Consider the following 54912-nt stretch of genomic DNA (forward strand, 5'->3'; position numbering starts at 1 on the left):
ATCGTGCCGCGCCAGCGCAACGAAGCGCACAAGCTCATCGAAGAGTGCATGCTCGCGGCCAACGTCTGCGCGGCGGACTTCATGAAGCGCAACAAGCATCCGGGCCTCTACCGGGTGCACGCGGGGCCGAGCGCGGAGAAGCTCGAGAATCTGCGCACCTTCCTGCGCGGCATGGGCCTTTCGCTCGGCGGCGGCGACTCGCCGCACGCGAGCGACTACGCGGCGCTGATGGCGCACATCCGCGACCGCCCCGACGCGCAGATGCTGCAGACGATGCTGCTGCGCTCGATGCAGCAGGCTGTCTACAGCCCGGACAACATCGGTCACTTCGGTCTTGCGTATGAAGCCTATGCGCACTTCACGAGCCCGATCCGCCGCTATCCGGACCTGCTCACGCACCGCGCGATTTACGCGATCCTGCAAGGCAAAAAGTATCAGCCGCAGGCGCCTTCGGGCGTCGAGCTGAACACGGCCTTGTCGCCGCGCGCCCGCGCGCTGCAGGCCGAGGACGAGGAGAAGCGCGGCGGCCGCGGCCGCAGGAACAACGCGGCCATCTGGGAAGAACTCGGCCTGCACTGTTCCGCCAACGAGCGCCGCGCCGACGAAGCGTCGCGCGACGTCGAAGCCTGGCTCAAGTGCTACTTCATGCGCGACAAGCTCGGCGAAGAGTACGGCGGGATGGTCAGCGGCGTGACGTCGTTCGGCATTTTCGTGCAGCTCGACGCGCTCTTCATCGAGGGGCTCGTGCACGTGACGGAACTGGGCTCGGATTACTTCCAGTACGACGAAATCAAGAACGAGCTGCGCGGCGAACGCACCGGCATCCGCTACCGTCTTTCGGACCGCGTGCGCGTGCAGGTCAGCCGTGTCGATCTCGACGCGCGCAAGATCGATTTCCGTCTCGTGCGCGACATGCCGGTCAAGCCCGGCGTCAATCGTCCGGCGCCAGGCGACAAGGGCGTTGCCGAGGGTGGCCCGCGCGTGCGCGCGCTGGCGCCCAATGAGCCGCGCCGCAAGAAGGCCGCACCGGCGCCGGGCGTTGCCGTCAAGGAAGCGCGCGCCGCACGCAGCGCGGCCAAGACGGCGAAGAAGCACGCGGCAGCCAAGGCCGCAACGAAGAAGGCCGCCTCGCGCAAGAAGCGCTGAGTGTGCCGGCCGCGCGGCGCTTGCCCGAAGCGGGCGACGCCGCGCTTTCCGTGCCGCGCTGCGGCCGGAGCGATTACATTCGTCCTTGATGCTCACAAGGCTCGCGAAGCGCGCGATGTCTGTGATGCGTTGAGGACCGTTCATCAGGGGTTGTTTCAGTCATGTCACGTCTCAAGGTTCTTTACGGATTTCATGCGGTGACCGCACGCTTGCGGCACGACGCGTCGACGGTCGAGGATGTCTACTACGATCCGACGCGGCGCGACCGCCGCATGCAGGACTTCCTGCACGCCGCAAAGGATGCGGGCGTGCGCCTGATTGCAGCCGACGAAACGCGGCTCTGGGGACTCGCGCATACGGAGCGCCATCAGGGCGTCGTGGCGCGTGTGCATGACATGCCGCTCGCACAGAATCTGGCCGAACTGCTCGACGGCATCCAGGGCTCGCCGCTGTTGCTCGTGCTCGACGGTGTCACCGATCCGCACAACCTCGGCGCGTGCCTGCGCGTCGCCGATGCTGCGGGCGCACATGCGGTGATCGCACCGCGCGATCGCGCGGTGGGTCTCAACGCGACGGCTGCGAAGGTCGCGAGCGGCGCAGCGGATACCGTGCCGTACATCACCGTGACGAATCTCGCACGTGCGTTGCGTGAGTTGAAGGATGCGGGTGTGTGGGTGGTCGGCACAGCCGGTGACGCGAGCGCGAGCCTGTATCAGACGAAGCTCGATGGCCCGGTCGCGCTCGTGATGGGTGCGGAGGGCGAGGGCATGCGCCGCCTCACGCGCGAAACGTGCGACGAAGTCATGCACATACCGATGGCGGGCACGGTCGAGAGCCTGAACGTGTCGGTGGCTTCGGGCGTCTGTTTGTTCGAAGCCGTGCGCCAGCGGACGGTCGCGCGATAAGTGAACGAAAGCGAGCGAGCCGGGGCCTCTTCACATGAAGCTGTACCGCTTTACCCTGCGTGCCGCCGCGCTTGCAACGACGCTCGCGCTTGCGGCCTGCGCGGGCAGCACGATGAGCGATCGCGGCGCGTACGTGGCCGATACGCGCTATCACGCGCAGAGCGTCGACTCGCGTATCCGCTTTCTCGTGATGCATTACACCGAGCTCGACGAAGCCGATTCGCTCAAGGTGCTGACCACCGAAGCGGTCAGCGCGCATTACCTCGTGCCGGACAATCCGCGCATCGAGAACGGCAAGCCCGTGGTGTGGCAACTGGTGCCGGAATCGCAGCGCGCGTGGCATGCGGGCGCGAGCGAATGGCAGGGCGCGACTGAACTGAATGCGGCGTCGATCGGCATCGAGAACGTCAATCTCGGGCCGCGCGATACGGCTTCAGGCAGCGCTTCGGGTAGCGCTTCAGGGCGCGCTTCAGGCAGCGTCTGGCAGCCGTGGCCGCCCGCTCAGGTCGACGCGATCATCCGCCTCTCGAAAGATATCGTCGCGCGCTATGGCATCCCGCCGACGCGCGTGGTCGGTCACAGCGATATCGCACCGCAGCGCAAGACCGATCCGGGGCCGCTCTTCCCGTGGAAGCAGCTATACGATGCGGGCGTGGGCGCCTGGCCGGACGACGCGACGGTCCAGGCCGACCTCGCGGGCCGTGCGCCTGACGCGCCGGCCGACGTGCGAGCGCTGCAATTAAAGCTGGCGCGCTACGGCTATGACGTCGCTACGGACGGCGTGCTCGACGAGCGCACGCGTCGGGTGATCTCGGCGTTCCAGATGCATTTCCGCCCGAGCGACTATTCCGGCACGCCCGACGCGCAAACCGACGCCATCGCGCAGGCGCTGCTCGACAAATACATGCCCGCGCAACCAGGTGAAGCGGGCTCCACACCCTGAATGCGCGCCGCGGCACGGCGGCGGTTGCGATGGCAACTACCGCAACTGCGGCGGCTGCGACCCGCAACTTCGGTAAACTATGCGTTTTCCAGCTTTTCCGCTTTCTCCGCTATTTCCCTTTCTCCGGGCAGGTTCTCCATGACTCAAGACGAACTCAAACAACTGGTCGGCCAGGCCGCCGCCGACTACGTGAACGCGAACGTGCCGCAGGGCGCCGTGATCGGCGTCGGCACGGGCTCGACCGCGAACTGCTTCATCGACGCGCTGGCCGCAAGCAAGGACCGTTATCTCGGCGCGGTCTCCAGCTCGGTGGCGACCACGGCGCGGCTGAAGTCGCACGGTTTTCGCGTTTTCGATCTGAACGAGATCGAAACGCTGCCCGTGTATGTCGACGGCGCCGACGAAATCGACGCGCAAGGCGCCATGATCAAGGGCGGCGGCGGGGCGCTCACGCGCGAGAAAATCGTTGCGTCCGTGGCCGACGTGTTCGTGTGTATCGCCGACGCGAGCAAGCGTGTCGACGTGCTCGGCCAGTTCCCGCTGCCCATCGAAGTAGTGCCGATGGCGCGCACGGCGATCGGCCGGCGCGTGAGCGAACTGGGCGGCGTGCCGGTGCTGCGCGTGCAGAAGGACGGCTCGCCCTATATCACGGACAACGGCAACGAAATCCTCGACGTGAAGGGCCTGCAAATCAGCGACCCGTGCGGGTTCGAAGCGCTCGTCAACGCGTGGCCCGGCGTCGTGACCGTGGGCCTCTTCGCATCGCGCGGCGCCGATCTGTGCCTGCTGGGCGCAGAAACGGGCGTCGAACGTATCGACTATCCGAAGCGCTGAAACCTGCCCGAGCGGCGCGCGCGTCGCTCGTGACTGTTTGTGTTTACAGGCGACCGGCCTGGCGTGCCGCTCATTCCATCGGAACGAAGCTAAAAACAAGCAGCCAGCCAGGGCGAGACAGACGCGCGGGGTGAACCCCGCGCGGCCTCACGCTACGGTTTCCGCCTGATGAAGACGCGGCAGCAGGCGGTCGAATTCGCGCCGTACGAGCCCGTAGCATTCGCAGGCACGCGATTCGAGCCCCTCGCGGTCCAGCACACGGATGTGGCCGCGGCTGTGGTGAATCAGCCCTTCGTCGTGCAGCTTGCCGGCGGCTTCCGTGATGCCTTCGCGGCGTACGCCGAGCATATCGGCGATCAGTTGCTGCGTGACCGTGAGGTCGTTCGACGCCACCCGATCCACTTCGATGAGCAGCCAACGGCACAACTGCTTGCTGAGCGAGTGGTGGCGGTTGCAGGCTGCCGTCTGCGCGACCTGCGTGAGCAGTGCGTGCATGTAGAGCAGCATGAGCCGCCGGATGAAGTCCGAGCGTGCAAACTGCTGCTTGAGGGCTTGTGCGCTCATGCGATACGCGAAGCCCGCGCATTGCACCTGGACGCGGTTCGGCATGGTTTCGCCGCCGGTAAGCACGGGCACGCCCGTCATGCCTTCGCGCCCGACCGCGGCGATTTCGACCGAGCTGCCGTCCTCCATGGTCGAGAGCATCGAAATGATCGCGCTGGTCGGAAAATAGACGTGGTGAATGCGCTGGCCGGAATCGCACAGCAGTTGTTCGGTGCGCAGGTGGACGAGTTCCAGGTGCGGAGCCAAGGCTTGCCATTCGTGTGACGGCAGCGCCCCAAGCAGATGATTGCCGTGCAGATCGGATTGAAGGGTCAACATGATTGGTCCTCGTCGGAGGCTGCTCGCGCTGCCTCGTTGTTATCTCATTCCAGCCGACGAAGCCGTAGTTATGCGCCGTCTCCCGTACGGCTATCTGCTCGTCGTGCCAGCCCCATAACCCCGTGCGCTTCCACCTTTTCGGTCCGCGGTGTTTGCGCAAATGTGGTGATGGGTACATAGCAGGGTGTGTGCCAGATCGTCGCAACCCTCCACCGGGCGCGTCCTTGCCGGTGGCCTGTGCGAAACCGCCTTTGCGACTGCGGCATTTTGTTTCAGTTCTGCACGCTGTTTTCGCCCACCCAGGTATGGGGCAGTCGATGCTTTATGACCTCAAGCCATTGATTGTATGAAGTTATTTTTCGTGCCCAAGCCCGTGTACGAAGTTGACTCCCCGCTGAAACATGTCTCGCAAATGTTTGTCACGTTGGAATGCCTGCGGGGGGCGGATTTTCCGGTGAGATGCAGAACTGGCGCGGCACGCCCGCCTGGTGCGTCGCAACGTTCTGTCGATGAAACATGACCTGCGTCAAGCCCTGAGGCTTGACTCGCACGAACGATTCGCCTGCGAAACAGCGCACGTCAGTGTGTGCGTGCGTACAGAATCGCGCACCGGCGTTTGCTCCAATGAAAGCCCACAGACCGGGTGCGGCGACGCTTTGAACGGCGTTAAATGCACGCCCGGTCAAGGATGCCTTTTGACGGGGGAGAGCGAGCATGAACCAGAGATTGCCGCTGAGCGGCGTGATCGCCGCGGCGCAGAATGCCGAGGCCACGCTCGTCGTGCAACCGGTCGTGCTGGCGGGCGGATCGGGCACGCGCCTGTGGCCGCTGTCGCGCGAACAATGCCCGAAGCAGCTGATCGATCTGCTCGACGGCGAGTCGCTGCTCGAGGCCACCATCAGCCGGCTCGAATGTGCGTTCGCACAGACGCCCGCATGTGCCGAAGCCGTGCCGGTGCAAAAAGCCGTGCCGGTGCAAAAAGCTGTGCCGCTTGTGGTGAGCAGCGAGGAACTGCGCCTGATGACGGTCGATCGACTGGGGCGCAGCGGCATGGCCGCGCGTATTGTGCTCGAACCGGTGCCGCGCAACACCGCACCTGCGTTGACGGTGGCCGCACTCGCGGCGCGCCGTGAAAGCGAAGTTCGCGACAGCGCTGCGACCGATCGCGATCCCGTGCTCGTCGTCATGCCGGCCGATCATCTGATCGCCGATCGCAGCGCGTTTTGCCGCGCGCTCGAAGAAGCCGTCATGCACGCCGCGCGCGGCGCGATCGTGACGCTCGGCGTGCCGCCGCAGCGGGCGGAAACCGGCTACGGCTATATCTGCATGGGGCCGCTGCTCGATGCGAACGGTGCGCGAACGATCGAAAGCTTCGTCGAGAAACCCAACGCCGAACTCGCGGCCGGCTACGTCGCATCCGGTGACTACTGCTGGAACAGCGGGATCTTCGTTGTGCGCGCATCCGTGTGGCTCGCGGCCGTCGCGCGCTGCCGTCCCGCAATTGCCGCGCAGTGCGCGAGCGCATTCGAGCGCGCCACGCTCGATGCCGATGGCAACCTGCATCTCGACGTGGTGGCGCTCACGGCATGTCCGTCCGATTCGATCGACTACGCGGTGATGGAGTCGGTCGGCGCCGATGCGCAACTCGCGGGCGTGGTCGTGCCGCTCACGGCAGGCTGGTCCGATGTCGGCGCATGGGATGCGCTCTGGCAGGTTTCGGGCAAGGATGCGTGCGGCAACGTCGCGCGCGGGCGCGTGCTGTTCGAGGACGTGAGCGATACGTTCGTGCATTCGGATGGGCGGCTCGTCGCGTGCGTCGGCGTGCGCGACGTCGTGGTGGTCGAGACCGCCGATGCGGTGCTCGTCGCGGCGAAGGATCGCGTGCAGAGCGTGAAGGCCATTGTCGGGAAACTGAAAGCCCAGCACAGCGAAGAGGTGCAGCACCATCGGCGCGTGGAGCGTCCGTGGGGCTGCTACGACTCGGTCGACCGCGGCGAGCGCTTTCAGGTGAAACGTATTGTCGTGAAGCCGGGCGGAAGACTTTCGCTGCAGTTGCATCACCATCGCGCGGAGCACTGGGTCGTCGTGAGGGGAACCGCGCGCGTCACGCGCGGCGATGAAAGCTTTTTGCTATCCGAGAACGAATCCACCTATATTCCGTTGGGCGTGAAGCATCGTCTGGAGAATCCGGGCAAGACGTCGCTCGAAATCATCGAGGTTCAGTCGGGCTGCTATCTCGGCGAAGACGACATCGTGCGCTTCGACGATCAGTACGGACGTACCGGGGAACACGGCGCGCAGCAAGCGGTGCGGTGACACGGGCCGCCGCATCGCCATCGCGGCGATCGTTTCGCTTACGCCGCTTACGCCGATTATGCAGACCGGCAGCGCCAGGGTTGGATAAATAGGCATTTCATTCAATCCGGCGGCCCGTGAAGGCTGCGCACAGGCCGCGAAAAGAAAGGGCCGGGTCATAACACGATTCGGCAAAAGATGCTGTATGGACAGAATGTTTGTGACGCTCATGTCTTGTCAGGAGATATCCTGGCTGGCGCAGCATGCAATCCGAATGCAACGTAACGTTTGAGCTCGACGACGCACGAGGACCCGCGGTAACTGGCAAACAGGGGCGATTTCCGCCGAATCGGGGGAGTGTCATGGAACTGGGGAACAAGGAACGCTCGCTGGTCAGCAAGGTCATGGACGGCCTTATTGCCGGCATTGTCGAAGACCGCTATGGCGCTGTCCTGCCGCCGCAGGATGTGCTGTCCAAGGAATTCGACGTGAGCCGCACGGTGATGCGCGAGGCGCTTTCCATGCTGCTGGCGCGGCACATGCTCGATGTGCGGCCGAAGATCGGCACGCGCATCCGGCCAATGCACGACTGGCGCATGATCGACGAAGACGTCGTGAGCTGGCGTTTTCGCGCGAAGCCGGACAAGACGTTTTTACGCGACGTGATCGAGTTTCGCGCGCTGATCGAACCGGCTGCATGTGGACTCGCGGCGACGCGCGCGAGTGCCGCGGAGATCGCGGGCATTCGCGACGCGTTCGAGGCATTGAGCCAGACGAGTGCCGGCGATTCGGGCCGCCAGGCCGCCGATGCGTTGCTGCACACGCGCATTCTCGCGTCGAGCGGCAATCAGTTTTATCAGCAGATGGCGGCGATCATTCGCGGCGCGCTGTCGCTCGTGAATCCGATTCTTAACGAGCGCTCGGACGGCTGGTCGAATATCGTGCGCGCGCATGGGCGTATCGTCGATGCGATCGAGCGGCGCGAGGCGAAGGAAGCGGAGGCGGCTGCGTCGGCGATGATCGAATACACCGCCGACGAACTGATGCGCGCGCTTTCGCCCGAACCGGCCGTGCAGCGTTGAGACTGCGGTTGCGCGGCCGGCATGCTTGCGCGAGCAACGTGTAGGGCGAGCGCGTTGTGAGGCGAACGCTCAGTGCCGCGTGGGCAGGGCGAGGCGCTTCTCGAACCAGTGCTGCAGCCATTCGAGCACCTGGCACAAGACCCAGTAGATCGCCGCGGCAGCGAGGTACAGCGGCAGCGGCTGATAAGACGACGCGATGATTTCCTGTGCGCTGCGCAGCAACTCGGTCACGGTGATCACCGAGACGAGCGAGGTGTCCTTGATCAGGCTGATGAGGCTGTTCGAGAGACTGGGCACCGCAATGCGCAGCGCCTGCGGCGCGATCACGTAGCGCAGCGTCTGGCGCCGCGAAAGACCGAGGCTGTACGCCGCGAGCCACTGTCCGCGATGAATGCCGAGAATCGCGCCGCGCATGCTCTCGGACAGATACGCCGCCACGTTCGCGGACAGCGCGATCACGCCGGCTGGCGTGGGATCGAGCGCGATGCCGATGCTCGGTAATCCGTAATAGACGACGAAGATCTGCACGAGCAGCGGCGTGCCGCGCATGATGCTCACATAAACCCGTGCGATTCGCGGCAGCCCGCGGCGCGTGCTGATGCCCATCAGTGCGAGCACGACGGCCCCGACGAGGCCGAAGATCATCGAGAGCACGGCGAACTTGACGGTCAGCACTGCGCCTTGTGCGAGCACCGGCAGTGACTGGATGATGAGCGTTGTGATGGCCATGGGCGACACGGATCAGGATTGAAGGAAGCCGCGCGGGCCGTCCAAAAGCAAGGGGCGGCATCCTGCGATGCCGCCCCGCGACTTACGCGACCGTGAGGCTCATTGGGTGACCGGCTTGCTGACGTCGATGCCGAACCACTTGTCCGAGATCTTCGCGAACGTGCCATCGGCTTCGAGCTGGTTCATTGCATCGCTGATGGCCTTCGCGAACTTCGGATTGCCCTTCTTGAACGGAATCGCAGACGGGTTGCCGCTGCCGACGATCGCGCCCGTGCGCAGCGGCAATTGCGAGTTCTTCAGCAGATACGCGAGCATCAGACGGTCGTTGAGCGCCGCGTCGAGACGGTTCGCGGCGAGATCGGCCAGATATTCGGGGGCGCCCGGATAGGTCTTCACGTCGATGCCCGGCACCGACTTCGCCATGTCCATGTAGTTGGTGCCGAGGCCGACGCCGAGCCGCTTGCCCTTGAGGTCTTCGAGCGACTTGAACTGGCGCGTGTCGTCCTTGCGCTGAATGAGTTGCGCGGCGGAGTACGTGTACGCGGGCGAGAAGTCGAGCACGGCCTTGCGCTGGTCGGTGACGCCCACCTGGTTCACGATGACGTCGAATTTACCGGCCTGGAGACCTGCGATGATGCCGCTCCATTCGGTCGTGATGAACTCGGGCTTCAGGCCGAGTTTCGCGGCGACGGCCTTGGCGATATCGACGTCGTAGCCGACAAGCTGGCCGTCCGGCGCCTTCGAGTTGAAGGGCGGGAAGGTGCCTTCGAGGCCGATGCGCAGCGTGCCGCGCGCCTTCACCTGGTCGAGCAGGTCTTCGGCATGGGCGCTGGCCGAAACGAATGATGCGCCGATCAGTGCGGCCACAAAGACTTTCTTCAGCAGAGCGAGTTTCATCGTTGTCCTCTTGTTTTGCTGCAGTTTTACGACGCTGGCGTCAGCCGATGGGGCTAGCCGAAGTTGCCAGCCGCTGTTGCCAGCCGAAGTTGCCAGCACAGGCACGCGTGCCGCGTAATGCACGGAACCAGCCTGAGACTATATCGTCAGGCGCGCGCCGAGGCCAGTGCGCGCACGCATTCGCCAACGAGTGCGGGGCCGCGGTAGATAAAGCCGGTGTAGAGCTGCACGAGGGCGGCGCCCGCGTCGATCTTCGCACGCGCGTCCTCGCCCGAGAAGATGCCCCCCACACCGATGATGGGTACTTCGGTGCCGAGTTCGGCACGCAGCTTGCGGATCACCGCATTCGACGCGTCGAATACCGGACGTCCCGAAAGACCGCCTGTTTCCTGCGCGTGAGGAAGACCTTCCACGGCGCTGCGCGAAAGCGTCGTGTTGGTTGCGATCACGCCTTCGATCCTGTGGCGCAGGAGCGTATCGGCGATTTCCTTGATCTGTTCGTCGTCGAGATCCGGCGCGATCTTCAGCGCGAGCGGCACGAGCTTGCCGTGAATGTCGGCAAGCCGTTGCTGCTTGTCCTTGAGCGCGGCGAGCAGCGCGTCGAGCTCGCCCGCGCCCTGCAACTGGCGCAGGTTTTTCGTGTTCGGCGACGAGATGTTGATCGTCACGTAACTCGCGAACGGATAGACGCGTTCGAGGCAGAAGAGATAGTCGTCGGCGGCGCGCTCGATCGGCGTATCGGCGTTCTTGCCGATGTTCAGGCCGAGGATGCCGCGATAGCGCGCGGCCTGCACGTTCTTCACGAACTGCTCGACGCCGTGATTGTTGAAGCCCATGCGATTGATGATCCCGCCCGCCTGCGGCAGCCGGAAAATGCGCGGACGCGGATTGCCCGGCTGCGGCCGCGGCGTCACGGTGCCCACCTCGATGAAGCCGAAGCCGAGCGCGGCGAATCCGTCGATTGCCGCGCCTTCCTTGTCGAGCCCCGCCGCGAGACCGACCGGATTGCGGAACGTGAGACCCATCACGGTGCGCGGCGCAGCGGGCACGTGCGGTGCGACGAGCCCGGCGATGCCGGTGCGCCCGGCAGCGCCGATGGCGCGCAATGTCAGGTGGTGGGCGTCTTCGGCGTCCATGCGAAAGAGCTGGCTGCGCAGAAACGGATAGAGGGAGCTGAACACGAGAAGAGGGCGCGGGCGCTGAAAAAGTGGGAACCCGCTATTTTAGCGGTATTGCACGCACCCGTCGGTGCACGCGCGGCGCGGGCGTGATTCAGCGCACCGGACTTGCCAGATCGGGATCGAGCGTGGTCCAGGCACCGTCGAGCAGACCTTCGATGGGCCGGAAGCGAGACTTGTAGGCCATTTTCGGGCTCTCGCGGATCCAGTAGCCGAGGTACACATAGGGCAATTGCAGGCTGCGCGCCTGTTCGATCTGCCACAGGATGTTGTAGGTGCCGTAGCTCGCGTGCGGCGTGTCGGGTTCGAAGAACGTGTAGACCGACGAAAGCCCATCGCCGAGGATGTCGATCATGCTCACCATCCGCAGCTCGCCGGGCTCGTCAGGGGCGGCTTCGTTGGGCTCGCGGAATTCCACGAGGCGCGAGTTGATTCGGCTTTGCAGGAGGAACTGCTCGTACTGGTCGCGGCTGTCGCGGTCCATGCCGCCGCCCGCGTGGCGCGCGGACTGGTAGCGCATGTAGAGCATGTAATGCGCTTCGTCGTAGTGAAGCGGCGCGACGGTCGCCACGAGGCCGCCGTGATGGCGCCAGACGCGGCGCTGCGTACGGTTCGGCGCGAACAGCGCGACCGGCACGCGTACCGGCACGCAGGCGCGGCAGCCGTCGCAGTAGGGCCGGTAGGTGAAAACGCCTGAGCGCCGGAAGCCGGCCTTCACGAGTTCGGTATAGACGTCCGAGTTGATCAGATGACTTGGCGTCGCCACCTGCGAACGCGCGATGCGCCCCTCCAGATAACTGCAGGGATAGGGCGCCGTTGCATAGAATTGCAGCGCGGAAAGCGGTGAAAGCGGCAGCTCGTTGGGATGCGTCACGTTGGCAGCTCTCGTGGCAGTTCGGATCGTCGCGAAACCGCATGCGGATGGCGTGTGCGGGCGACGTGTGCTGGTTGCAGTCTAGCATCGACTCCGAACCGGCATCCGACGATTTGCGCCGGACTGTCTCGCACGTGTAACGCGTGAAATGCGTTTCATGCCGCGCCAGGCGCGGCGTTCAGACAACCGGCAGTGCGCCCGCGCCCGTCACCAGATCGGCGAGGACGCGCTTGTCGAAACGCCACGGAATGCGCGGCGCGTCGACCGTCGCCCGCACATGCGCGATGAACGCTTTGCGCGCGATTTCATGACCGCCGAGCGAGGCGAGATGCGCGGTGTTTTGCTGGCAGTCGATTAGCGCGACGCCGTGCCGGCGCAGATGCGCGACGAGTGCTGCGAGCGCGATCTTGGAGGCGTCGGTCACGGCCGCGAACATCGATTCGCCGAAAAACATCGTGCCGAGCGACACGCCATAGAGGCCGCCGACGCACTCGCCATCGCACCAGGCTTCGACGCTGTGCGCGTCGCCGATGCGGTGCAGGGTCGAATAGGCGTCGATCGCCTCCGTGGTGATCCAGGTGCCGCGCTGCCCGCGGCGCGGTGCGTTCGCGCAGGCGCGCATCACGGCGGCGAAACTGGCGTCGACGCGGATCTCCCACGCGCTGTCGCGCAGCACGCGTTTGAGCGTCTTCTTCAACGACGGCGACACCTTGAACTCGTCGGGGCGCAGGATCATGCGCGGATCGGGACTCCACCAGAGCACGGGCTGGCCGTCGGAGTACCAGGGGAAGATGCCGTGACGATAGGCTTCGACGAGACGCGAGGGCAGCAGGTCGGCGCTCGCTGCGAGCAGGCCGGGTGCGCCGCTGTCCGCACCGAGGGCGCGCTCGACGTTGGGAAACGGGTCTTCGGGCCCGAGCCAGGGAACCATCGGCGGTGCGGGGGATCAGTCGTCGCGCATGGCGCGCAGCACGTCGCCGGTATGCAGACCGTAACTGCCGGACTCGCGATCGGCGAAGAAGAAACGCAGCGTCTGCACGACTGTAGGGAACGCGAGGTCGTCCCACGGAATTTCGTGCTCTTCGAAGAACCGCACTTCGAGACTCTCTTCGCCCGCGGCGATATCGGTGTCGAGCAGGCGTGCGAGATAGAAGAGATGCACCTGATGCACGTGCGGCACGTTCAGCAGCGAAAAGAGATTCTGTATCTCGACGCGCGCGCCGGCTTCTTCGAGTGTCTCGCGCGCCGCGGCTTCGGAGGTTGTCTCGCCCATCTCCATGAAACCCGCGGGCAGCGTCCAGTAACCGTAGCGCGGCTCGATCGCGCGGCGGCACAGCAGCACCTTGTTTTCCCATACGGGAACGGTGCCGACCACATTGCGCGGATTCTGGTAATGCACGGTGCCGCAAGCCGAACAGACGAAGCGTTCGCGATTGTCGCCGGGCGGTACGAGCAGGCTGACCGCCTGACCGCAAGTCGAGCAGAATTTCATGGGCACGATAGGGGGAAGGGTGATGCGAGTGTATCACCGCGACGCTCGCGGCCGGGCGGGATCTCTGCGGCGGAAACGTTCGTGCCGTACGCCAGTGCTTTTATCTTATTTTCAAGGATGGTGTCAGGAACGTTATAAGTGCATCAACCTTGGGGGATAATTTACGCCGTTTTGGCCATACTATGTTTAGTTCCAATCCATCAGTAGAGAAGTCTGGTAAAACCTCAATGAGTTTGCTGGTTTTTAAATCGTCTTCGATAAGCCACGTTGCCAATTGCGCAATTCCGTGACCTCCCAAAGCCGCTGCTAATAACGCCTCGCCATGCCCGATTATCATTTCTCCCTGTAATGAGCGGCGTTTTACTTCGCCGGAATTGCGAGGGAAAATCCATGGACTAATGCTGCCATCCTGTTTCTCGTAAACAATATGACGATGTTTAAATAAATCATTTACTGATTCCGGAGATCCATTCCGGTGCAAATATTCTGGCGACGCGCAGAAAATCACCTTCTCACGGCCCAGGTAGCGCTGGCTCAGCGATGGATGCTGTCCGTTATCTCCTCCAATGCGAATCGCAAGATCGACATCTTCGTCAGCCAAATCAATGAATCTGTCGGAAAACGAAACGTGAAGGCGCAGATTGGGATGCCGCTCAGAAAAATCGAGGAGTGACGGTAAGGCGATTCGATGCCCGAATGAAACCGGAACGTCAACCCTTACACGGCCTACCGGCTCTTTCTTTTGAGCTGCCAACATTGCTTCCGCATCTTGAAGTTCTCCCAGAACTCTGACGCATGTTTCGTAAAAGGCTTCGCCAGCGTCAGTTAGTGACAGCTTCCTTGTCGTTCGGTTGAAAAGACGGGTTCCCAATCGCGCCTCCAAACGAGCCACACTTTTTCCGACAGCAGAGTTGGTCAAGTTCAGCCGCTCAGCAGCAGACGTAAAACTGCCTGCGTCGGCGGCAGTCACGAAAGCCTCTATACCTTTAAGTCGTTCAGATGGGACCATGATTCCAAAATTATGGAAAAAAATTCCAACAATATGGGAAATTATATCGCCAATTTAGTGAGAAATGCTAAATAAAATGATCACCTATGCCGATGTGCAGGCGAGAAAAAACTGGGAGGTGATTTCATGATCGAAACAGATGTACTCATAGTAGGTAGCGGTCCGTCAGGTGCATCGGCCGCAGCGTTGTTGAGTTCGTACTCCGTTAGCAATATTGTTGTAACGAAATATAAGTGGCTTGCAGATACGCCGCGAGCACACATTACGAGTCAGAGGACAATGGAGATTTTCGATGAGTTGGGTGTCATCGAACGTGTCATGGCTCATGCAGTTCCAAATCAGTACATTGGGAACAGCGTGATATGTCAAACTCTTGTTAGTGAAGAGATTGGCCGAATCAAGTCATGGGGTGCTGCGCCAAATAGAGTTTCGGAGTATTTGCTCAATAGCCCGTTTGAGGTATGTGATATTCCGCAAAATTACGTTGAGCCTATTCTCATAGAAAAGGCGGCTGCAAGCGGGAGTATCATAAAATTTTGTACTGAATTTATTTCTTTCGAGCAAGATCTCTCGCATGTTATTTCGACTGTCAAAGATAGAGTGTCTGGTGAAATTTATCAGATAAAATCCAGGTATCTTGTGGGCGCGGATGGAGGGCGTAGCTCCATTGCCGAAAGCGTTGGGCTTCCTTTTTCTGGAAGGATGGGCGTTGCGGGTAGTATAAATATTGTATTTAAAGCAGATCTGACGCGCTTCGTTGCGCATCGCCCTAGTGCATTATTCTGGATGCTCAATCCGGAGGCTAGAGTTGGCGGACTTTCTGTCGGCTTGCTAAGAATGGTTCGTCCCTGGAACGAGTGGCTTTGCGTTTGGAGCTATGACATATCTCGCCCGCCTCCGAAGGTTGACGAAGAAAAGGCGTTGGAGATCATTAAAAAAATTATTGGTGAAGATGTTGATGATATATCGATAAAAAATATCTCTACCTGGACAGTAAATGACGCTTATGCAAAAGAGTATTCGAAAGGCAAGGTATTCTGTGTAGGAGATGCTGTTCACCGGCATCCGCCGAATAACGGCCTTGGTTCTAATACCTCGATCCAGGATTCGTACAATCTCGCCTGGAAATTGGCCTACGTTGTAAAAGGCTGGGCTACCGAGAGGATTCTTGAAACATATTCGGAAGAGCGAGTGCCCGTCGGAAGGGAGATTGTGCGACGGGCCAATAAAAGCCTCTCGGAAACAAAAGAGCTATTGACTGTGTTCTCGGATGGTGAGGACGAAGCCGCATTGGATATAGAAGTAATTCGGGGAAATTCAGAGAGGAATAGGGATGCAAGAACCAGTCTTGCAAGAAGTGTGCTGGAAAAGAGTAACGAGTTTAATTTTATTGGGATTGAATCGAATATATCCTATAAATCAAGCCTGACGATAGCGGACGATGAAGGCCATCTTGTATCGGATGGTGACCTGGAAAACGTTAATTCAATATTTCACTCAAAAATTTCTCCTGGCGCTCGCTTTCCTCACGTTTGGCTGCTTTATAAGGGAAAGGAAGTGTCGTCGTTGAGCCTTATCGGTCGAGGGTCATTCTCACTGATAACAGGGGCCTCGGGTGAGCACTGGATTAAGGCCGCTGAAGAGTGGTCGCATCGCAAGGGAATTCCTCTTTCCTTATATCAGGTGTCAATGCGAGGCGAAATACAGGATATCTATTTCGATCTTGCCAATAGATGTGATTTTCATGAGGGCTCTGCCATATTAATCCGCCCGGATGGTTATATAGCATGGATTGGTTTGCCGGATGCCGCCGGTGGAGAGGAATTGTCAGAAGTTCTTTTTAAGATTCTCGGAAAATAAATCAATTTAGAGGTGTTTATGAAGCTTTTTGGACCGAACAGAAAGTCTATTGTCTCCGGATCAACCAAGGGTATTGGGTTTGCCATTGCCAGCGCTCTTTATGGTGCGGGAATCACCGTGATTGTAAATGGAAGGGGTGAGGATGGTGTTGGAGGTGCCATTGAAAGAATTAAATATTTGAATCCTGACTCAAATGGTCAGTTGATCGGCTTTGTTGGTGACTTAGTGGATGCGAAAGAGGTTGATAGACTATATGAGTCTCATCCCGATGCCGAGATCATTGTTAACAACATCGGGCTCTACGGGGCAGTTGATTTTGATAAGTCAACCGATAAGGATTGGTTTGATATTTTTGACGCCAATGTAATGAGTGGTGTCAGGTTGTCCAGGAAATATGCTCCAGCTCTCAGGCGGACTGGATGGGGGCGAATTGTTTTTATCAGTAGCGAGAGTGCAATCAATGTTCCGGTGGAAATGATTCACTATGGCTTCAGCAAAACCGCACAATTGGCAATTTCTCGCGGGCTCGCGGAAACATTTGCTGGAACTGGTGTAACAGTAAACTCCGTTCTTCCCGGCCCGACATTCACAGATGGGGTTCAGGAATTTGTTGCAAGCCTTGGTGGCGCAAATTTTGATGAATTCACGGAGGAATATTTTCGCTCTGTTCGCCCGACATCTATTATAAAAAGATTTTCTTCTCCCGAAGAGGTTGGTAATGTCGTGGCGTTTGTCTGTAGTGAACTTGCATCCTCCATTACGGGGGCTGCAATTAGAGTCGACGGCGGTGCAGTGAAATCCTGTTTCTAGTTTTGAGGGTGGCTGATATTATGTGCATTCTTGTCGTTGAGATCGATTATGTCGAGTGAATATATCGATGTTTCTGAAAACGTAGCTGCTGGATTGAATAAAAATGAGGGCAATGGTTTTTCGATTTTCCTTTTGGTTATTGCGGCCTTCGTTATTGTCACGACGGAATACTCGATTGTCGGGTTATTGCCGGTTTTGGCCCGTGACTTAAATATCTCTATTTCGGTGGCTGGCCAGCTGGTCACGCTGTTTGCGTTTACGGTAATGCTGTTTGGACCCGTGCTTACGGCATTACTATCGCATGTCGAACGCAAGCGGTTGTTTATAACGATTCTGCTGATTTTCGCCGGAGCCAATGCGTTGGCAGCTATTGCTCCCAACATATGGGTGCTGGCGGTAGCTCGTTTTATCCCGGGGATGGTGCTTCCGGTTTTCTGGGGGGTGGCCAGCGAAACGGCTGGGCAGCTTGCGGGGCCACAACTCGCAGGACGTGCTGTCTCGCGGGTATATCTTGGTATCTCGGCTGCCTTGCTATTTGGTATCCCAATAGGGACTTTGGCAGCCAATTCCATCGGTTGGCGCGGCACGTTTTGGGGACTGGCCGGATTATCGTTGCTGATGGCCTTGTTGATGCTAGGGTTCATGCCGACCCTGGCTCGACCGCAGCGGTTGCGCCTGGCCGAGCAGACCCGTATTCTCGCGGACACTCACTTTATAGCTAATGTGATTATGTCGGTCGTGGTGTTTACTGCGATGTTCACGGCCTACACGTACTTGGCTGACACGTTGGAGCGCATAGCTGGAGTGGCTTCGTCTCGGGTCGGTTGGTGGCTTATGGGGTTTGGTGCGATTGGTATATTCGGCAACTGGTTGGGTGGGAGACTGGTGGATCGCAATCCATTGCGGGCTACGCTGATCTTTACTTCGCTACTCGGTTTTGGCATGGCGATAAGTGTACCGGTAGCGAATTCCCTGGGTTTACTAATCGTCGCGCTAGCGATTTGGGGCGTCGCCTATACCGCACTGTTTCCGATATGCCAGGTTCGAGTAATGAAATCGGCTTCACATGCTAAAGCTTTGGCTGGAACTTTGAATGTTTCAGCCGCTAATGCGGGCACTGGACTGGGGGCGATTATCGGTGGATTGGCGATCAAGGAATGGGGGCTGGGTAGTATCGGCTACGTTGCAACGGGGATTGCGATCCTGGCTATCCTGATGGTGCCGTGGGTAGCTCGGCGGACAAATTGATCTCCGGCCGTGGATGAATGCGGCGTGATCCCGAAACTACGCGTCGTTTTATGATGCGATGCCTGTCGCGATGTCATTAACCACACCGGCACGTCGATACGTTGGGCGCAAAAAACCAAAAGGCCTACCAGCGGATGCATGGTAAGCCTTTGATTTAATCTACTTGGTTGCGGGGGTAGGATTTGAACCTACGACCTTCGGGTTATGAGCCCGACGAGCTGCCAGACTGCTCCACCCCGCGTCCGTCGAAGAAAAGATTGTAACGTAACCGCCGCAACATAGCAATACCAAATGACGAATGGCCTTCGAACGGCCCGCAGGAAGCTTGCGTCACGCGCCAGGCTAGAATGATGAACTCATTCCGTTGGCACCTGCCGACGTTCACCGGGCGGCGTTTCGGCGCCGTCGTCATTACGGTTCGTCTCCATGGATATCGCTCACGATCTGCAATCGATCGCCGCGCAGGAACAGGCGCTCGTCTTCCCCCATTTCGACGCAGGCCGTGCGTGGGCCCTCGGCTTGCATCTGCACGAACTCGCGCTTGCGCGAACGCTCGCCGTCGCCATCGACGTGCGCACGTTCGGTCAGCCGCTCTTTTTTAGCGCGCTCGATGGAACGACGCCCGACAACGTCGACTGGGTGCGCCGCAAGTCGCGTGTCGTCGAGCACTTCCGTCACAGCTCGTATGCGATCGGCCTGCGCATGCAGCAGGCAGGCACGACGCTAGCCGAGAAGCACGGCTTGCCGGTTGCCGACTTTGCACCTCATGGCGGCGCGTTTCCGCTGGCCGTCGCAGGTGCGGGCGTGATCGGCTCGGTCACGGTCTCGGGGCTGCCGCAGCGGTCCGATCATGAACTCGTCGTCGAGGCGCTGTGCGCGCTGCTCGGCGCCGATTACGCGCAGCTTGCGTTAGCGAGGGCCTGACGCAATGCCACAGAGTCCCTGGAGCTGGCTCGTCATCGCCATCATTGCCGAAGTCATTGCCACGTCCGCGCTGCGCGCATCGGACAGCTTCACGCGCATCGTGCCTTCGGCCATCGTCATCGTGGGCTACGCGCTCGCGTTCTACGGGCTTTCGGTCACGCTCAAGAGCATTCCGGTCGGCATCGTCTACGCGGTGTGGTCGGGCGTGGGCATCGTGCTCATTACGCTCGTCGCGATGGCGCTCTACCGCCAGATACCCGATCTGCCCGCAGTGCTCGGCCTCGGGCTGATCGTGGCGGGCGTCGTCGTGCTCAATCTGTTCTCGAAGATGGAAGCGCACTGAACGGGCCAGGCAGCACGCGTGGCGCGCGCTTTGGTTCCGGCTTGCCCAGCGCAGCGACGAATCACTGCGGCTTTGCTCGCGCCCGGGTATCGCACCGTTTCCCCACAGGCTGACCACGCGCGCCCGGCATGACTTGCAGCATGCCAGGCGCGCAACAGCCGCACGCACGTTCGCGACTGCGCGGCGGGCCGAGGCGTAACATGGTCGGTCATGCGCGCCGCCAACCGGTGCGGGGGTTTATTCCGACGAATTGCCCAGCGAGGCTGGTGATGGATATTCATTTTTCTTCCGACGCACCGCTCTATTACGATTCGAATCTGACTGTCGTGTTTGCGGCGCTCGTCGATGGCGCACGCGTGCCGTGCGCGATTTCAGTGGAGGCCCTCGAAGATCATTTCGGTGCGCTGACCGCGAGCCGCGATGCGTCGATCGAGGCTTTCGACGCGGGCCGCACGCGTATCGAACAGGTCGCCCGCGCCCATCTCGAACTCAGCAACGGCACGCCGGTCCTGCTCAAGAGCGGGCATTTTCCGCCCGGCCGGCTTCGCTCATAACCACGCGTGGGTGCCGAGGCGAAAGCGCCGGCACCCAACGCATTCGACGCAATGGAACTCCACGAACGCAAAGGCCGCTCGCACGCCGACCAGCGACAGGCGCTGCGCAATCGCATTCTCGACGCCGCCCGGCGCATCGTGGTGCGCGACGGCTTCGCGGCGCTTTCGATGCGCAAGATCGCCGAGGCGATCGGTTACTCGCCAGCGTCGCTCTATCTCTACTTCGAAAATCGCGACGAAATCGCGCGTGCGCTCGGCCACGAAGGCCATGCGCAACTGTTCGCACAGCTCGAACCGTGCGTGCGGATCGCCGATCCGGCCGAGCGGCTGCGCGCACTTGCCCATGCCTACGTGGCGTTCGGACGTGCGTACCCGCAGACTTATCGGGTGGTGTTCATCGACGTGCCTGGCATGGCGAACGCGCGCGAACGCGGCGAGCCGGGCGGACCAACGCCGGATCCGGCGAGCCTGTTCGCCGAGGCCCTCGATGCCGTGCACGGGGCCGCGAGCGCGGCGCTTGCCGAGGCTTTCTGGGCGACGCTGCACGGCATCGTGGCGCTATCGCTGACCCAGCCGGAGTTCCCGCACGCACCGCCCGGACAACTCGTGGATGCCGCACTCGACGCCTGGCTGCTCGTGCGTCCCGAGCTGTCCGCCGAAGCGCCGGGGCACGCCACCAGGAAAACGAACGCTGCGGCGACGTGATAGGCTCGATGCGTCGTGTGTACCCGCGCGGAGCCTTTTCATTGCGCTTTCAGTTTCTGCCATCGCCATGCCACAGGAAGCCCCGTCCGCCAGTCAGGCCGATCCGCACGTCGTCGCGCGCGTAGCGAACCGCATCGGTCTCATCGAACTCGAACGTCCCCAGGCGCTCAATGCGCTGTCTACCGGTATGGTCCGTGTCATGCTCGCCGCGCTCGAGCGCTGGCGCGACGACCCGGACGTGCTTGCCGTGGTCGTGCGCTCGCGTCATGCGCGCGCGTTCTGCGCCGGCGGCGATATCCGCTTTCTGCACGCGTCGTACCGCGCGGGCGATCAGGCCGCGCTCGACACGTTCTTCGCCGACGAATATCGCCTCAATCACGCCATCTTTGCGTATCCGAAGCCCTATATCGCTTTCATGAACGGTGTCGTGATGGGCGGCGGCATGGGTATTTCACAAGGCGCGTATCGCACCGGCGGTCTGCGCGTGGTGGGCGCGTCGACGCGCATGGCGATGCCCGAAACGCGCATCGGTCTCTTCCCTGACGTGGGCATGGGCTGGTTCCTCGTGCGCACGCCCGGTGCGATCGGCCGCTATCTCGCGGTGAGCGGCGAGACATTCGACGCCGCCAGCGCGCTTTACGCGGGTCTCGCGGATGTGTATCTCGACGAAGCCGCATGGCCCGCACTGATCGACACGCTTGAAACAGAGTCGTTTGCGACGAGCGAGGACATCGTCGCGTACCTTCGGCGCGTGGCCGCAACGGGCGCGCAGATGCGTCATGCCATCGATACCTGCGCGCTCGCCGGTTCGCGCGAGTGGATCGACCGGCATTTTTCGCAGGCGGACGTGCCGGCCATCGCGGCATTGCTCGCCGCCGCGCAGCGCGAAGCCGAGGAACCCGAGCGCGAATGGGCGGGGCAGATCCTGGAGGTGTTGCGCGAACGCTCGCCGCTTTCGATGGCGGTGTCGCTCGAAGTCGTGTCGCGTGCAGAGGGCGCGATGGCGGACGTGTTGCGTCGCGATCTCGATCTCACGCGCTCGAGTTTCGCTCGCGGCGATGCGATGGAAGGGATCCGCGCGCGCATCATCGACAAGGACAACCGCCCGCTCTGGCGGTTCGCGCGTAGCGAGGACGTACCGGCCAGCGAGGTCGAAAGCATGTTCGAGAGCCCCTGGACGGTGGCGGATCATCCGCTGCGCGATCTGCAGGAGTGAGGGAGTAGCCCGGCGCGCGCGCTGCAACGCGCGGGTGGATCAGTCCTGCGCGGCCTCGCTCATCAGCGCGCGCATGAACACGAGCGCGCCCCATCCCCACACGGCATTCGAGGCGAACCCCGTCGCGACGCGCGGCAGCATGTTGCCGCTCGGCCAGATGCCGCGCAGCGGGTCGACGACGAACAGCATCGCGGCAGTCAGCACGAGGCCGCCGAACACGAACGCCGGCACCCACGGCGCGGGCCGCGAGGGCGACACCTGCAGCAGCCACGCCATCGGCACCGCCCAGATGGCGCTCCAGATCGCGTTGACGAGAAACTCGGGCAAGCCGAGCGGAAGGAACGGTTGCGTCGAAAAACCGGATGCATCGATGACCTGTGCCGCGTGCAGCAGCGCAAGCGTCGCTTCGCGAAAGAACAACGAAGCGAGAAAGCCCGATACGAACGGCAGAATCAGTTTTTGCATTTCGAAAGACGAGAGTACGAAGCGTCGGCTCGCGGCGCGCCTCGTGGGTGCGCTTGCAAGGATGTGCGCCATTATATCGGCGCCTCGCGGCGGCGGCTTTAGCTGTGCAGGCCGTTCTTTGGCCCGCGTTGCCATGATGATCGTGGCCGGCTCTCGACGCGGTGCGGGGTGCTGGCGTGTCGTGCAATCAGGATGCCGTCGAGGCGCACGGGCGTAGCCAGAGGGAAGTGCTACGATGAACCGGCCAGTCACGAAGGAGAAAAGATCATGGAGCCGAAGGGCATCGACATGGGTGACTACGAGGAGCACTACAAGGGCTACGACATCGAGGTTGCAGTCGAGCAGGTGCTCACGGGCGTGAAGGCGCACTTTCGCGTGCTGAAGGACGATGCGGTCCTGCAGGACTGGCAACTCGTCCATATCGACCGGCTTTGGTCGACCGAACACGCTGCCGCCGAAGCGGGGTTTGAAGCGGCGCGGGCGTGGGCCGATGCCCGCGCGGCGGTGTAACGGACGCTTTTCGCGTGCTCTTCGCGTTCGAGGCGGGCGCATGAATAGAACTGCAAACCAGGTGCGATTTGCACGGTGTGATTCACAGACGCCGCCGGGATTGCGCACCAACGTCACGCTGCGTTGTTTCAGCAGCGTGACGTTGGTGCGCGTGACGTGCCTTCGCGCCGGAAATTCCTATACTTGCCCTAAGGTTGAGCACGCGCGGCGCGCGACGGTTGTGGCGCATGCCGCCGCAGCGGCATCCACGAAACGACGGTGATCAGGCAGTGCGGGTTGCTTCATGCCCGAACGAGGAGGCAGTCATGGGAGATTCCTCACCGGCCACGCCCGCAGCCGATTCCTCGCACGATTCCGGGTCTCATCCGCAGGCGCCTGGCGCGCTCGCGCTCGCAGCGCTCGGCGTGGTCTATGGCGACATCGGCACGAGCCCGCTGTACACGCTTTCCACGGTGTTCGATCCGGGCAACGGGCTTGAGCTCAATGCCTTCAATATCGTCAGCATCGTGTCGCTGATCTTCTGGTCGTTGATGGTCGTTGTCACGCTCAAGTACGTCGTGCTGATCCTGCGCGCGAACAACCATGGCGAGGGCGGCATCATGGCGCTGCTGGCGCTCGCGGCCTCGTCGGTGTCGCACCGGCCACGGCTTCGTCAGACGCTTCTTTTCGTCGGCGTGATGGGCGCGGCGCTCTTCTTCGGCGACAGCGTCATCACGCCGGCCATCTCGGTGCTGAGCGCCGTCGAGGGGCTGGAAGTCGCCGCGCCGGAACTCAAGACCTTCGTGATCCCCGTGACGCTCGCTGCGCTCATCGCGCTCTTCATCGCGCAAAAACGCGGCACAGGCGGCATCGGTGCGGTGTTCGGACCGGTGATGGTGCTCTGGTTCGTCGTGATCGCTGTGGTGGGTCTCGTCAATATCGCCGCCGCGCCGATCGTGCTGGTGTCCCTCAACCCGTTGCGCGGCCTCGCTTTCGTGATGCACCACCGCTGGCTCGCGTTCGTGGCGCTCGGCGCGGTCGTGCTGTCGCTCACGGGCGCCGAGGCGCTCTATGCCGACATGGGCCATTTCGGCAAGCGGCCGATTCGTCTTACCTGGTTCGGCCTCGTGTTTCCCGCGCTCGCGCTCAATTACCTCGGACAGGGCGCGCTGCTGCTGGCGAATCCGGGCGCCGTCCAGAATCCGTTCTACCGGCTCTTCCCGCAATGGGCGATCTTTCCGATGATCGTGCTCGCGACACTCGCGACGGTCATCGCCTCGCAGGCCGTGATTTCTGGCACGTACTCCATGGCGATGCAGGCCATGCACCTCGCGTTTTTGCCGCGCATGAACATCGTGCACACGTCCGAGCGCGAGATCGGCCAGATCTACGTTCCGGGCATCAACTGGATTCTGCTCGCCTCCGTGATTGCGGCGGTGGTCGGGTTCGGGTCGTCGACGGCGCTCGGTTCGGCGTACGGCATCGCGGTCACGGGCACGATGCTGATCACGACGTTCCTCACGTTCTTTGTCGTGCGCTACGCGTGGCACTACAACTGGGTGCTCTGCGTGTTAGCGACAGTTTTCTTCCTCGTGATCGACGCACTGTTCTTTTCGGCGAACCTGCTCAAGATCGTGCAAGGCGGCTGGTTCCCGCTCGTGATCGGCACGCTCATGTTCACCGTCATGGCGACGTGGGGCCGCGGATCGCAACTGATGATGGCCGAGGCCCGTGTGCGTGCGGGCAAGAAGCCGCTCAAGCCGTATCTCGCCGCGCTGCTCGCGAGGTCGCCCGTGCGCGTGGGCGGTACGGCCATCTTCCTCACGCCCAACCCGAACTCCGTGCCGCATGCGCTCGTCAATAATCTGCGGCACAACAGGGTGCTGCACGAGCGCATCCTGTTCGTGACGGTCGTGTCGCAGAACGTGCCCCGGGTGCCCGAAAGCGCGCGCCTGAAGGTGACGCGGCTCTGCCCGGGCGGCTATCAGGTGATCGTCAACTACGGCTTCAAGGACGATGTGAATCTGCCGCAGGCGCTCGCCGCCGGACAGGCGGCCGGGCTCGCATTCGATCCTGGCGAGACCTCGTGGTTCCTGAGCCGCGCGGTGGTGGTAGCGACGCCGGGCGCCGGCATGGCCGTGTGGCGCGAACGGCTGTTCGCGGTGATGCTGCATAACGTCGGTAATATCGCGGCGTTTTTTAAACTGCCTCCCGATCAGGTTATTGAAGTCGGGACGCAGGTCAAAATTCAGCTTTAGTGCGGGGTCGGTGCTGCGGGCGTCGGGCTGCTTGCGTGGGCGGGTGGTTACGCTGCGCGCCGATGGCTGCGGGAAATGCCCGCGCAGCACCTGCACGAATTCCAGAAAGCAAAAAGCCCAGCCGGTGAGGGCTGGGCTTTTTGTTCAAATTCTCTGGGGTGGCTGATGGGACTCGAACCCACGACAACAGGAATCACAATCCTGGACTCTACCAACTGAGCTACAGCCACCACTGCAAAATTTTCGCGATCACGCTGTAAGGACTTCAGCGGCAATCGAGAAGAAAGATTATATACACACCCTATTACGCTTGCCTAGTCCCTCAGTCAAATATTTCGGCAGACATTTCCGTGGACGCCGCGAAAGTCGCGCGTAGTTCCTGGCGCGCTTCGTCGAAGATTGCCAGATCCGCCTTCGCGAGCTTGCGGCTGTCGGACAGCACGCGCCGCCAGCCACGCGCGCCCGCAACGCCGCGATACAGCCCGAGCGCGTGGCGCGAAATCGCACCCAGATACGTTCCGCGCGCAATCTCGTGTGCGCAGTATTCGATGAGCTTCGCCTCGATGGCTTCGCGCGTGGGCGCGGGTTCGGGCGCGCCGTAGAAGCGCGCGTCGACATCGGCCAGCAGGTAAGGGTTGTGATACGCCTCGCGGCCGAGCATCACGCCGTCGACGTGCGCGAGGTGTGCCTCGACTTCGTCGAGTGTCTTGATGCCGCCGTTGATGATGATCTCGAGCTGCGGGAAATCGCGCTTGAGCTGGTACGCGTAGTCGTACTTGAGCGGCGGGATCTCGCGGTTTTCCTTCGGGCTCAGGCCCTTGAGAATCGCGTTGCGCGCGTGGACGACGAACACGTCGCAGCCCGCATTCGCGACCGTGCCGACGAAGTCGCGCACGAACGAATACGCCTCGACGCTATCCACGCCGATGCGGTGTTTCACCGTTACCGGCACCGCGACGGCGTCGCGCATCGCCTTCACGCAATCGGCCACCAGTTGAGGCTCGTTCATCAGGCACGCGCCGAATGCGCCACGCTGCACGCGCTCTGACGGGCAGCCGCAGTTCAGATTGATTTCGTCGTAGCCCCACTGTTCGCCGAGCTTTGCTGCACGTGCCAGGTCGTCCGGCTCGCTGCCGCCCAGCTGAAGCGCCACCGGCGCTTCGGCCGGCGTGAACGCGAGATGGCGCGGCACGTCGCCGTGGAGCAGGGCGCCCGTCGTCACCATCTCCGTGTACAGCCACGTGTGCCGTGAGATGAAACGGTGCATCGAGCGGCAGTGACGGTCGGTCCAGTCGAGCATCGGCGCGACGCACACGCGACGGGGACTGGCAATACGGTTGGCGGACATGGGGAGGCGGACGGCGGGCGTGGAACAACCTTGCATTCTAGCTTATGCATCCAGACGCGTTGCGCACCGCGCAAAGCAGTGCAGTGCACTTTCGGCGTGCTCGAGCAGCGGAAAAACCCTCCTGCACTTATGTATTCAGTGCGTCCATGTGTGCGTCATGAAAAGTTTTTTTTGCGGGGCGTATTAGGGTCTGTTCGTCGCTCAGCCGCGTCACGATTGGCTGACAGAATTGTTTCGGAATCTAGAATAGTAAATTCGTTTGATCGTTATTATTTTTCGATAGTAGGTGTATACACTAGGCCTCGTTGACGCAGCTCATGGGTTCAGGCCTCCCAGGTGCGGCGCCTCCCGGAAACGCAACCGAACCTGATATTGGAGTCCACCATGAAGACCAAACTGATCGCCGCGCTGCTGGTCGCAGCTTCTGCTTCTATCGCCGCTCCGGCGTTCGCCAGTGGCTATGGCCCGGCGCCGTTCTACCGTCCGGAAGTCGGTGCGCCGGCTTCGCAGCACGGCATGAGCGCCCAGACCGTTGCCGCTGAGCGTGCACAAGAAGCGAACGGCGCGGCCTACGGCGGCGTCGACAGCACGCTGTCGCAGTCGGGCAGCCACGACAAGAACGGCCCGCGTTCGACGTACTTCGGCCACTAAGCCAAGCCGGACCTGCTTCGCCGCCCGTGCTTCACAGCACGACTGTCCGGGCGGCGCATACGCCGGGTGTCCACAAGACACCCGGCGTTTCGTTTTGTCCGCGCGGCGGACGAGGTTCGAGCGTTTTGGCGGGTTAGCGGTGAGTGGCCACCCGCTTGTCGATGGCATCGCGCATCCGGTCGAACGATGCGTCGAACGCGTTGTCCTGGTGCCGGAAGCGTCCGGCAGCGATGCCGTCCATCGGCACCTCGGCGGTCAGATCTTCGGTCAGGCTGCGAATCCTCTGGGACGAGATGAAAAAGCCGTGCTCGTGGTCGCCGTCGACGCCCGCGATCATGTCGAAACCCATGTACTCATAGGCGCGCTGGTTTTCCATCGCGTGATCTCCTGTCTCGTTGTCGGGCGTGCCCGATTCTGGCACGTCTGCGGACTTCGGCATTGTGCACTGCGCGGACGCGCTGGCGCGGTCCCGGCGCACCCTGTACTAAGATGACCAGCAAAGAGCGCCCGTGCGGCGTGCTGCCCGGGTTTCCATCGGAGTTTCAGGCCGTTAGAGGCAAACCGGAGGTGAACGATGAAGAGACGTCTTGTGCTTCTTGCTGCGCTGGTCCTGCCAGGCATGCTTGCGTCGGCATCGACATTCGCGCAGCGGCCGCCCCGTCCGGGGGAGAGTTATCGCGGCGGGCCGCCGCCGGAACACCCGCCGTCCGGCGACCTGCCGCAGCAATTGCGTGAGGGCGACCGTGTCGGCTCCGAATTCCGCAACCGTCAATTCGTGGTCGACGACTGGCGGCAGCACCATCTGCAGCCGCCGCCGCGCGGCCGTCACTGGGTCGGCATCGCAGGGCGGTATTACCTCGTGCGCAATTCGAACTGGGTCGTGGAGCGCGTCGGGCCGTAACAGGCCCTCGGCGCCTCGGGTCGCCAAGCGGGTCGCCAATCGGGGCGCCAATCGGGGCGCCAATCGGGGCGCCAAACAGGTCGCCAAACAGGTCGCCATCCAGGTCGCCATCCAGGTCGCCTCGCCGCAGCGTATGTCGCGCACAGCCGGACCGGTCATGCCGGGTCCGGCTTTTTTCGCTTTATAACGACCATCCGCAGCGGCTGACGAGGCAGGCCGGTCCCCTGAAAAATCCGCTGCGACGTGGTAGTTTCGCGCTCACCCCCAACTCACGATGGAATGACGCTTCAATGGAATACCGCACTCTCGGAGACACGAACGTCCAGGTCAGCCTGATCGGCCTTGGCACCATGACGTGGGGCGAGCAGAACACGGAGCGCGATGCGCACGAGCAGATCGACTACGCGCTCGATCGCGGCGTCACGCTGATCGACGCGGCGGAGATGTACCCCGTGCCGCCGCGCGCCGAGACACAGGGTTTGACCGAGCGCTATATCGGCACGTGGCTTGCGAAGCATCCGGCAGCGCGCGAGCGCATCGTGCTGGCAACGAAGATCGCCGGGCCGGCGCGGCAGCCGCACAATCCGCGCCACATTCGCGGTGAAACGAACCAGTTCGACCGCAAGAACCTCACTGAGGCGCTCGACGGCAGCCTGAAACGCCTGCAGACCGATTACGTCGATCTTTACCAGCTGCATTGGCCGGATCGCAGCACGATGACGTTCGGCCGCAACGCGTATCCGTGGATCGACGATGCGTACACCGTGCCGATCGAGGAGACGCTTTCGGTGCTGGCCGACTTCGTGAAGGCAGGCAAGGTGCGTCACATCGGCGTGTCGAACGAGACGCCGTGGGGCGTCGCGCAATTTCTGCGGGCCGCGGAAAAACTCGGCCTGCCGCGTATCGTCAGCATCCAGAACCCATACAGCCTCGTGAACCGCACGTACGAAACCGGTCTTTCGGAGTTCACGCATCACGAAGGCGTCGGCCTGCTTGCGTATTCGCCGCTCGCGTTCGGCTGGCTCTCCGGCAAGTACGAGGGCGGGGCGAGGCCGGAAGGCGCGCGCATCACGAAGTTCGAGCGCTTCGCGCGCTACAGCAATCCGCAGGCCGTCGCGGCCACGTCGCGTTATGTGGCGCTCGCGAAGGAACATGGCGTCACGCCCGCGCAGTTCGCGCTTGCCTTCGTCAATAGCCGGCCGTTCGTGACGAGCAATCTGATCGGCGCGACGTCGATGGCGCAGTTGAAGGAGAATATCGCCAGCGTCGACGTGAAGCTCTCGCCCGAGGCGCTCGCCCAGGTCGACACGCTGCACGCGCTGCAGCCCAACCCCGCGCCGTAACCTGGTCACCACGCGGAGCACTACGCCGCGCGCCGCTGCAACGGCGGCGCGTGTATCCTTGCGGTCCCGGTTCGCGGCGTCCGTCGTGCCGGGCATGCCACGGATGTGACACGGGGCGGGTCCGGGTATGGTCAATGCGCCACCTGTGCTCCTCACCGAACTTGCCCGGGGCGCGCATCGCTTGCCGCGGCGAAAGCCGTTGGCGAATCGCGATCCATACACTACGATCCAGCTTGCGCTTCGGGGCCGCATCAAAGAAGAACCCCTGGCGCCCGCACGCATTTTTTTGGAGAATTTTCGCAATGACGACCGCACGCGACACGCAGACGACGCCCTCGTACGGCTGGCGCCTTTTTATCTTGTTGGCGATCGTCGGTCTTTTTTACGTCAAATGGTTTCCCTACTATCACCGCGCATTCACGGCTGAGGCGACGCACTCGATCGGCCACTCCATCCTGATGGGGACCGAAGCGAACGCGCCCGCACCGTCGCTTTCCGCCGCGCTCGATTACGCGTGGACGTACGGCAAGGCGATCTGGCAGGCGATGGTGCTGGGGCTGCTACTCGGCTCGGCCGTCCAGGCGCTGCTGCCGCCGCAGTGGGTTGCGCGCGTGCTCGGCCGGCACAGCTTCGGCAGCGTGGCCGCGGGCGGGCTGCTCGCCGTGCCCGGCATGATGTGCACCTGCTGCGCCGCGCCTGTCGTCGCCGGATTGCGGGCACGCCATGCTTCGGTGGGTAGCGCGATTGCATTCTGGCTCGGCAACTCGGTGCTCAATCCCGCTACGCTCGTGTTCATGGGGTTCGTGCTCGGCTGGCAGTGGAGCCTGTTGCGGCTGGTGCTCGGCGTGATGATGGTGTTCGGGCTGGGCTGGCTCGCGAACCGGCTCTCGACGAAGGAAGAAGCGCCTGCCGCCGACGATCGTCTTGCCCAGCTCACGTCCCAGCAGGCGGGCAGCGGCAACATGTTCGTGCGTTGGGCGCAGCTGTTCGCGCGCATGACGGTGCGGCTCATCCCCGAATACATCGTGCTCGTGCTGCTGCTCGGCGCGGCGCGCGCCTGGCTTTTTCCGCATATCAGCCCGGAGGTGACGAGCAGCCTCGGCTGGATCGTCGCCTTCGCCGTGGCGGGCATGCTGTTCGTGATCCCGACCGCGGGCGAGGTGCCGATCATCCAGGCGATGCTCGCGCTCGGCATCGGCGTCGGTCCCGCAGGCGCGCTGGTGATGACGCTGCCGCCCGTGAGCGTGCCGTCGCTCGCGATGCTGGCGGGCTCGTTCCGTCCGCGCGTGCTCGCGCTCGTCGCGGCGGTGGTGGTGCTGTTCGGCATCGTTGCGGGCTACGCGGCGGTCGCGCTCGGATTTTGAAGGCGTTTGCCGTCGTGGCACGCCAAAGCGATTGATCGGATTCTGTGCGATGCTCGCCGTGCCGCAACGGCGCGGCGCATCAACCAGGCATCAACCAGGCATCAAGCAGGCATCAAGCAGGCACGAATCGCGGACGCATACGCGTTCGTGTGCACAGGAGAGGGCCGCGGCCCGGAAAACAGTATGGCTCAGCAGAAGACGAACCCGAAACTCGAACAGGCGTTGACGCGCGGCGATCTCGCCATCCGGCAGGCCAACTCGGCACGTGCGACAGCCGTATTGCGGGCGCTCGGCAAGATGATCGTGGAGGCGTCGGCGACGATCGGCGTCGAGGCCGACACATTGATCCCCGAAGGCGACCGCATCTACGATCCCGCCGATGGATTGTGGCCGCAGCAATTGCTGGTGTCGCTCGACGGCCCGGTCGAGGATTCGGATCCCGAGGAAGTCCGCACCGTGTATCTTTTTGCGGACGCCGCGGTGACGACGTTCCGGGTCGAATGGCATCGCGCGGACGGCAAGCTTGGCCGGCACGAAGGCGGTCCCTTTGCGACGGTCGCATTCATCTCGGACGTGGACATTCCCTGGGGCGACGACGAAGAGTGACTCGCCGGTTGTCTTCCGCTTCGCGGGTGGCGCATTCTGCCGCCGCCCGCGCCTTCAGCGCATCATGCGCCTGCGAAACAGCACCGTTGCAATCGTGAACGGCACCGCCACGTAGAAAGCCAGCACGAACAGATGGAGCCCCGCGTGTTCGATGGGGCGCCCGAGCATCGCCGGACGAATCAGTTCGACCGCGTGCGCAAGCGGCAGCATCAGCGTGACGTGCTGCGCGGCCGCAGGCAGTTGCGTGATCGGGAAAAACACGCCGGAGAGTAGCAGCATCGGCGTGAGCACGAGCGTCTGATAGAACATGAAGAAGTCGTATGACGGCGCGAGTGCCGTCACGATCATCGCGCAGCTCGCGAACGCGAGTCCGGCCAGCGCGATCACGGGCAGCGCGAGCAGCATCGACGGAAAGTTCGCGTAGCCGAGCGCGCCCGCCACGAGCATGATCGCCGCGCCCGAGAGCATCGATTTGCTCGCGGCCCACACGATCTCGCCGAGCACGATGTCGCCGAGCGAGAGCGGCGTATGCATGATCGCTTCCCAGGTGCGCTGGACGTGCATGCGCGAGAAGCCCGAATACATCGACTCGAAGCTCGCCGACATCATCACCGACGACGACACCGTGCCCGCCGCGAGAAACGCGATGTACGAGACGCCGTCGACGTGCCCGACCATCAGTCCGAGCCCGAAACCGAGGCCGAACAGATAGATCATCGGATCGGCGAGATTGCCGAACATCGATGCGATCGCGAGCTTGCGCCAAACGAGATAGTTGCGCCGCCAGACCGCGATCCAGTGCGTTGCGCTCGACGGCAACGCCGCGCGCGGCTCGCGCTGCGGCGTGCTGGCGGGGTGCGTTGGCGGCGCCTTTTCGGTGCGTGCGTCCATGATGTCCTGTGAGTGGGGCTGCCGCGGTTAGTCCTGTCGCTGTTAATCCTGCTGCTGTTAGTCCTGCCGCTGTTAATCCTGCATCTCGCGGCCGGTCAGCCGCAGAAACACGTCTTCGAGATTGGCGGGCCGGTGCAGGTAACGCAGGTCCGCGCGATGGCGCAGCCGCTGATGAATGGGCTGCGGATCCTCGACGTAACAAAAGAGCGTCTCGCCGCTGATCTCCGTGCGCTCGGCAAAGGGCGCCAGCTCGTCGCGCAGCGCGGCCGGATCGGGTCCGTAGACCTCGACCACGTCGTAGCCGATCTCCGACTGAATCAGCGCATTCGGCGCGCCTTCCGCAATCTTGCGGCCTTCCTCGATCACGCACACGCGGTTGCAGAGCCGTTCCGCTTCCTCCATGAAATGCGTCGTAAGCAGAATCGTTTTACCGCGCGCGAGCAGCGAGCGCAGACGCTCCCAGATCAGGTGGCGCGCCTGCGGGTCGAGACCCGTGGTCGGTTCGTCCATGACGAGCACGTCGGGGTCGTTGACGAGCGCGCGGGCGAGCGTCAGGCGCCGCCGCATGCCGCCGGACAGTTCGCCGACGCGCGCATCCGCCTTGCTCTCGAGGCGCGCAAATTCGAGCAGCGGCGCAACGAGCGCGCGCGTCTCGCTAGCGGACAACCCGAAGTAGCGCCCGAACACGAGCAGGTTTTCGCGGACGGTGAAATCGGGGTCGAGGTTGTCGAACTGCGGTACGACGCCGACGCGCGTGCGGGCGTGGCGCGCCCGCGCGGGCACCGGCTCGCCGCACAGGCTGATGCGCCCGGCATCCGGCGCGACGATACCGAGCAGCATGCGCAGCGTCGTGGTTTTGCCCGCGCCGTTAGGCCCGAGGAGTCCAAAGCACTCGCCGGGGACGACGTGGAACGACAGGCCATTGACGACTGTCCTGTCTCCGTAGTGTTTGATGACCTGCTCGAATTCGATGGCGGGTGCGGGCATGGACCGTAGGAGCATGAATCGATGGAAGTAGCGCACGCGTAGTGCACGGTGAGGCGGCCTATTCTAGAACATTGCCGCGCAGGCGGCAGGCGGCGAACCGCGTTGCGGCGGGCGTGCGTGGGTGTTACCGGGTGTGCCAGGGCGGCAGTGCAGGGCGCACATGCGCGACGGGGTCGGACCTGGCGTTTTCCAGCCCTTGCATGTGCAATTGCGGCGCAGCATTATGAGATTGCACGGCGCGCGACCCGCGCGGGCCGGGGAGAAACCATCATGGCGAGCTACAAGAAAATCCTGCTTTGTTATGACGGCTCGCGCGAAGGCCGCAAGGCGCTGCGCTGCGGCGCGGATCTGGCGCTGGACCTGCAAGCTGAAACACACCTGCTGTCGGTCGTCGACATGCGATCGACGATTGCCCAGAGCGCCGGCCTTCTGACCGACGTGGCCTGCGGCCGTTTCGAAGAGACCGCGCGCGAAATTCTTCAGGAGGGCGTGGACTGGCTGACCGAGCGCGGCGTGCGCGCCCAGGGCCATTTCGCTTTCGGTCATCCGATTGACGAAATCGCGAATCTCGCCAACGAACTGCAGGTGGATCTGGTCGTGGTCGGCCATCGCTGCCGCACCGGGATTTCGCGCTGGTGGATGGGCGCAGGCAATACGCCGCTGCTCGACCGCGTGTCGTGCAGCATTCTGGTGGCGTGTTCCTCGGCGGCGGAGCAGAAGCAACAGCAAGCGGCCGCCTGAGCGATGCACTCGAGGGCTGTGTTCCACGTTGCAGTTGACGCAGTTACACAGCCATCGAGCGGGGATCAAGCAGGTATCAAGCAATGCCGTTATTGGGCAGGCTCGTTCAATTCGACCGCGCCGAGTTTCCAGGTAAACGGCCCATGACGTTGCAGGACGGCGGAGTAACGCATGCCGTTCTCGCTGCGCTGCCAGGTCACCACAAATTCATTGAGCCCGCGGTAGCCCGCTGTGGTTTGCGGGTGACCCGGCTCATTCTTCGCTGAATCCGCCGAAGCCGTTTGTGCGTTGGACTCTGCGCTTGATTCTGCGCCGGACTCTCCCGGCGGATTCCCTGGGGCGGGTGCGGGCGGCGGCTGTTCGCCGGGCTTGCCGCTGGGCGGCATCCCGTTGAGCAGCGCGGCGACGCCGTCTGGCGTCGTATAAGCATCCACGAGTGGTCCGATCAGCGCCGCGCCGATCGCGGCGCCGAACAACAGCAGCGGATTGCTGCTGTGTTGTGCTTCCACGCGCCGCTTCAGCAAGCCGCCAACCTGTTCCTTGAGGCTCACGCGCAACGCCGGATAGTCGACGTATTCGTTCAGCGTTGCGGCATCGCGCGCATCGGCGGCGGCCTTGAGCCGATGCAGCGCCAGATACGGCGAGGCGTAGCTGTAGCCCACGGTGGTCACGATGAACGCCACGGCAACCACGATGGCGACGGGCTTGATCCAGCGTTTGTTCGATAGGGATTCGGTCATCTTTGAGTTCGGATCGTCGAAGGCACACCTGATGTGGACCGCGTGCGCGCCGAAACGATCCCGAACTCTCCCGTTGCCTTTACCGTTTTTCCCTTACTTCGCGAGCGCCGCGGGCAGATCGGCCTGCTGTTCTGCGATGCAGCGGTCGATCATCCGGCACACCGCATCGACCGTACCCACCATGATGAGCCGCGAAGGCCCGTGGTACACGCGCACGGGCGCACGCCGCCCGGGCTCGGTGTGGTTCAGCGCGCTGTTGAGCGAAACGCGTGCAAATGCGGGCTGCGCGGACGGCAGCGGCGGCAGTTCAACGAGACCCGCAGCGGATCCGACTGAGGACCCGACTGAGGACCCGACTGAGGACCCAACGTCGGCCCCCGGTTCGTTGTCGCTCAGGCTGTCGAAGAGCGAGCCGGATTGCGCGGCTCCCGACATGCGCGTGTTCTTCGCCGCGCAGCTGGCAAGGCCGCGCAGATGCCGCAGACGGCCGAATTGACGAAAGGGCAGCAAACGGGCAAGGCGTTCCATAACTCCCTCCAGACAGCGTTTAGACGACAGCGTTCAGACGATCAGAATTCGGTGGGGCGAATCAGGCCGACGGCGATGCCTTCGAGCGCGAACTCCACACTGCCGGCCTCGACGAAGATGTTGTCGTAGTCGGGGTTCTCGGCGATCAGTTCGAGCCCGTTGGGCCGGCGCTTCAGGCGTTTCACCGTGACGTCGTCGCCAAGGCGCGCGACGACGATCTGGCCGTCTTTCGCTTCGCTCTTCTTCTGCACGGCGAGCAGGTCGCCGTCCAGGATGCCCGCGTCGCGCATCGACAGGCCGCGCACCTTGAGCAGGTAGTCGGGCTTGCTGGAGAAGAGTGCCGGGTCGCACGCGTAGTGCTGCGCGATGTGCTCCTGCGCGAGGATCGGGCTGCCCGCCGCGACGCGGCCGACGAGCGGCAGCGAGAGCTGCATGATGCTCGGGTGCGGCAGCGTGAACTGGTGCGGGAGGTCGTCCGGGCCGGGCAGGAGACGGATGCCGCGCGACGCGCCTGCGGCCAGTTCGATCACGCCCTTGCGTGCGAGCGCGCGCAGATGTTCCTCGGCGGAATTGGCGGAACTGAAGCCGAGTTCGGCCGCGATCTCGGCGCGCGTGGGCGGATAGCCGGTGCGCTCGATCGCGCGCCGGATCAGATCGAAAACCTGCTGCTGTCGTGCGGTGAGTTTGGTCATGGCGGCACTGTATGAATAGACAGGTGACTGTATTTTTATACAGTATCGGATCCTTTTCAAGTATTACTTGAAGTTCTCCGTTCGGCGGGTGTTTTCGCGACATTTGGGCACTGCCGGGCGGGTCGGATGACGGTGCGGCCGTGCTCGCGTGGCCGGGGAGAGGGGGCTTACCACTTTTGGGCATTAAAAAATGAAGAAACATTATTTTTAATGATTTAAGCCGGTCGTTAGACTGCCCTTCATCGTGAGCTGCAGGCATGCAAGACCCGCGCAGGTCCCACGCAAGACCCACGCAAAGAAAACACGGAGAAAAGTGGATGGGCATTCTGGACAACGGAAAAACAGGCTGGATCAAGCGACTGGCGGCGCGGCTGATCGTTGGCGCGGCGTCGATCCTCGGCATCGCGGCGCTCGTCGGCATGGCGGCGCACGCGCCCGCGGCGCATGCGGATACGTCGTTGCTGAACGTCTCCTACGATCCGACGCGCGAGTTGTACCAGCAGGTCAACGAGGCGTTCGCGAAGCAGTGGAAGGCGAAGACCGGCGAGACGCTCACGATCAGACAGTCGCACGGCGGCTCGGGCGCGCAGGCGCGCTCGGTGCTGGACGGCCTGCAAGCCGATGTCGTGACGCTCGCGCTCGCCTGGGACATCGACGCGCTCGCGAACAAGGGCGTCGTGCACGCCGACTGGCAAAAGCGCCTGCCCGACAACGCCGCGCCGTACACCTCGACCATCGTGTTTCTCGTGCGCAAGGGCAATCCGAAGCACATCAAGGATTGGGACGATCTCGTGAAGCCGGGCGTTTCGATCGTCACGCCGAATCCGAAGACCTCAGGCGGCGCGCGCTGGAATTACCTCGCGGCGTGGGCGTACGCCGCGCATCAGCCGGGCGGCAATGACCAGAAGGCCAAGGCGTTCGTCACGCAGCTCTACAGGAACGCCGGAGTGCTCGACTCGGGCTCGCGCGGGGCGACGACGAGCTTCGTGCAGCGCGGCATCGGCGACGTGCTGATCGCGTGGGAAAACGAAGCGTTCCTGTCGCTCAGGGAGTTCGGTTCCGGGAAGTTCGAGATCGTGGTGCCGTCGGCGAGCATTCTCGCGGAGCCGCCGGTGGCCGTCGTCGACAAGGTCGTGGACAAGCGCGGCACGCGCAAGGTCGCCGAGGCTTATCTGCAGTTCCTGTACAGCGAGGAAGGCCAGGAGATCGCGGCGAAGAACTTCTACCGTCCGCGCTCGGACAAGGTCCCGGCTGCGCTGACGTCGAGGTTTCCGAACCTGAAGCTCTACACCATCGACGATTCGTTCGGCGGCTGGGCGAACGCGCAGAAGGTCCATTTCGCCGATGGCGGCGTGTTCGATTCGATTTACCAGCCGCAGTGAAGCCGCTATGAAGCCGCGACGAAACCGCAGTGAAACATCGCACGGCAGGCGCGCCCGCAAGGGCGCGCTCTTCGGCGCATGGCGCCGCAGCATTCTGAAAGAGCAACAAGCATGACGACGTTACGCTTACGCAAGCCCAGCGCGTTGCCGGGCTTCGGCCTGACACTGGGCATCACGGTGGCTTATCTGAGCCTCGTGGTGCTGATTCCGCTTGCGTCCACCTTCCTCAAGACCGCGACGCTCGACTGGGCGCAGTTCGTGCGCGCCGTGGCCTCGCCGCGCGTGATCGCGTCGTACCGGCTCACGTTTTTGGCCGCGCTCGGCGCAGCGCTCATCAATGCCGTGTTCGGTCTTCTGCTCGCCTGGGTGCTCGTGCGCTACACGTTCCCTTTCAAGCGGGCCATCGACGCGCTCGTCGATCTGCCGTTCGCGCTGCCGACCTCGGTCGCCGGCATCTCGCTGGCGGCCGTTTACGCGGGCAACGGCTGGATCGGACAGTTTCTCGAACCGCTGGGGATCAAGGTCGCCTTCACGTCGCTCGGCGTGCTCGTTGCGCTCACATTCATCGGGCTGCCGTTCGTCGTGCGCACCGTGCAGCCCGTGCTCGAAGACTTCGAGCGCGAGCAGGAGGAAGCCGCCGCGTGCCTCGGCGCGTCGCGCTGGCTCACGGTGCGCCGCGTCGTGTTGCCCGCCGCATTGCCCGCGTTGCTCACCGGTTTTGCGCTTGCGTTCGCGCGCGCCCTCGGCGAGTACGGCTCGGTGATCTTCATCGCGGGCAACGTGCCGATGAAGTCCGAAATCACCTCGCTGCTCATCATCACCAAGCTCGAACAGTACGATTACGCGGGCGCGACCGCGCTGGCCGTCGTGATGCTGTGCGTCTCGTTCGTCATGCTGCTCATCATCAATTCGCTGCAGTGGTATTTGCAGCGCCGTACGAGCCGCGGCGCTTCATCATCTGCGCCGTCTGCGCCGTCTTCATCGTCTTCCGCGCCGCATGACCCGACGCAGCGCGCAGTCGCTACGGGAGGTGCGCAATGAGCACGCCTCAACGACCGCCGCGCCGCCCCGATCCGGTCACGGAAGCGCCCTGGGTGCGCTGGTTTCTCACCGGCATCGCGCTCGTCTTTCTCGCGCTCTTTCTGCTGGTGCCGCTCGTCGCGGTGTTCTCGCAGGCACTCTCGAAGGGCGTGGGCTTCTACTTCGCGTCGCTCGCCGATCCCGATGCCGTCTCGGCGATCGAACTCACGCTCATCACCGCTGCCATCGCCGTGCCGCTCAATCTCGCGTTCGGGCTGGTCGCTTCGTGGACGATCGCCAAATTCGAGTTCCGCGGCAAGGCGCTGCTCACCACGCTGATCGATCTGCCGTTTTCGGTGTCGCCCGTGATCTCGGGTCTCATCTACGTGCTGCTGTTCGGCGCACAGGGCTGGCTCGGGCCATGGCTTGCCGACCACGACGTGCAGATCATCTTCGCTGTGCCGGGCATCGTGCTCGCCACGATCTTCGTCACGTTTCCGTTCGTTGCGCGCGAGCTGATCCCGCTGATGCAGGCCCAGGGCAACGACGAGGAAGAGGCCGCGCACGTGCTGGGCGCGTCGGGCTGGCAGATGTTTCGCCGCGTCACGCTGCCGAACGTCCGCTGGGGTTTGCTCTACGGCGTGATCCTCTGCAATGCGCGAGCGATGGGCGAGTTCGGCGCGGTGTCGGTGGTGTCGGGCCACATTCGCGGGCAGACCGACACGATGCCGCTGCACGTCGAGATCCTCTACAACGAATACAACTTCGCGGCGGCTTTCGCGGTGGCCTCGCTGCTTGCGCTGCTCGCGCTCGTGACGCTCGGGCTCAAGCTGCTTGCCGAGCGTCATCTCGGCGCCGAACGCACGGACGAGAGCGCTGCGCCGGCGCTTGCCCCGGATCGCGGCGGGCGCGCGCTCACGCAGATCGCTTCCGCCACCGCCGTTCAACCGGACATATCGCGCGCTGCGCGGCCGGGTGTCGCCCGGCAGGCGCTCGAGTAGTTAGCGCATCAGTCACACCATTGCATCGGGCCGGCGAAGGCGCCTCGTAGCACGCTCGCTGGCCGAAAACGGAGAGCAGTCAATCATGGGCATCATCGTTCGCAATCTGCAAAAGCGCTTCGGCGATTTCACCGCGCTCGACAACGTCTCGCTCGACTTTCCGCCCGGCGAACTGGTCGCGCTGCTCGGGCCGTCGGGTTGCGGCAAGACCACGCTGCTGCGCGTGATCGCGGGTCTCGAATACGCGGATGCGGGCGAGGTCGTGCTGCAAGGCCAGGACGTGGGCGCGGTCGGCGCGCGCGAGCGCCAGGTGGGTTTCGTATTCCAGCATTACGCGCTGTTCCGCCACATGACGGTATTCGAGAACGTCGCCTTCGGGCTGCGTGTGAAGCCGCGCAACGAGCGGCCTTCCGAGGCCGCGATTCGCGAGAAGGTGCACGAACTCCTGAAGCTCGTTCAGCTCGACTGGCTCGCGCAGCGCTATCCGTCCGAACTCTCCGGCGGGCAGCGCCAGCACATCGCGCTGGCCCGTGCACTCGCCGTCGAGCCCAAGGTGCTGCTGCTCGACGAACCGTTCGGCGCACTCGACGCGAAAGTGCGCAAGGAACTGCGCAGCTGGCTGCGCCGCCTGCACGACGATCTGCACATCTCGACGATCTTCGTCACGCACGACCAGGAGGAAGCGCTCGAAGTGGCCGACCGCATCGTCGTGCTCAATCGTGGGCACGTCGAGCAGGTGGGCAGCCCGCAGGCCGTCTACGATCATCCGCAGACGGCCTTCGTCTACGAATTCCTCGGCGCGGCGAACCGCCTGCGCGGGCGCGTGGAGGCGCAGGGTTTCGTCGTCGACGGCGCCGCGCAGCCGATCGCCGTGCAGGCGGAATTCGTCGGCCCGGCGCTTGCCTACGTGCGCCCGCACGATCTCGTGCTGCATCCGCATGCGAGCGGGCAGCGCGACGGCATCGTCGTTGACGTGCGCCGCGTCGTGACGCTCGGCGGCTCGGTACGCGTGGAGCTGGCAAGCCATGCGGGCGGCGCGCTCGAAGCCGAACTCGATCGCGAGGCGTGGCGCGCGCTGAGCCTGAGCGTGGGCGACTACGCGACCGCCGTGCCGCGCGGCCTGCGCGTGTTTCCTGCGCGTTGAGCGGCGCAGTAAGCGGCCAACCAAGCGGCCCACTGCGCGCGTGCTTTACACGCTCACAGCGCGTTCACTTCGCGCGTATTCAACCTGATCAGACCGACCAGTCCGGGGACAAGGACATGAATTTCCAGCAGTTGCGTTTCGTACGTGAAGCCGTGCGTCAGAACATGAATCTGACCGAAGTGGCGAACGTGCTGTACACGTCGCAATCGGGCGTCTCGAAGCAGATCAAGGATCTGGAGGACGAACTCGGCGTCGATATCTTCATCCGGCGCGGCAAGCGGCTCACGGGCCTGACCGAGCCGGGCAAGGCCGTGCATCAATTGATCGAACGGATGCTGCTCGATGCCGGCAACCTGCGCCGCGTCGCGCGCCAGTTCGCCGATCAGGACAGCGGCCATCTCGTTGTCGCGACGACCCACACGCAGGCGCGCTATGCGCTGCCGAAAGTCGTGCAACAGTTCCGCGAGGTGTTTCCGAAGGTGCGGCTCGCGCTGCGCCAGGGCAATCCGCAGCAGATTGCGCAGTCGATCGTCAGCGGCGAGGCCGATATCGGTCTTTCGACCGAAGCGCTCGACCGTTATCCGGACATCGTGACGTTCCCGTGCTATTCGTGGCATCACGTCGTCGTCGTGCCGAAGTCGCATCCGCTCGTCGGGCGCGAGCACGTCACGCTCGAAGAGATCGCGGAGTATCCGCTCATCACCTACGACCAGGACTTCACGGGCCGCTCGCACATCGACCACTCGTTCGCGAAGGCGGGCGTGGTGCCCGACGTCGTGCTGACGGCCATCGACACCGACGTCATCAAGACCTATGTCGAACTCGGCATGGGCGTGGGCGTGGTGGCCGCGATGGCCTACGATCCGAAGCGCGACACCGAACTCGTCGCACTCGACACCCAGCACCTGTTCGAGGCGAGCACGACGCGCGTGGGCTTGCGTAAGGGCGCGTTCCTGCGTCAGTACGCGTACCGGATGATCGAGATGTTCGCGCCGCACCTGACCGAGCAGCATATCGCGAGCCAGTTGCGCGAAGGCGGCTGAAGCACCGGGAAGCACCGGGAAGCGCCGTGAAGCGATGTGAAGACCGGGGTGCGCGCACGCAGCGGTGGATCGCTTAAAATCGCCGCCATGAATACTCTCAATCCGATTTCCTCTTCCGCGGCGGCGCAACCGCTCCCGCGCATCGCCGTGCTCGCCACCGGCGGCACCATCGCGGGCTCCGCGCCCGACGTGGCGAACACCGCCGGTTACCAGGCCGGCGTCATCGGCGTCGCGCAGTTGCTGGCGGCCGTTCCCGGGCTCGCCGCCATCGCGCAGATCCAGGCCGAGCAGGTCGCGAGCATCGACAGCAAGGACATGGCGCTCGCGCTGTGGACGACGCTTGCGCAGCGCATCAATACGCTGCTGGCGGGCGACGATATCGATGGCGTCGTCATCACGCACGGCACCGATACGCTCGAAGAAACCGCCTGGCTGCTGCATCTCGCGGTCAAGAGTTCGAAGCCCGTCGTGATGACGGCGGCGATGCGGCCCGCGTCGGCGCTTTCGGCCGACGGCCCGCTGAATCTGCTGAACGCGGTGACGCTCGCGGCGAGCGGTGCGGCAGCGGGACAGGGCGTGCTCGTCGCGTTCAACAACCGGATTCACTGCGCGCGCGACGTGGTCAAGATCAGCACGTACGCCGTCGATGCGTTCCAGTCGCCCGAAATCGGCGCGCTCGGCTGGGTGCAGGACGGGCGGGTGGAATTCCAGCGCCGCGCGCTGCGTGCGCATACGGTCGATTCGCCGTTTACGGCGAACGGACCGTGGCCGCATGTGGAGATCGTCGCGAGTTATGCGGGCGTGTCGCGCATCGCCGTGGATGCGCTCGTCGCGGCGGGTGTACGCGGTATCGTCGTGGCCGGGACCGGCAACGGCTCGATTCATTCGACCTTGCAACAGGCGCTGGCCGAGGCGGCGGCGAAGGGCGTGGCTGTCGTGCGTGCCTCGCGCGTGGGTTCGGGGCACGTGATGCACAACGGCGCGGCGAAAGACGACGCGCTCGGCTTCATCAGCGCGGGCACGCTCAATCCGTACAAGGCGCGCGTGCTGCTGGCGCTCGCGCTTGCGCGCGGCATCACGGATCGGGCTGAGTTGCAGCGCGTGTTCGATACGTACTGATCGAAACGCATCCTTCGTCGGCGCAAAGCGGCGGGGGAAATGCGCGCCGGGCCATGCGCGCGAGTGGAAGCGGGCGGAAGCTTCGAAGCGTTGCGATCCGACGAGCGGACACCCGATGACGACGTCTGACCGACCAAGGCTTCCCCGCCGTCATCGGGTGCCGCTGCGGACCCCACAAGCCGCTCTCAGCCCAGAGCGGCCCTGATTTGCTCCACGGCGGTTGCCGCCGCCCTGGAGCGCCCCACGAGTGGCCATCGCGCCTTGCGAGACAGCCTGAATTTTCGCGTTGCCGCAGTGTGGCCGCCCGCCAGGCCACACTGCACCGCGCGCTTCACATCCACATCCACATCCACATTCGCAGCCTCGGTCGATCGCGGCTTCACGCCGCCGAAGCTTGCGCGCTGGCCGGTTCCGCGATATCGAAGTGCGCCATGATTTCCAGCGCGCGAATCATCGCCGAGTGATCCCACGCCTTGCCGCCATTGGCCGCGCAGACGCTGAAGAGTTGCTGCGCGCTCGCCGTGTGCGGCAGCGCGATGCCGAGCTTGCGCGCGCCGTCGAGGGCGAGGTTCAGGTCCTTCTGGTGCAGCTCGATGCGAAAGCCCGGGTTGAACGTGCGCTTCGTCATGCGCTCGCCGTGCACTTCGAGAATGCGTGAGGAGGCGAAGCCGCCCATCAGCGCGCGGCGCACGCGCTCGGGATCGGCGCCCGAGCGCGCGGCGAACAGCAGCGCTTCGGCCACGGCCTCGATGTTCAACGCGACGATGATCTGGTTCGCGACCTTGCAGGTCTGTCCCGCGCCGTTGTCGCCGATGAGCGAGATGTTCTTGCCCATCAGCTCGAATAGCGGTTTCGCCTTCTCGAAGGCCTGTTGCGGGCCGCCCACCATGATCGTGAGCGTCGCCTCCCGCGCACCGACTTCGCCGCCCGAGACCGGCGCGTCGAGGTAGTCGCAGCCAAGCGCGTTGATCTGCTTCGCGAACTGCTGCGTGTCGAGCGGCGAGATGGAACTCATGTCGATCACGAGCTTGCCCGCGGACAGGCCCTTTGCAACGCCGTCGTCGGCGAACAGCGCGTTTGCGACGTCAGGCGTGTCCGGCACCATCAGGATGATGATGTCCGACGCTCGCGCGACCGCCGCCGAATCGGCCGCGACCTGGGCTGTACTGCGCAGATCGTCCGGCACCGGATACTTGCCGCCGACACTCAGTGAGTGACCGCCCTTGATGAGGTTGCGCGCCATGTGCGCGCCCATGATGCCGAGCCCGATAAAGCCGATCTTTGCCATCTTGTGTTGCTCCGCTGGGTTTGTCCTGCGAGTTCGTATCGAGAGTTCGTCCGATTCGATGAAGCTGTGCGCTCACGAGCGCTCGGCGGCGCGTAGCTTTGCGCTGCGCAGCCACCCGAGGCCATCGGCGGTCGTCGTGCGCGGCTTGTATTCGCAGCCGATATGGCCGTCGTAGCCGAGCGTATCGAGCAGATCGAACAGAAACGGGTAGTTGATCTCTCCGGTGCCGGGCTCGTTGCGGCCCGGGTTGTCGGCGAGCTGGATGTGCGCGATCTTCGCGAAGTGCTTTTTGATCGTCGCCGCGAGTTCGCCTTCCATGCGTTGCATGTGATAGATGTCGTACTGCAGGAAGACGTTGTCCGAGCCTGTGTTCGCGATCACGTCGAGCGCTTCGGCCGAGCGGTTCAGCGCGAAACCCGGAATGTCGTACGAATTGCAGGGCTCGACGAGCAGGCGGATGCCCTCGCGCTTGAGCGCCGCGGCGGCGAACGTGAGGTTATCGACGATCGTGGCAAGCGCCGTGTCGCGCGAGACGTCCGCAGCCGGAATGCCGACGAGGCAGTTGAGTTGCGGCACCGTCAGGGCTCGCGCGTACTCGATCGCGCGGCCCACGCCCTCCTGGAACTCTCCCTTGCGTGCGGGCAGACACGCAATGCCGCGCTCGCCCGTTTCCCAGTTGCCGGCAGGCAGGTTGTGCAGCACGAGCTTGAGCTTGTGTGCTTCGAGGCGCTCCGCCAGTTCGCTCGCCTTGTACGGATACGGAAACAGGAATTCCACGGCGTCGAAGCCCGCGTCCGCCGCCGCAGCGAAGCGGTCGAGGAACGGTACGTCGTTGAACAGCATCGTGAGGTTCGCGGCAAATTTCGGCATGGCAGGTGTCTCGCTGGTCGGTCAGTGGTTGTATTGGTGCGCCGTCGCGCGAGGCAACGCGCGGCGGCACGCAGGAAGCTGGACGTCGACGCTTACGGGTGCTACGGCTGTTAAGTCTGTTACGGACGTTAAGGCTGGCCCGGCAGGGCGATTGCCGTTGGCGCGTGCTCGGGTGTTTCGGCGAGCGCTTCGAACTCGTTGATCGCGTCGATTTCGGTGCCCATCGAAATGTTGGTCACGCGTTCGAGGATCACCTCGACCACGACCGGCACGCCGAATTCGGCCGCCATCGATTGCGCCTGCCGCAGCGCCGGTGCGATCTTTTCGGGCTCGAACACGCGCAGCGCCTTGCAGCCGAGGCCTTCGGCCACGGCAACGTGGTCGACGCCGTAGCCGTTCACTTCCGGTGCGTTGATGTTATCGAATGCGAGCTGAACGCAGAAGTCCATGTCGAACTGACGCTGCGCCTGGCGAATCAGGCCGAGATACGAGTTGTTGACCACGACGTGCACGTAGGGCAGGTTGAACTGCGCGCCGACGGCCAGTTCTTCGATCATGAACTGAAAATCGTAGTCGCCCGAGAGCGCGACGATCGGGCGGGTGGGATCGGCCACGCGCACGCCGAGCGCAGCCGGAATCGTCCAGCCGAGCGGACCGGCCTGGCCGCAGTTGATCCAGTTGCGCGCCTTGTAGACGTGGAGGAACTGCGCGCCCGCGATCTGCGAGAGGCCGATCGTGCTCACGTAGCACGTCTCGCGCCCGAACACCTTGTTCATCTCTTCATAGACGCGCTGCGGTTTGATCGGCGTGTTGTCGAAGTGCGTCTTGCGGTGCATCGTGCGCTTGCGTTCCTGGCACTGCGCAACCCACTCGGCGCGGTCTTTGAGCTTGCCCGCGGCGCGCCATTCCTGTGCGACTTCGATGAACAGTTCGAGCGCGGCCCGTGCATCGGACACGATGCCGAGATCCGGGCCGAATACGCGGCCGATCTGCGTCGGTTCGATGTCGACGTGCACGAACTTGCGGCCCTTCGTATAGACGTCGACGCTGCCCGTGTGGCGGTTCGCCCAGCGGTTGCCGATGCCGAGCACGAAGTCGGCGGCGAGCAGGGTCGCATTGCCGTAGCGGTGCGACGTCTGCAGGCCGGCCATGCCGGCCATGAGTGGGTGATCGTCGGGGATGGCGCCCCACGACATCAGCGTCGGAATCACCGGCACGCCCACTGTTTCCGCGAATCGGACGAGCAGATCTTCGGCGGCCGCGTTGATCACGCCGCCGCCCGAAACGATCAGCGGTGCCTCGCTCGCGTTGAGCAGTTCGAGCGCGGCCTCGATCTGCTTGCGTGTCGCGCGCGGCTTGTAGACGGGCAGCGGCTCGTAGGTGTCGATATCGAATTCGATTTCGGCGAGCTGCACGTCGATCGGCAGGTCGACCAGCACCGGACCCGGACGGCCCGAGCGCATCAGATGGAACGCCTGCTGGAACACGCGCGGCACGAGTGCGGGTTCGCGCACGGTCACGGCCCACTTGGTGACCGGCTTGGCAATCGACTCGATGTCGACGGCCTGAAAATCTTCCTTGTAGAGACGCGCACGCGGCGCCTGGCCTGTGATCGCGAGGATCGGAATCGAGTCGGCCGAAGCGGAGTAGAGGCCCGTGATCATGTCGGTGCCCGCGGGGCCCGACGTGCCGATGCACACGCCGATATTGCCGGGAGCGGCTCGCGTATAGCCCTCGGCCATGTGCGAAGCGCCCTCGACGTGGCGCGCCAGCACGTGCGTGATGCCGCCGGCCTTTCTGAGCGCCGAATAGAACGGGTTGATGGCGGCGCCCGGCACGCCGAACGCAGTGTCGATCCCTTCCTTTTCGAGCACCAGCACTGCGGCGTCGACGGCTCTCATCCTGGGCATGACTGTCTCCTGAATGTCGCGAACTGCACATATGACGAAGCTGCTGAGGTGCACTTTAGGCACGCCGGAAAGGTTTGATAAGATCAGCCCAGGTCGCTTATTTCGAAACTAAAAGTATGGAATGCCGCCGGGCGGCTATTGAAACAGCAAGCGGACCCACAAGCGGGAAGGGCATTCCAGGAGACACGTCATGGATCGCTTCAAGCAGATCGAGACCTTCGTTCGCGTCGCGGAAGCCGGCAGCCTCGCGGCGGCGGCGCTGGAGGAAGGCGTTTCGCCGGTGATTCTCGGGCGTCGTATCGACGCGCTGGAGAAACGGCTCGGTGTGAAGCTCATGTATCGGTCGACGCGAAGGCTCGTCGTGAGCGAAGAGGGCGGCGCGTTTCTCGAACGCTGCCGCAGCCTGCTCGCCGAGTGGGATCAGGCGGAAAACGAAGTCACCGCCGGGCGGCGCGTGGTGAACGGGCATCTGATCGTGTCGGCGCCCGCTGCGTTCGGGCGCAAGCACGTTGCACCGCTCGCGAGCGCGTTTCTTGCCGACAAGCCCGAACTCCAGATGTCGTTCAACCTGACCGACCGCGTCGTCGATCTCGTGCGCGAGGGCTACGACCTGTCGATCCGCATCGGCGGCGCCGTCGATCCGAACTTCGTCGCCGTGAAGCTCGCGTCGAACCGGCGCGTGGTGTGCGGCACGCCTGAATATTTTCACCGGCACGGCAGGCCGAAGACGCTCGACGATCTGCACGCGCACAACTGTCTCGCGTTCAATCTGCAGGGCGGGCAGAACCGCGGCTGGAATTTCCGGCGCAACGGCAAGCTCGTGACCGTGCGCGTGGGCGGCACGCTCGACTGCAACGACGGCGAACTGCTGCACCGCTGGGTCACGGAAGGGCTCGGCCTCGGCTGGCGGTCTTCGTGGGAGATCGATGCGCAACTCGCGCGCGGCGAACTGGAGACCGTGCTCGACGAGTACGCGCTGCCCGACTACGACATCCTCGCGGTCTACCCGCAGCAGCGCTACGTACCGGCCAGGGTGCGCTATTTCATCGACTACCTCAAGGAAGCGTACGCGCGGCCCGGTTACTGGAGCGGCGAGGCGTACTGAGCCGCGTTCGCCGCTTCATGCTTTTTGTGCGCACCTTTCGCGCATTTTTCGCGCACTTTTCGCGGGCGTACGGTGCAGGCTCATCCGACCACGAGCACGCCGTTCATCGTTTCGTGCCCCGAACCACAGAAGATGTCGCAGAGAAACTGCACCGTGCCCGCGTCGCCCGCTTCCGCCGAGAGATGGACCACGATGCCCGGCGGCACGTCGGCACGCACGCCGAGTTGCGGGATCGAGAAGCCCATGAGCGCGTCCTCGGCCGTGAGTTCGAACGTCACGCGCTCGTGCGGCGCGAGGGGAATGCGGTTCGGCGTGAACACGAAACGCCGGGCGTGAACCTTGATCACGCGCGGCGCCGCGCGCGCATCGACACGCAGCAGCGCGCTCGCGCTCGCCGCAGCAAATAGCAGCCAGCGGCGGCGCGCGGGCAGCAACAGGCGCCTGGTAGCGCTCGAACCTGTGAACATGGTGGTCTCCTCGGCAGGTTTCGTTATCAGGTGAGATTGCGGATCGGCATTTCGGTCAACGCATACGCTTGCGGTGCTCCATCGACTTCGATGCTGCGCCAGCCGAGCCCCTTATAGGGCGCCGATGGATCCCACGGAACCGGCAGCCGCTGCGCCTGCGAACCGGGCGCGGGCAGCGGGAACATCAGCGAGCGCGCCGCGTGGTGCGCGATTGCGCCCGTCATCGTGTGATGCTCCTGGTGGATATGCCCGTAGAACACGGTGACGTTCTGGTGCTTCTGCAGCACGTTGATCACGGCGGCGCCGTCGCGCGTGGCCCAGTCCCATTGCGGCGCGAGATCGAAAAGCGGCCGGTGCGTGAAGACGACGATGCGGGCGTCCGGGCGCTGACGCGAGAGGTCGTCGGCGAGCCACGCGATCTGCGTGTCGCCCACGCGGGCCGCAGGATCGGACACGTTGTCGAGCACGATGAAATGCACGCCGCGATGGTCGAACGTGTAGTGCGTCTGACCGAACAGCTCGCGGTACGCCTCGCCGTTGTCGAGACTCGCGTCGTGCTCGCCTGGCATCAGATAGAGCGGCTTGACTTTCAGCGTCGCAATGATCGACTGGAATTCATGCATGCGCGTGCGGCGCACGGTGGGGTCGTCGGTCGTGTGCGTGAGGTCGCCCGTGAACACGACGAAATCGGGCTTTGCGGGCAACGCGTTGACGGCGGCGATTGCCTTCGGCAGCGTGCCTTTGGCGTCGGGGTTGACCTTCGGGCCTTCGAAGCCCCAGTGCGCATCGGAAAGCTGGACGAAGAAGAAATCTGCGTCGCGTTCCGCGGCCCAGCCGGGCAGCGCCGATGCAAATGCGACGCCGCCGCCCAGTGCGGCGAGGCGCAGGAAGTCGCGCCGTTTCAAAGTGGTGGGCATGGTCGCCTCCTCACGCGTGGATGTGCCTGTCTTACCGCGCGGACGCGCCGTGTATTCCCGCTTTATTTTTCGCTGGCGGGCGCAAACGGCGGGAATACACTGGCTGGAGCGCCGGTACTGCATGCAGGGCGGCCTGAACACGAGAAGGTGGGAGGGAGAGGCGCGGTTGGCAGGACGCGGGACACCGCAAGACGCACGAGGGGCGAGCGTGGGCGCAAGCGCGAACGAGCATGTCGAGCCAGCGGAAAGCGAGGAAGCGGCGCGCAGCAGCCGTTTCCAGGCGCTCGCGCTGCCGCATCTCGATGCGGCCTACAACCTCGCGCGCTGGCTCTCGCGCAATCCGGGCGATGCCGACGACATCGTCCAGGAGGCGTTCCTGCGGGCGTTCCGTTTCTTCGATACGTTTCGCGGCGACCTTGCGCGTCCGTGGCTGCTCGCGATCGTGCGGCGCGTCTGGTACGACGAGTGGCGACGGCGCTCGACATCGGAGGAGGTGACGCCGTTCGACGAGTTGCGCGACGACACGCCGCCCGAAGGTTGGGAAACCGCGAGCGCGGACCCGGAAACGCTCGCTATTCGCGCGGAAGACGCGCGCGTCGTGCAGGATGCGCTGCACAGGCTGCCGGTGGAGTATCGGGAAGTGCTCGTGCTGCGTGAGATGGAAGATTTGAGCTATCGCGAGATCGCGGTGATCGCCGATCTCCCGGTGGGAACCGTGATGTCGAGGCTTGCGCGCGGACGCCGTCGGCTTGCCGTGCTGCTTGCGGCTTCGCAGGGGCGTGTGCAAAGCAACGTGCAGCCCGACGTGCAGCGGGACATGCAAACTGCGCGGCCAGGCGCGAGCGGCAACGGCGCGGACGATGACGGCGGGGTGAGCCATCAGGCAAGGCGGCCATCGGTGCGGGGGAGCGTTGGCCGGTTCGCTGGCGAGTCCGCCGTCGACGGCGGACCGCAGCCGCATACAGATGGCCATCCAGGTGGCCCTACGACGGAGGCGCCCGATGAAATGTGACGAAGTGCGCCCACTGGTCGACGCGAGCGTCGACCGCGAGCTTTCCGCCGCCGACGAACGGCGCGTGCGGGAGCATTTGTCCGGCTGCGCGCAGTGCCAGCGCGACGCGCAGGCCGTACAGGCGATGTCGAAGGCGGTGAAGTCCGCGGACTACTACCGCGCACCGGCAGGGCTCGGCGCGCGCATCGTCGCAGCCTTGCCGCCGGTCGTAGCCGACCAGGGTTCTCGCGCGGGAGAGACCGTCGAACAATCCGGGCGCGTGCGTGTGCGCAAGACCGGCTGGAGTGCCTGGCCGTGGCCGCGCTTTGGTGGGTTCGGTGGGTTCGGTGGGTTCGGCGGATTCGGCTCGGGTGCCGGAGGGCAGGCGGCGGGGTTTAGCTGGCTCGCGGGCGCGCTGCTTGTGCTCTGTGCGCTCGGCTTTGCCGCGGCGCTGAACCTGCGCCGCCCGGCAACCGGCGGCGAATTCGTCAACGAGCTTGTGGCGAGCCACGTCCGCGCCCAGATTTCGGGACGCGACCTCGACGTAATCTCGACCGACAAACATACGGTCAAGCCGTGGTTCAACGGCAAGATCGACTACGCGCCGCCCGTTGAGGATCTCGCCGCCGAGGGTTTCCCGCTCGCAGGCGGACGGCTCGACTATGTGGGGCGTGAGCGTGTGGCGGTGCTCGTCTATCACTACCGCAAGCACGTGATCGATCTCTACGTCTTCCCGCCGGGCGAGGCGGGCCCGGCTGCGGCGGCAGGCCCGCCGCTGCGCATCAGCGAGGGCTACGCGCTGGCGCGCTGGCAGGCTGGCGGCATGACCTGGTGGGCCGTCACCGATGCCGGGCCGGAGGCGCTCACGGGCCTGCGCGCCGCGCTGGACGCGCGCCTCGGCGGCGCCTGAACGCGCATGCGATGCCTGAGCTGGCGCGCGGTTGACACACGGTTGGCACGCCGTTCGCGCGTAGTTGATGCGTAGTTGGCGCACGCCCGAACGGGGCAAGCCGCGCCAAGTCATTGAAAACACGTCCGAAACACGCCGCGCGCGACTGATTTCAGTTGCGCGCCGCGCGCCCTCGCGTTACAATCTTCGGCTTCTCACTTGCCGCACCGGAGAATTCAACGGGTATTCCGGAGAGTTCAATGGCGCCCGGGCGGCTTTAATCCACAAGGAGTGTGTAATGCGTCATTACGAAATCGTCTTCATCGTGCACCCCGATCAAAGCGAGCAAGTGCCCGCCATGATCGAGCGTTACAAGGGCACGATCACGTCGCACGGTGGCCAGATCCACCGCATCGAAGACTGGGGCCGTCGTCAACTGGCCTACATGATCGAGAAACTCGCGAAGGCTCACTACGTCTGCATGAACATCGAATGCGACCAGACCACGCTCGACGAACTGGAACACGCGTTCAAGTTCAACGACGCCGTTCTGCGTCACCTCATCGTCAAGATGAAGAAGGCCGAAACCGGCCCGTCGCCGATGATGAAGGAAGTGCAGCGCGAAGAAGCCAAGAAGGCGGCTGCCCAGCCGACCGACGCGCAGGCTTAAACGACACAAGCCATCAGGATTCGAGCCCAGCTGCTTAAGTTAACTTCGTAAGCCCCGTGAACAGGCTGCAACTCAAGGCGAGCGTCGTCGAACGCGAACCGGTGCGATATACCCCCGCCGGCGTTCCGATTGCAAGCTGCACGTTGCACCACCGCACCGAAGTCGTCGAGGCCGGCGTTGCCCGCCTCGTGGAACTGACGATGGATGCAGTGGCCGCCGGCGAGGCTTGCGGCAAGCTGGAAGGCTGTGAAATGGGCGTCGAGACGCTCTTCACCGGTTTTCTGGCGAAAAAGCACCGCAACGCGCGAACCCTGGTGTTTCACATCACCGAAATGCAAGGTACAGGAAAGGACTAATCATGCCCCGCCCGACTGGTAAGAAATTCGACAAGCGTCGTCAACAGCAAAACCCGCTCTTCAAGCGTAAGAAGTTCTGCCGCTTCACGGCTGCAGGCGTCGAGCAGATCGACTACAAGGATATCGATACGCTGAAGGACTTCATCGGCGAAAACGGCAAGATCACGCCGGCGCGTCTGACGGGTACCAAGGCCCACTATCAACGTCAGCTGGACACGGCTATCAAGCGCGCGCGTTTCCTCGCGCTGGTGCCGTACACCGACCAGCACAAGGCCTAACCCGACGCCGCTACAAGGAGCATCCGAATGCAGATCATTCTTCTCGAAAAAGTCGTCAACCTCGGTAATCTGGGCGACATCGTCAAGGTGAAGGACGGTTACGCACGTAACTTCCTGATCCCGAACAAGAAGGCCCGTCGCGCCACGAAGGACGCGATCGCCGAATTCGAAGTTCGCCGCGCCGAACTCGAAAAGGTCGCCGCAGAAAAGCTGGCCGCCGCTCAGGCAGAAGGCGAAAAGCTGAACGGCCTGACCGTTCAGATCGGCCAGAAGGCTGGCGTGGACGGCCGTCTGTTCGGCTCGGTCACGAACGCCGACATCGCCGTCGCGCTGACCAAGCAAGGCTTCGCAGTGGAAAAGGCGCAAGTGCGCCTGCCGGAAGGCCCGCTGAAGATGGTGGGCGACCACCCGGTGCAAGTCGGCCTGCACACCGACGTCATCGTCGACGTCACGGTGTCGGTGCTGGGCGAGCACGTCTAAGCACCCTGGGCGGCCCGGTTGGGCCGCTCGAGCGCTGTCGGTTCGAAAAAGGCAGGAGCCTCGCGGCTTCTGCCTTTTTTATTGCGCGTGACCCGTCCTGCCGTTTTGCAGGTTTGCTGCTTGTTCCAGGTGGCTGGCTTGTCCGATAATTGCCCTCCATGAACGCTCCGAACGATCCCCAACTCGAGTCGCTGAAAGTCCCTCCGCATTCGATCGAGGCCGAGCAATCGGTGCTCGGCGGCCTGTTGCTGGATAACGCCGCCTGGGACCGGATTGCCGACTTCCTCGCGCAAAGCGACTTCTACCGCTACGATCACCGCATTATCTACGAGCATGTCGGCCGCCTGATCGCGTCTTCGCGTCCGGCCGACGTGGTGACGGTCTACGAGGCGCTCACCACCTCGGGCAAGGCCGACGACGTGGGTGGTCTCGCGTACCTGAACGCACTCGCGCAGAACACGCCGAGCGCCGCAAACATCCGCCGCTATGCAGAAATCGTGCGTGACCGCGCGGTGCTGCGGCGTCTCGTTTCGGTCGCCGACGAAATTTCCTCGGACGCGTTCAATCCGCAGGGCAAGGAAGTGCGCCAGCTGCTCGACGAGGCAGAAGCGAAGGTGTTCTCGATCGCCGAGGACGGCGCGCGCGGCACGCAGGGTTTCCTCGAAATCGGGCCGCTGCTCACGCAGGTCGTGGAGCGCATCGACACGCTTTATCACACGGCCAATCCGAGCGACGTGACGGGAACGCCGACGGGTTTCGTCGACCTCGACCGCATGACCTCGGGCATGCACGGCGGCGAACTGATCATCGTGGCGGGGCGCCCGTCGATGGGTAAGACCGCATTCTCGATGAACATCGGCGAATACGTGGCTGTCGAGTACGGCCTGCCTGTGGCGGTGTTCTCGATGGAAATGCCGGGCACACAACTCATCATGCGTATGCTCGGTTCGGTCGGGCGGCTGGACCAGCACCGCATGCGCACGGGCCGCCTGACGGACGAAGACTGGCCGAAGCTCACGCACGCCGTGCAGAAAATGAGTGAAGCACAGATCTTCATCGACGAAACCGGCGCCCTGAACCCGATGGAGCTGCGCTCGCGCGCGCGGCGCCTTGCGCGCCAGTGCGGCAAGCTCGGGCTCATCATCGTCGACTATCTGCAGCTGATGAGCGGATCGTCGACCGGCGAGAACCGGGCGACGGAAATCTCCGAAATCTCGCGCTCGCTCAAGAGCCTCGCCAAGGAACTCGACGTGCCGGTGGTCGCGCTCTCCCAGCTGAACCGCGGTCTGGAACAGCGTCCGAACAAGCGCCCGGTGATGTCGGATTTGCGCGAATCGGGCGCTATCGAACAGGACGCGGACGTGATCCTGTTCATCTACCGCGACGAAGTCTATAACCCGGACAGCCCCGACAAGGGCACTGCCGAGATCATCATCGGCAAGCAGCGTAACGGCCCGATCGGCCCTGTTCGCCTCACGTTCCACGGCCAATACACGAAATTCGATAATTTTGCCGGGGCACAGAACTTCTACGGCGACTAGCAGGCGAGCAGCAGGAAACCCTCCAGAACTGATGCGCGCCGCATGCGCGCTTCTGTCGCGCGTGGCTTAACCCTGCGTTTACATGGGCAGCGAGTCGCGCGCGCGTCCGCTGACGTTACAATGTTGCCGCTGTATGACGGCTGCATTGCCGTTGGATGACAGTCATCCGAGACCAATTTCCGGGATTCAAATGTTCGGCCGATTCATGCCCACCGAGGGCAAGTTCTTTGAAATTTTCAATGCGCACGCAAAGTGCCTCGTTTCTGCAAGCCGGGAGCTGGAGCTTCTGATCGACAACCTGGCCGATGCGGAGATCCACAAACAGAACGTTCAGGCTGCCGAGAAGGCCGCCGACAAGCTGACCCACGAAGCGATCGACCTGCTTCACAAGACCTTCATCACGCCGCTCGACCGCGACGAGATCCACAAGCTGATTTCGGCGATGGACGACGCGCTCGACCTGATGGAGGACGTGGCCGTGGCCATTTCGCTCTACGACGTGCAGGCCGTG

58 protein-coding genes and 2 tRNA genes (1 of these 60 only partly in view) are annotated in these 54912 nt (G+C 63.5%); 37 read left to right on the forward strand and 23 right to left on the reverse strand.

Annotation, left to right across the window (positions count from 1 at the left end):
* The 4 genes from Q0L30_RS22065 to rpiA form a co-directional block, all read left to right on the forward strand.
* On the forward strand, window positions 1-1146 hold a 1146-nt coding region (locus Q0L30_RS22065; protein ID WP_296661785.1), incomplete at its 5' end, for an RNB domain-containing ribonuclease.
* Window positions 1147-1307: 161 nt separating this feature from the next.
* Window positions 1308-2051, forward strand: a complete 744-nt coding sequence (gene rlmB, locus Q0L30_RS22070; protein WP_296661786.1) for a 23S rRNA (guanosine(2251)-2'-O)-methyltransferase RlmB — start codon at window positions 1308-1310, stop codon at window positions 2049-2051.
* Between the two features lie 34 nt (window positions 2052-2085).
* Window positions 2086-2994 carry an N-acetylmuramoyl-L-alanine amidase gene (locus Q0L30_RS22075; protein ID WP_296661787.1) on the forward strand — a complete coding sequence of 303 codons (909 nt, stop codon included), beginning with the start codon at window positions 2086-2088 and terminating at the stop codon, window positions 2992-2994.
* Between the two features lie 138 nt (window positions 2995-3132).
* Window positions 3133-3828, forward strand: coding sequence for a ribose-5-phosphate isomerase RpiA (rpiA, locus tag Q0L30_RS22080; RefSeq protein ID WP_296661788.1), 696 nt, complete (start codon window positions 3133-3135; stop codon window positions 3826-3828).
* A 147-nt stretch (window positions 3829-3975) separates the two neighbouring features.
* Here rpiA and Q0L30_RS22085 read toward each other — a convergent pair whose 3' ends face one another.
* On the reverse strand, window positions 3976-4710 hold the full coding sequence (locus Q0L30_RS22085; RefSeq protein ID WP_296661789.1) for a Crp/Fnr family transcriptional regulator: 735 nt from the start codon (window positions 4708-4710) through the stop codon (window positions 3976-3978).
* Between the two features lie 714 nt (window positions 4711-5424).
* Between Q0L30_RS22085 and Q0L30_RS22090 the strand changes: the two genes are divergently transcribed.
* Complete coding sequence (locus tag Q0L30_RS22090) at window positions 5425-7026, forward strand: mannose-1-phosphate guanylyltransferase/mannose-6-phosphate isomerase (protein WP_296661790.1); 1602 nt, start codon at window positions 5425-5427, stop codon at window positions 7024-7026.
* Between the two features lie 341 nt (window positions 7027-7367).
* The gene (locus Q0L30_RS22095) at window positions 7368-8087 is read left to right on the forward strand and encodes a FadR/GntR family transcriptional regulator (protein ID WP_296661791.1); all 720 of its coding nucleotides are present in this window, start codon (window positions 7368-7370) and stop codon (window positions 8085-8087) included.
* A 69-nt stretch (window positions 8088-8156) separates the two neighbouring features.
* Here Q0L30_RS22095 and Q0L30_RS22100 read toward each other — a convergent pair whose 3' ends face one another.
* From Q0L30_RS22100 to Q0L30_RS22130, 7 genes are all read right to left on the reverse strand, one after another.
* On the reverse strand, window positions 8157-8816 hold the full coding sequence (locus Q0L30_RS22100) for an amino acid ABC transporter permease (RefSeq protein ID WP_296661792.1): 660 nt from the start codon (window positions 8814-8816) through the stop codon (window positions 8157-8159).
* Between the two features lie 99 nt (window positions 8817-8915).
* Window positions 8916-9713 (reverse strand): transporter substrate-binding domain-containing protein, encoded by a 798-nt coding sequence (locus Q0L30_RS22105; protein ID WP_296661793.1) that lies wholly within the window; start codon window positions 9711-9713, stop codon window positions 8916-8918.
* Window positions 9714-9859: 146 nt separating this feature from the next.
* Window positions 9860-10894 carry a quinone-dependent dihydroorotate dehydrogenase gene (locus Q0L30_RS22110; protein WP_296661794.1) on the reverse strand — a complete coding sequence of 345 codons (1035 nt, stop codon included), beginning with the start codon at window positions 10892-10894 and terminating at the stop codon, window positions 9860-9862.
* A 91-nt stretch (window positions 10895-10985) separates the two neighbouring features.
* Entirely contained in the window at window positions 10986-11765 is a 780-nt protein-coding gene (locus tag Q0L30_RS22115; RefSeq protein WP_296661795.1) for an arginyltransferase, read from the reverse strand.
* A gap of 178 nt (window positions 11766-11943) precedes the next feature.
* Window positions 11944-12696, reverse strand: a complete 753-nt coding sequence (gene aat / locus Q0L30_RS22120) for a leucyl/phenylalanyl-tRNA--protein transferase (protein WP_296661796.1) — start codon at window positions 12694-12696, stop codon at window positions 11944-11946.
* Between the two features lie 15 nt (window positions 12697-12711).
* A complete protein-coding gene (locus Q0L30_RS22125) occupies window positions 12712-13257 on the reverse strand; it encodes an NUDIX hydrolase (protein WP_296661797.1) in 546 nt (181 codons plus the stop codon).
* Window positions 13258-13357: 100 nt separating this feature from the next.
* A complete protein-coding gene (locus Q0L30_RS22130; protein ID WP_296661798.1) occupies window positions 13358-14266 on the reverse strand; it encodes a LysR family transcriptional regulator in 909 nt (302 codons plus the stop codon).
* 126 nt (window positions 14267-14392) lie between these two features.
* Between Q0L30_RS22130 and Q0L30_RS22135 the strand changes: the two genes are divergently transcribed.
* The 3 genes from Q0L30_RS22135 to Q0L30_RS22145 are packed head-to-tail and all read left to right on the forward strand — an operon-like array spanning window position 14393 to window position 18184.
* Window positions 14393-16126 (forward strand): FAD-dependent monooxygenase, encoded by a 1734-nt coding sequence (locus Q0L30_RS22135; protein ID WP_296661799.1) that lies wholly within the window; start codon window positions 14393-14395, stop codon window positions 16124-16126.
* Window positions 16127-16144: 18 nt separating this feature from the next.
* The gene (locus Q0L30_RS22140; RefSeq protein ID WP_296661800.1) at window positions 16145-16936 is read left to right on the forward strand and encodes an SDR family oxidoreductase; all 792 of its coding nucleotides are present in this window, start codon (window positions 16145-16147) and stop codon (window positions 16934-16936) included.
* A gap of 48 nt (window positions 16937-16984) precedes the next feature.
* Entirely contained in the window at window positions 16985-18184 is a 1200-nt protein-coding gene (locus Q0L30_RS22145) for an MFS transporter (RefSeq protein WP_296661801.1), read from the forward strand.
* A gap of 164 nt (window positions 18185-18348) precedes the next feature.
* Here Q0L30_RS22145 and Q0L30_RS22150 read toward each other — a convergent pair.
* A tRNA-Met gene (locus Q0L30_RS22150) sits at window positions 18349-18425 on the reverse strand.
* A 185-nt stretch (window positions 18426-18610) separates the two neighbouring features.
* On the opposite strand from Q0L30_RS22150, the gene Q0L30_RS22155 reads away from it, so the two are divergent.
* The 5 genes from Q0L30_RS22155 (at window position 18611) to Q0L30_RS22175 (ending at window position 21926) form a co-directional block, all read left to right on the forward strand.
* Window positions 18611-19108 (forward strand): heme-degrading domain-containing protein, encoded by a 498-nt coding sequence (locus Q0L30_RS22155; protein ID WP_296661802.1) that lies wholly within the window; start codon window positions 18611-18613, stop codon window positions 19106-19108.
* Window positions 19109-19112: 4 nt separating this feature from the next.
* Window positions 19113-19451, forward strand: coding sequence for a multidrug efflux SMR transporter (locus Q0L30_RS22160; RefSeq protein ID WP_296661803.1), 339 nt, complete (start codon window positions 19113-19115; stop codon window positions 19449-19451).
* A gap of 269 nt (window positions 19452-19720) precedes the next feature.
* Window positions 19721-20005, forward strand: a complete 285-nt coding sequence (locus Q0L30_RS22165; protein WP_296661804.1) for a DUF1488 domain-containing protein — start codon at window positions 19721-19723, stop codon at window positions 20003-20005.
* Between the two features lie 51 nt (window positions 20006-20056).
* Window positions 20057-20710, forward strand: a complete 654-nt coding sequence (locus Q0L30_RS22170) for a TetR/AcrR family transcriptional regulator (protein WP_296661805.1) — start codon at window positions 20057-20059, stop codon at window positions 20708-20710.
* Window positions 20711-20777: 67 nt separating this feature from the next.
* Window positions 20778-21926 (forward strand): enoyl-CoA hydratase/isomerase family protein, encoded by a 1149-nt coding sequence (locus Q0L30_RS22175; RefSeq protein WP_296661806.1) that lies wholly within the window; start codon window positions 20778-20780, stop codon window positions 21924-21926.
* Between the two features lie 39 nt (window positions 21927-21965).
* Here the strand turns inward: Q0L30_RS22175 and Q0L30_RS22180 are convergent, their stop codons facing one another.
* Complete coding sequence (locus Q0L30_RS22180; protein WP_296661807.1) at window positions 21966-22391, reverse strand: hypothetical protein; 426 nt, start codon at window positions 22389-22391, stop codon at window positions 21966-21968.
* Window positions 22392-22658: 267 nt separating this feature from the next.
* Between Q0L30_RS22180 and Q0L30_RS22185 the strand changes: the two genes are divergently transcribed.
* Both Q0L30_RS22185 and Q0L30_RS22190 read left to right on the forward strand, forming a co-directional pair.
* Window positions 22659-22901 carry a hypothetical protein gene (locus tag Q0L30_RS22185; protein WP_296661808.1) on the forward strand — a complete coding sequence of 81 codons (243 nt, stop codon included), beginning with the start codon at window positions 22659-22661 and terminating at the stop codon, window positions 22899-22901.
* Window positions 22902-23206: 305 nt separating this feature from the next.
* Window positions 23207-25138, forward strand: coding sequence for a potassium transporter Kup (locus tag Q0L30_RS22190; protein WP_296661809.1), 1932 nt, complete (start codon window positions 23207-23209; stop codon window positions 25136-25138).
* Between the two features lie 154 nt (window positions 25139-25292).
* Here Q0L30_RS22190 and Q0L30_RS22195 read toward each other — a convergent pair.
* Window positions 25293-25368, reverse strand: a tRNA-His gene (locus tag Q0L30_RS22195).
* 92 nt (window positions 25369-25460) lie between these two features.
* Window positions 25461-26486, reverse strand: coding sequence for a tRNA dihydrouridine(20/20a) synthase DusA (dusA, locus tag Q0L30_RS22200; protein WP_296661810.1), 1026 nt, complete (start codon window positions 26484-26486; stop codon window positions 25461-25463).
* 384 nt (window positions 26487-26870) lie between these two features.
* Here dusA and Q0L30_RS22205 point away from each other — a divergent pair, with 384 nt between their 5' ends.
* Complete coding sequence (locus tag Q0L30_RS22205; protein WP_296661811.1) at window positions 26871-27137, forward strand: hypothetical protein; 267 nt, start codon at window positions 26871-26873, stop codon at window positions 27135-27137.
* 133 nt (window positions 27138-27270) lie between these two features.
* Here the strand turns inward: Q0L30_RS22205 and Q0L30_RS22210 are convergent, their stop codons facing one another.
* Entirely contained in the window at window positions 27271-27513 is a 243-nt protein-coding gene (locus Q0L30_RS22210) for a hypothetical protein (protein WP_296661812.1), read from the reverse strand.
* A gap of 198 nt (window positions 27514-27711) precedes the next feature.
* Between Q0L30_RS22210 and Q0L30_RS22215 the strand changes: the two genes are divergently transcribed.
* The 4 genes from Q0L30_RS22215 to Q0L30_RS22230 all read left to right on the forward strand — a co-directional run bounded on the left by Q0L30_RS22215 (window position 27712) and on the right by Q0L30_RS22230 (window position 31351).
* Window positions 27712-28038 carry an RcnB family protein gene (locus Q0L30_RS22215; RefSeq protein ID WP_296661813.1) on the forward strand — a complete coding sequence of 109 codons (327 nt, stop codon included), beginning with the start codon at window positions 27712-27714 and terminating at the stop codon, window positions 28036-28038.
* Window positions 28039-28328: 290 nt separating this feature from the next.
* Complete coding sequence (locus Q0L30_RS22220; RefSeq protein ID WP_296661814.1) at window positions 28329-29381, forward strand: NADP(H)-dependent aldo-keto reductase; 1053 nt, start codon at window positions 28329-28331, stop codon at window positions 29379-29381.
* Between the two features lie 302 nt (window positions 29382-29683).
* Complete coding sequence (locus Q0L30_RS22225) at window positions 29684-30745, forward strand: permease (RefSeq protein WP_296661815.1); 1062 nt, start codon at window positions 29684-29686, stop codon at window positions 30743-30745.
* A gap of 183 nt (window positions 30746-30928) precedes the next feature.
* Entirely contained in the window at window positions 30929-31351 is a 423-nt protein-coding gene (locus Q0L30_RS22230; RefSeq protein ID WP_296661816.1) for a hypothetical protein, read from the forward strand.
* 54 nt (window positions 31352-31405) lie between these two features.
* Here the strand turns inward: Q0L30_RS22230 and Q0L30_RS22235 are convergent, their stop codons facing one another.
* Both Q0L30_RS22235 and nodI read right to left on the reverse strand, forming a co-directional pair.
* The gene (locus Q0L30_RS22235; RefSeq protein WP_296661817.1) at window positions 31406-32242 is read right to left on the reverse strand and encodes an ABC transporter permease; all 837 of its coding nucleotides are present in this window, start codon (window positions 32240-32242) and stop codon (window positions 31406-31408) included.
* A gap of 72 nt (window positions 32243-32314) precedes the next feature.
* Entirely contained in the window at window positions 32315-33229 is a 915-nt protein-coding gene (gene nodI / locus Q0L30_RS22240; RefSeq protein WP_296661851.1) for a nodulation factor ABC transporter ATP-binding protein NodI, read from the reverse strand.
* Window positions 33230-33499: 270 nt separating this feature from the next.
* Here nodI and Q0L30_RS22245 point away from each other — a divergent pair, with 270 nt between their 5' ends.
* On the forward strand, window positions 33500-33970 hold the full coding sequence (locus Q0L30_RS22245; protein WP_296661852.1) for a universal stress protein: 471 nt from the start codon (window positions 33500-33502) through the stop codon (window positions 33968-33970).
* Window positions 33971-34059: 89 nt separating this feature from the next.
* Here the strand turns inward: Q0L30_RS22245 and Q0L30_RS22250 are convergent, their stop codons facing one another.
* The 3 genes from Q0L30_RS22250 to lexA all read right to left on the reverse strand — a co-directional run bounded on the left by Q0L30_RS22250 (window position 34060) and on the right by lexA (window position 35930).
* Entirely contained in the window at window positions 34060-34710 is a 651-nt protein-coding gene (locus Q0L30_RS22250) for a DUF2939 domain-containing protein (RefSeq protein ID WP_296661818.1), read from the reverse strand.
* Window positions 34711-34803: 93 nt separating this feature from the next.
* Window positions 34804-35238: a hypothetical protein gene (locus Q0L30_RS22255; protein ID WP_296661819.1), complete on the reverse strand. Its 435-nt coding sequence runs from the start codon at window positions 35236-35238 to the stop codon at window positions 34804-34806.
* 41 nt (window positions 35239-35279) lie between these two features.
* A complete protein-coding gene (gene lexA, locus Q0L30_RS22260) occupies window positions 35280-35930 on the reverse strand; it encodes a transcriptional repressor LexA (protein WP_296661820.1) in 651 nt (216 codons plus the stop codon).
* 317 nt (window positions 35931-36247) lie between these two features.
* Between lexA and Q0L30_RS22265 the strand changes: the two genes are divergently transcribed.
* The 6 genes from Q0L30_RS22265 to Q0L30_RS22290 all read left to right on the forward strand — a co-directional run bounded on the left by Q0L30_RS22265 (window position 36248) and on the right by Q0L30_RS22290 (window position 42639).
* A complete protein-coding gene (locus tag Q0L30_RS22265) occupies window positions 36248-37312 on the forward strand; it encodes a sulfate ABC transporter substrate-binding protein (protein ID WP_296661821.1) in 1065 nt (354 codons plus the stop codon).
* Between the two features lie 111 nt (window positions 37313-37423).
* On the forward strand, window positions 37424-38353 hold the full coding sequence (gene cysT / locus Q0L30_RS22270; protein WP_296661822.1) for a sulfate ABC transporter permease subunit CysT: 930 nt from the start codon (window positions 37424-37426) through the stop codon (window positions 38351-38353).
* On the forward strand, window positions 38350-39333 hold the full coding sequence (cysW, locus tag Q0L30_RS22275; protein ID WP_296661823.1) for a sulfate ABC transporter permease subunit CysW: 984 nt from the start codon (window positions 38350-38352) through the stop codon (window positions 39331-39333). Before cysT ends, cysW begins: the two co-directional genes overlap by 4 nt.
* A gap of 85 nt (window positions 39334-39418) precedes the next feature.
* On the forward strand, window positions 39419-40477 hold the full coding sequence (locus Q0L30_RS22280; protein ID WP_296661824.1) for a sulfate/molybdate ABC transporter ATP-binding protein: 1059 nt from the start codon (window positions 39419-39421) through the stop codon (window positions 40475-40477).
* Between the two features lie 116 nt (window positions 40478-40593).
* Entirely contained in the window at window positions 40594-41520 is a 927-nt protein-coding gene (locus tag Q0L30_RS22285) for a CysB family HTH-type transcriptional regulator (RefSeq protein WP_296661825.1), read from the forward strand.
* Window positions 41521-41607: 87 nt separating this feature from the next.
* Complete coding sequence (locus Q0L30_RS22290; RefSeq protein ID WP_296661826.1) at window positions 41608-42639, forward strand: asparaginase; 1032 nt, start codon at window positions 41608-41610, stop codon at window positions 42637-42639.
* A 379-nt stretch (window positions 42640-43018) separates the two neighbouring features.
* On the opposite strand, the gene Q0L30_RS22295 is transcribed toward Q0L30_RS22290, so the two are convergent.
* The 3 genes from Q0L30_RS22295 to gcl all read right to left on the reverse strand — a co-directional run bounded on the left by Q0L30_RS22295 (window position 43019) and on the right by gcl (window position 46707).
* On the reverse strand, window positions 43019-43927 hold the full coding sequence (locus tag Q0L30_RS22295; protein WP_296661827.1) for a 2-hydroxy-3-oxopropionate reductase: 909 nt from the start codon (window positions 43925-43927) through the stop codon (window positions 43019-43021).
* A gap of 72 nt (window positions 43928-43999) precedes the next feature.
* Entirely contained in the window at window positions 44000-44797 is a 798-nt protein-coding gene (hyi, locus tag Q0L30_RS22300) for a hydroxypyruvate isomerase (RefSeq protein ID WP_296661828.1), read from the reverse strand.
* Between the two features lie 128 nt (window positions 44798-44925).
* On the reverse strand, window positions 44926-46707 hold the full coding sequence (gene gcl / locus Q0L30_RS22305) for a glyoxylate carboligase (RefSeq protein WP_296661829.1): 1782 nt from the start codon (window positions 46705-46707) through the stop codon (window positions 44926-44928).
* A 190-nt stretch (window positions 46708-46897) separates the two neighbouring features.
* Between gcl and Q0L30_RS22310 the strand changes: the two genes are divergently transcribed.
* Window positions 46898-47812 carry a LysR family transcriptional regulator gene (locus tag Q0L30_RS22310; RefSeq protein WP_296661830.1) on the forward strand — a complete coding sequence of 305 codons (915 nt, stop codon included), beginning with the start codon at window positions 46898-46900 and terminating at the stop codon, window positions 47810-47812.
* An 80-nt stretch (window positions 47813-47892) separates the two neighbouring features.
* Here the strand turns inward: Q0L30_RS22310 and Q0L30_RS22315 are convergent, their stop codons facing one another.
* Both Q0L30_RS22315 and Q0L30_RS22320 read right to left on the reverse strand, forming a co-directional pair.
* Entirely contained in the window at window positions 47893-48279 is a 387-nt protein-coding gene (locus Q0L30_RS22315; protein ID WP_296661831.1) for a cupredoxin domain-containing protein, read from the reverse strand.
* Between the two features lie 26 nt (window positions 48280-48305).
* On the reverse strand, window positions 48306-49196 hold the full coding sequence (locus Q0L30_RS22320) for a metallophosphoesterase (RefSeq protein WP_296661832.1): 891 nt from the start codon (window positions 49194-49196) through the stop codon (window positions 48306-48308).
* Window positions 49197-49404: 208 nt separating this feature from the next.
* Here Q0L30_RS22320 and Q0L30_RS22325 point away from each other — a divergent pair, with 208 nt between their 5' ends.
* The 8 genes from Q0L30_RS22325 to Q0L30_RS22360 form a co-directional block, all read left to right on the forward strand.
* Window positions 49405-50208, forward strand: coding sequence for an RNA polymerase sigma factor (locus Q0L30_RS22325; protein ID WP_296661833.1), 804 nt, complete (start codon window positions 49405-49407; stop codon window positions 50206-50208).
* Window positions 50198-51097: an anti-sigma factor gene (locus Q0L30_RS22330; protein ID WP_296661834.1), complete on the forward strand. Its 900-nt coding sequence runs from the start codon at window positions 50198-50200 to the stop codon at window positions 51095-51097. The genes Q0L30_RS22325 and Q0L30_RS22330 overlap by 11 nt, the downstream gene beginning before the upstream one ends.
* Window positions 51098-51374: 277 nt before the next feature.
* Window positions 51375-51746: a 30S ribosomal protein S6 gene (rpsF, locus tag Q0L30_RS22335; RefSeq protein WP_293042205.1), complete on the forward strand. Its 372-nt coding sequence runs from the start codon at window positions 51375-51377 to the stop codon at window positions 51744-51746.
* Window positions 51747-51802: 56 nt separating this feature from the next.
* Entirely contained in the window at window positions 51803-52102 is a 300-nt protein-coding gene (gene priB / locus Q0L30_RS22340; RefSeq protein WP_296661835.1) for a primosomal replication protein N, read from the forward strand.
* 2 nt (window positions 52103-52104) lie between these two features.
* On the forward strand, window positions 52105-52380 hold the full coding sequence (rpsR, locus tag Q0L30_RS22345; RefSeq protein WP_296661836.1) for a 30S ribosomal protein S18: 276 nt from the start codon (window positions 52105-52107) through the stop codon (window positions 52378-52380).
* 27 nt (window positions 52381-52407) lie between these two features.
* Window positions 52408-52860 (forward strand): 50S ribosomal protein L9, encoded by a 453-nt coding sequence (gene rplI, locus Q0L30_RS22350; RefSeq protein ID WP_293042214.1) that lies wholly within the window; start codon window positions 52408-52410, stop codon window positions 52858-52860.
* Window positions 52861-53018: 158 nt separating this feature from the next.
* Window positions 53019-54401, forward strand: coding sequence for a replicative DNA helicase (locus Q0L30_RS22355; RefSeq protein WP_296661837.1), 1383 nt, complete (start codon window positions 53019-53021; stop codon window positions 54399-54401).
* A 190-nt stretch (window positions 54402-54591) separates the two neighbouring features.
* A protein-coding gene (locus Q0L30_RS22360) for a DUF47 domain-containing protein (RefSeq protein ID WP_296661838.1) crosses the window boundary here: on the forward strand, window positions 54592-54912 show its 5' portion. It continues 306 nt past the right edge of the window; the window shows 321 of its 627 coding nt (coding positions 1-321); the start codon lies at window positions 54592-54594; its stop codon lies beyond the right edge, outside the window.

The organism is Paraburkholderia sp., from assembly GCF_024281035.1.
In the GTDB taxonomy this organism is placed as follows: domain Bacteria; phylum Pseudomonadota; class Gammaproteobacteria; order Burkholderiales; family Burkholderiaceae; genus Paraburkholderia.

Coding starts and splice junctions, on each gene's coding strand:
- rlmB (WP_296661786.1), top strand. CDS start 1,308: ATGTCACGTCTCAAGGTTCTTTACGGATTTCATGCGGTGACCGCACGC.
- Q0L30_RS22075 (WP_296661787.1), top strand. CDS start 2,086: ATGAAGCTGTACCGCTTTACCCTGCGTGCCGCCGCGCTTGCAACGACG.
- rpiA (WP_296661788.1), top strand. CDS start 3,133: ATGACTCAAGACGAACTCAAACAACTGGTCGGCCAGGCCGCCGCCGAC.
- Q0L30_RS22085 (WP_296661789.1), bottom strand. CDS start 4,710: ATGTTGACCCTTCAATCCGATCTGCACGGCAATCATCTGCTTGGGGCG.
- Q0L30_RS22090 (WP_296661790.1), top strand. CDS start 5,425: ATGAACCAGAGATTGCCGCTGAGCGGCGTGATCGCCGCGGCGCAGAAT.
- Q0L30_RS22095 (WP_296661791.1), top strand. CDS start 7,368: ATGGAACTGGGGAACAAGGAACGCTCGCTGGTCAGCAAGGTCATGGAC.
- Q0L30_RS22100 (WP_296661792.1), bottom strand. CDS start 8,816: ATGGCCATCACAACGCTCATCATCCAGTCACTGCCGGTGCTCGCACAA.
- Q0L30_RS22105 (WP_296661793.1), bottom strand. CDS start 9,713: ATGAAACTCGCTCTGCTGAAGAAAGTCTTTGTGGCCGCACTGATCGGC.
- aat (WP_296661796.1), bottom strand. CDS start 12,696: ATGGTTCCCTGGCTCGGGCCCGAAGACCCGTTTCCCAACGTCGAGCGC.
- Q0L30_RS22125 (WP_296661797.1), bottom strand. CDS start 13,257: ATGAAATTCTGCTCGACTTGCGGTCAGGCGGTCAGCCTGCTCGTACCG.
- Q0L30_RS22130 (WP_296661798.1), bottom strand. CDS start 14,266: ATGGTCCCATCTGAACGACTTAAAGGTATAGAGGCTTTCGTGACTGCC.
- Q0L30_RS22135 (WP_296661799.1), top strand. CDS start 14,393: ATGATCGAAACAGATGTACTCATAGTAGGTAGCGGTCCGTCAGGTGCA.
- Q0L30_RS22140 (WP_296661800.1), top strand. CDS start 16,145: ATGAAGCTTTTTGGACCGAACAGAAAGTCTATTGTCTCCGGATCAACC.
- Q0L30_RS22145 (WP_296661801.1), top strand. CDS start 16,985: ATGTCGAGTGAATATATCGATGTTTCTGAAAACGTAGCTGCTGGATTG.
- Q0L30_RS22155 (WP_296661802.1), top strand. CDS start 18,611: ATGGATATCGCTCACGATCTGCAATCGATCGCCGCGCAGGAACAGGCG.
- Q0L30_RS22160 (WP_296661803.1), top strand. CDS start 19,113: ATGCCACAGAGTCCCTGGAGCTGGCTCGTCATCGCCATCATTGCCGAA.
- Q0L30_RS22165 (WP_296661804.1), top strand. CDS start 19,721: ATGGATATTCATTTTTCTTCCGACGCACCGCTCTATTACGATTCGAAT.
- Q0L30_RS22170 (WP_296661805.1), top strand. CDS start 20,057: ATGGAACTCCACGAACGCAAAGGCCGCTCGCACGCCGACCAGCGACAG.
- Q0L30_RS22175 (WP_296661806.1), top strand. CDS start 20,778: ATGCCACAGGAAGCCCCGTCCGCCAGTCAGGCCGATCCGCACGTCGTC.
- Q0L30_RS22180 (WP_296661807.1), bottom strand. CDS start 22,391: ATGCAAAAACTGATTCTGCCGTTCGTATCGGGCTTTCTCGCTTCGTTG.
- Q0L30_RS22185 (WP_296661808.1), top strand. CDS start 22,659: ATGGAGCCGAAGGGCATCGACATGGGTGACTACGAGGAGCACTACAAG.
- Q0L30_RS22190 (WP_296661809.1), top strand. CDS start 23,207: ATGGGAGATTCCTCACCGGCCACGCCCGCAGCCGATTCCTCGCACGAT.
- dusA (WP_296661810.1), bottom strand. CDS start 26,486: ATGTCCGCCAACCGTATTGCCAGTCCCCGTCGCGTGTGCGTCGCGCCG.
- Q0L30_RS22205 (WP_296661811.1), top strand. CDS start 26,871: ATGAAGACCAAACTGATCGCCGCGCTGCTGGTCGCAGCTTCTGCTTCT.
- Q0L30_RS22210 (WP_296661812.1), bottom strand. CDS start 27,513: ATGGAAAACCAGCGCGCCTATGAGTACATGGGTTTCGACATGATCGCG.
- Q0L30_RS22215 (WP_296661813.1), top strand. CDS start 27,712: ATGAAGAGACGTCTTGTGCTTCTTGCTGCGCTGGTCCTGCCAGGCATG.
- Q0L30_RS22220 (WP_296661814.1), top strand. CDS start 28,329: ATGGAATACCGCACTCTCGGAGACACGAACGTCCAGGTCAGCCTGATC.
- Q0L30_RS22225 (WP_296661815.1), top strand. CDS start 29,684: ATGACGACCGCACGCGACACGCAGACGACGCCCTCGTACGGCTGGCGC.
- Q0L30_RS22230 (WP_296661816.1), top strand. CDS start 30,929: ATGGCTCAGCAGAAGACGAACCCGAAACTCGAACAGGCGTTGACGCGC.
- Q0L30_RS22235 (WP_296661817.1), bottom strand. CDS start 32,242: ATGGACGCACGCACCGAAAAGGCGCCGCCAACGCACCCCGCCAGCACG.
- nodI (WP_296661851.1), bottom strand. CDS start 33,229: ATGCCCGCACCCGCCATCGAATTCGAGCAGGTCATCAAACACTACGGA.
- Q0L30_RS22245 (WP_296661852.1), top strand. CDS start 33,500: ATGGCGAGCTACAAGAAAATCCTGCTTTGTTATGACGGCTCGCGCGAA.
- Q0L30_RS22250 (WP_296661818.1), bottom strand. CDS start 34,710: ATGACCGAATCCCTATCGAACAAACGCTGGATCAAGCCCGTCGCCATC.
- Q0L30_RS22255 (WP_296661819.1), bottom strand. CDS start 35,238: ATGGAACGCCTTGCCCGTTTGCTGCCCTTTCGTCAATTCGGCCGTCTG.
- lexA (WP_296661820.1), bottom strand. CDS start 35,930: ATGACCAAACTCACCGCACGACAGCAGCAGGTTTTCGATCTGATCCGG.
- Q0L30_RS22265 (WP_296661821.1), top strand. CDS start 36,248: ATGGGCATTCTGGACAACGGAAAAACAGGCTGGATCAAGCGACTGGCG.
- cysT (WP_296661822.1), top strand. CDS start 37,424: ATGACGACGTTACGCTTACGCAAGCCCAGCGCGTTGCCGGGCTTCGGC.
- cysW (WP_296661823.1), top strand. CDS start 38,350: ATGAGCACGCCTCAACGACCGCCGCGCCGCCCCGATCCGGTCACGGAA.
- Q0L30_RS22280 (WP_296661824.1), top strand. CDS start 39,419: ATGGGCATCATCGTTCGCAATCTGCAAAAGCGCTTCGGCGATTTCACC.
- Q0L30_RS22285 (WP_296661825.1), top strand. CDS start 40,594: ATGAATTTCCAGCAGTTGCGTTTCGTACGTGAAGCCGTGCGTCAGAAC.
- Q0L30_RS22290 (WP_296661826.1), top strand. CDS start 41,608: ATGAATACTCTCAATCCGATTTCCTCTTCCGCGGCGGCGCAACCGCTC.
- Q0L30_RS22295 (WP_296661827.1), bottom strand. CDS start 43,927: ATGGCAAAGATCGGCTTTATCGGGCTCGGCATCATGGGCGCGCACATG.
- hyi (WP_296661828.1), bottom strand. CDS start 44,797: ATGCCGAAATTTGCCGCGAACCTCACGATGCTGTTCAACGACGTACCG.
- gcl (WP_296661829.1), bottom strand. CDS start 46,707: ATGCCCAGGATGAGAGCCGTCGACGCCGCAGTGCTGGTGCTCGAAAAG.
- Q0L30_RS22310 (WP_296661830.1), top strand. CDS start 46,898: ATGGATCGCTTCAAGCAGATCGAGACCTTCGTTCGCGTCGCGGAAGCC.
- Q0L30_RS22315 (WP_296661831.1), bottom strand. CDS start 48,279: ATGTTCACAGGTTCGAGCGCTACCAGGCGCCTGTTGCTGCCCGCGCGC.
- Q0L30_RS22320 (WP_296661832.1), bottom strand. CDS start 49,196: ATGCCCACCACTTTGAAACGGCGCGACTTCCTGCGCCTCGCCGCACTG.
- Q0L30_RS22330 (WP_296661834.1), top strand. CDS start 50,198: ATGAAATGTGACGAAGTGCGCCCACTGGTCGACGCGAGCGTCGACCGC.
- rpsF (WP_293042205.1), top strand. CDS start 51,375: ATGCGTCATTACGAAATCGTCTTCATCGTGCACCCCGATCAAAGCGAG.
- rpsR (WP_296661836.1), top strand. CDS start 52,105: ATGCCCCGCCCGACTGGTAAGAAATTCGACAAGCGTCGTCAACAGCAA.
- rplI (WP_293042214.1), top strand. CDS start 52,408: ATGCAGATCATTCTTCTCGAAAAAGTCGTCAACCTCGGTAATCTGGGC.
- Q0L30_RS22355 (WP_296661837.1), top strand. CDS start 53,019: ATGAACGCTCCGAACGATCCCCAACTCGAGTCGCTGAAAGTCCCTCCG.